The organism is Streptomyces sp. NPDC005262, from assembly GCF_042872425.1.
GTDB lineage: Bacteria > Actinomycetota > Actinomycetes > Streptomycetales > Streptomycetaceae > Streptomyces.
Genome location: NZ_JBIAKK010000018.1, coordinates 1 through 57671, shown reverse-complemented (window position 1 = coordinate 57671; position 57671 = coordinate 1). Strand labels below are relative to the sequence as shown.

Annotated in this window: 46 protein-coding genes and 3 pseudogenes; 26 read left to right on the top strand and 23 right to left on the bottom strand. The window is 68.9% G+C overall.

Annotated features, from left to right (window positions below):
- Positions 1-80: 80 nt before the first annotated feature.
- Positions 81-1142: a GlxA family transcriptional regulator gene (locus ACFYP5_RS32070; RefSeq protein ID WP_389042393.1), complete on the bottom strand. Its 1062-nt coding sequence runs from the start codon at positions 1140-1142 to the stop codon at positions 81-83.
- 750 nt (positions 1143-1892) lie between these two features.
- Positions 1893-2984, bottom strand: coding sequence for a MarR family transcriptional regulator (locus ACFYP5_RS32065; protein WP_389042391.1), 1092 nt, complete (start codon positions 2982-2984; stop codon positions 1893-1895).
- A gap of 1210 nt (positions 2985-4194) precedes the next feature.
- Between ACFYP5_RS32065 and ACFYP5_RS32060 the strand changes: the two genes are divergently transcribed.
- The 4 genes from ACFYP5_RS32060 to ACFYP5_RS32045 all read left to right on the top strand — a co-directional run bounded on the left by ACFYP5_RS32060 (position 4195) and on the right by ACFYP5_RS32045 (position 12627).
- Positions 4195-6441, top strand: coding sequence for a M4 family metallopeptidase (locus tag ACFYP5_RS32060; protein ID WP_389042555.1), 2247 nt, complete (start codon positions 4195-4197; stop codon positions 6439-6441).
- Between the two features lie 410 nt (positions 6442-6851).
- The gene (locus ACFYP5_RS32055) at positions 6852-10568 is read left to right on the top strand and encodes a S8 family serine peptidase (protein ID WP_389042390.1); all 3717 of its coding nucleotides are present in this window, start codon (positions 6852-6854) and stop codon (positions 10566-10568) included.
- Between the two features lie 438 nt (positions 10569-11006).
- A complete protein-coding gene (locus ACFYP5_RS32050; protein ID WP_389042388.1) occupies positions 11007-11540 on the top strand; it encodes a hypothetical protein in 534 nt (177 codons plus the stop codon).
- 34 nt (positions 11541-11574) lie between these two features.
- Positions 11575-12627, top strand: coding sequence for a hypothetical protein (locus ACFYP5_RS32045; RefSeq protein WP_389042386.1), 1053 nt, complete (start codon positions 11575-11577; stop codon positions 12625-12627).
- A gap of 124 nt (positions 12628-12751) precedes the next feature.
- On the opposite strand, the gene ACFYP5_RS32040 is transcribed toward ACFYP5_RS32045, so the two are convergent.
- The 3 genes from ACFYP5_RS32040 to ACFYP5_RS32030 are packed head-to-tail and all read right to left on the bottom strand — an operon-like array spanning position 12752 to position 14854.
- Positions 12752-13729 carry an MBL fold metallo-hydrolase gene (locus ACFYP5_RS32040; RefSeq protein ID WP_389042385.1) on the bottom strand — a complete coding sequence of 326 codons (978 nt, stop codon included), beginning with the start codon at positions 13727-13729 and terminating at the stop codon, positions 12752-12754.
- Complete coding sequence (locus ACFYP5_RS32035) at positions 13726-14205, bottom strand: PaaI family thioesterase (RefSeq protein ID WP_389042383.1); 480 nt, start codon at positions 14203-14205, stop codon at positions 13726-13728. The genes ACFYP5_RS32040 and ACFYP5_RS32035 overlap by 4 nt, the downstream gene beginning before the upstream one ends.
- Before the next feature lie 31 nt (positions 14206-14236).
- Positions 14237-14854 (bottom strand): LysE family translocator, encoded by a 618-nt coding sequence (locus ACFYP5_RS32030; protein ID WP_389042382.1) that lies wholly within the window; start codon positions 14852-14854, stop codon positions 14237-14239.
- A 360-nt stretch (positions 14855-15214) separates the two neighbouring features.
- Between ACFYP5_RS32030 and ACFYP5_RS32025 the strand changes: the two genes are divergently transcribed.
- A complete protein-coding gene (locus ACFYP5_RS32025; protein WP_389042381.1) occupies positions 15215-15568 on the top strand; it encodes a hypothetical protein in 354 nt (117 codons plus the stop codon).
- Between the two features lie 121 nt (positions 15569-15689).
- Here ACFYP5_RS32025 and ACFYP5_RS32020 read toward each other — a convergent pair whose 3' ends face one another.
- Together ACFYP5_RS32020 and ACFYP5_RS32015 are read right to left on the bottom strand one after the other, a co-directional pair.
- Positions 15690-16022: a DUF6233 domain-containing protein gene (locus tag ACFYP5_RS32020; protein ID WP_389042379.1), complete on the bottom strand. Its 333-nt coding sequence runs from the start codon at positions 16020-16022 to the stop codon at positions 15690-15692.
- 2 nt (positions 16023-16024) lie between these two features.
- Positions 16025-16366: a hypothetical protein gene (locus ACFYP5_RS32015; RefSeq protein ID WP_389042377.1), complete on the bottom strand. Its 342-nt coding sequence runs from the start codon at positions 16364-16366 to the stop codon at positions 16025-16027.
- A gap of 270 nt (positions 16367-16636) precedes the next feature.
- On the opposite strand from ACFYP5_RS32015, the gene ACFYP5_RS32010 reads away from it, so the two are divergent.
- Both ACFYP5_RS32010 and ACFYP5_RS32005 read left to right on the top strand, forming a co-directional pair.
- Positions 16637-16882 carry a hypothetical protein gene (locus ACFYP5_RS32010; RefSeq protein ID WP_389042376.1) on the top strand — a complete coding sequence of 82 codons (246 nt, stop codon included), beginning with the start codon at positions 16637-16639 and terminating at the stop codon, positions 16880-16882.
- Positions 16777-17217: a hypothetical protein gene (locus tag ACFYP5_RS32005; RefSeq protein WP_389042374.1), complete on the top strand. Its 441-nt coding sequence runs from the start codon at positions 16777-16779 to the stop codon at positions 17215-17217. The genes ACFYP5_RS32010 and ACFYP5_RS32005 overlap by 106 nt, the downstream gene beginning before the upstream one ends.
- Here ACFYP5_RS32005 and ACFYP5_RS32000 read toward each other — a convergent pair.
- From ACFYP5_RS32000 to ACFYP5_RS31960, 9 genes are all read right to left on the bottom strand, one after another.
- Positions 17107-18696 carry an FAD-dependent monooxygenase gene (locus ACFYP5_RS32000; RefSeq protein ID WP_389042553.1) on the bottom strand — a complete coding sequence of 530 codons (1590 nt, stop codon included), beginning with the start codon at positions 18694-18696 and terminating at the stop codon, positions 17107-17109. The genes ACFYP5_RS32005 and ACFYP5_RS32000 overlap by 111 nt on opposite strands.
- Before the next feature lie 74 nt (positions 18697-18770).
- Entirely contained in the window at positions 18771-19400 is a 630-nt protein-coding gene (locus ACFYP5_RS31995; protein ID WP_389042372.1) for a TetR family transcriptional regulator, read from the bottom strand.
- Positions 19401-19749: 349 nt separating this feature from the next.
- The gene (locus ACFYP5_RS31990; RefSeq protein WP_389042370.1) at positions 19750-21405 is read right to left on the bottom strand and encodes a glycoside hydrolase family 28 protein; all 1656 of its coding nucleotides are present in this window, start codon (positions 21403-21405) and stop codon (positions 19750-19752) included.
- A 2-nt stretch (positions 21406-21407) separates the two neighbouring features.
- A complete protein-coding gene (locus tag ACFYP5_RS31985; protein ID WP_389042369.1) occupies positions 21408-23378 on the bottom strand; it encodes a beta-mannosidase in 1971 nt (656 codons plus the stop codon).
- A gap of 89 nt (positions 23379-23467) precedes the next feature.
- Entirely contained in the window at positions 23468-25024 is a 1557-nt protein-coding gene (locus ACFYP5_RS31980; RefSeq protein ID WP_389042368.1) for a hypothetical protein, read from the bottom strand.
- A 17-nt stretch (positions 25025-25041) separates the two neighbouring features.
- Positions 25042-27180: a hypothetical protein gene (locus ACFYP5_RS31975; RefSeq protein WP_389042366.1), complete on the bottom strand. Its 2139-nt coding sequence runs from the start codon at positions 27178-27180 to the stop codon at positions 25042-25044.
- Between the two features lie 4 nt (positions 27181-27184).
- Complete coding sequence (locus tag ACFYP5_RS31970; protein ID WP_389042364.1) at positions 27185-28072, bottom strand: carbohydrate ABC transporter permease; 888 nt, start codon at positions 28070-28072, stop codon at positions 27185-27187.
- On the bottom strand, positions 28069-29043 hold the full coding sequence (locus ACFYP5_RS31965; protein WP_389042362.1) for a carbohydrate ABC transporter permease: 975 nt from the start codon (positions 29041-29043) through the stop codon (positions 28069-28071). The genes ACFYP5_RS31970 and ACFYP5_RS31965 overlap by 4 nt, the downstream gene beginning before the upstream one ends.
- Positions 29040-30416, bottom strand: coding sequence for an ABC transporter substrate-binding protein (locus tag ACFYP5_RS31960; RefSeq protein WP_389042360.1), 1377 nt, complete (start codon positions 30414-30416; stop codon positions 29040-29042). The genes ACFYP5_RS31965 and ACFYP5_RS31960 overlap by 4 nt, the downstream gene beginning before the upstream one ends.
- A gap of 398 nt (positions 30417-30814) precedes the next feature.
- Here ACFYP5_RS31960 and ACFYP5_RS31955 point away from each other — a divergent pair, with 398 nt between their 5' ends.
- From ACFYP5_RS31955 to ACFYP5_RS31935, 5 genes and pseudogenes are all read left to right on the top strand, one after another.
- On the top strand, positions 30815-31846 hold the full coding sequence (locus ACFYP5_RS31955) for a LacI family DNA-binding transcriptional regulator (RefSeq protein ID WP_389042359.1): 1032 nt from the start codon (positions 30815-30817) through the stop codon (positions 31844-31846).
- A gap of 320 nt (positions 31847-32166) precedes the next feature.
- Positions 32167-34755, top strand: a complete 2589-nt coding sequence (locus ACFYP5_RS31950) for a glycoside hydrolase family 2 TIM barrel-domain containing protein (RefSeq protein WP_389042357.1) — start codon at positions 32167-32169, stop codon at positions 34753-34755.
- A gap of 15 nt (positions 34756-34770) precedes the next feature.
- Positions 34771-35175: pseudogene (locus ACFYP5_RS31945) on the top strand (transposase); the annotation flags it as partial.
- A 30-nt stretch (positions 35176-35205) separates the two neighbouring features.
- A pseudogene (locus ACFYP5_RS31940) lies at positions 35206-35692 on the top strand (transposase).
- 140 nt (positions 35693-35832) lie between these two features.
- Positions 35833-36750, top strand: a complete 918-nt coding sequence (locus tag ACFYP5_RS31935) for a hypothetical protein (protein ID WP_389042355.1) — start codon at positions 35833-35835, stop codon at positions 36748-36750.
- Between the two features lie 327 nt (positions 36751-37077).
- Here ACFYP5_RS31935 and ACFYP5_RS31930 read toward each other — a convergent pair whose 3' ends face one another.
- Positions 37078-39321, bottom strand: coding sequence for an FAD-dependent oxidoreductase (locus ACFYP5_RS31930; RefSeq protein ID WP_389042354.1), 2244 nt, complete (start codon positions 39319-39321; stop codon positions 37078-37080).
- Between the two features lie 647 nt (positions 39322-39968).
- On the opposite strand from ACFYP5_RS31930, the gene ACFYP5_RS31925 reads away from it, so the two are divergent.
- The 7 genes from ACFYP5_RS31925 (at position 39969) to ACFYP5_RS31895 (ending at position 46744) form a co-directional block, all read left to right on the top strand.
- On the top strand, positions 39969-40232 hold the full coding sequence (locus tag ACFYP5_RS31925) for a hypothetical protein (protein WP_389042353.1): 264 nt from the start codon (positions 39969-39971) through the stop codon (positions 40230-40232).
- 2 nt (positions 40233-40234) lie between these two features.
- The gene (locus tag ACFYP5_RS31920) at positions 40235-40606 is read left to right on the top strand and encodes a fic family toxin-antitoxin system, toxin component (RefSeq protein WP_389042551.1); all 372 of its coding nucleotides are present in this window, start codon (positions 40235-40237) and stop codon (positions 40604-40606) included.
- A 258-nt stretch (positions 40607-40864) separates the two neighbouring features.
- Positions 40865-42061 carry an MFS transporter gene (locus ACFYP5_RS31915; RefSeq protein WP_389042351.1) on the top strand — a complete coding sequence of 399 codons (1197 nt, stop codon included), beginning with the start codon at positions 40865-40867 and terminating at the stop codon, positions 42059-42061.
- A gap of 560 nt (positions 42062-42621) precedes the next feature.
- Positions 42622-43383: a DeoR/GlpR family DNA-binding transcription regulator gene (locus ACFYP5_RS31910; RefSeq protein ID WP_389042549.1), complete on the top strand. Its 762-nt coding sequence runs from the start codon at positions 42622-42624 to the stop codon at positions 43381-43383.
- On the top strand, positions 43380-44327 hold the full coding sequence (pfkB, locus tag ACFYP5_RS31905; protein ID WP_389042349.1) for a 1-phosphofructokinase: 948 nt from the start codon (positions 43380-43382) through the stop codon (positions 44325-44327). Before ACFYP5_RS31910 ends, pfkB begins: the two co-directional genes overlap by 4 nt.
- Positions 44328-44411: 84 nt before the next feature.
- Positions 44412-46421 carry a fructose-specific PTS transporter subunit EIIC gene (locus tag ACFYP5_RS31900; RefSeq protein ID WP_389042348.1) on the top strand — a complete coding sequence of 670 codons (2010 nt, stop codon included), beginning with the start codon at positions 44412-44414 and terminating at the stop codon, positions 46419-46421.
- Positions 46422-46471: 50 nt separating this feature from the next.
- Entirely contained in the window at positions 46472-46744 is a 273-nt protein-coding gene (locus tag ACFYP5_RS31895; protein ID WP_389042346.1) for an HPr family phosphocarrier protein, read from the top strand.
- Between the two features lie 210 nt (positions 46745-46954).
- On the opposite strand, the gene ACFYP5_RS31890 is transcribed toward ACFYP5_RS31895, so the two are convergent.
- From ACFYP5_RS31890 to ACFYP5_RS31875, 4 genes are read right to left on the bottom strand one after another with little or no spacing between them, the layout of a single operon-like run.
- Positions 46955-47410 (bottom strand): GNAT family N-acetyltransferase, encoded by a 456-nt coding sequence (locus ACFYP5_RS31890; protein ID WP_389042344.1) that lies wholly within the window; start codon positions 47408-47410, stop codon positions 46955-46957.
- The gene (locus ACFYP5_RS31885) at positions 47407-47916 is read right to left on the bottom strand and encodes a phage tail protein (RefSeq protein WP_389042342.1); all 510 of its coding nucleotides are present in this window, start codon (positions 47914-47916) and stop codon (positions 47407-47409) included. The genes ACFYP5_RS31890 and ACFYP5_RS31885 overlap by 4 nt, the downstream gene beginning before the upstream one ends.
- Positions 47894-48373: a DUF6916 family protein gene (locus ACFYP5_RS31880; protein WP_389042341.1), complete on the bottom strand. Its 480-nt coding sequence runs from the start codon at positions 48371-48373 to the stop codon at positions 47894-47896. The genes ACFYP5_RS31885 and ACFYP5_RS31880 overlap by 23 nt, the downstream gene beginning before the upstream one ends.
- A complete protein-coding gene (locus ACFYP5_RS31875) occupies positions 48374-49153 on the bottom strand; it encodes a hypothetical protein (protein ID WP_389042339.1) in 780 nt (259 codons plus the stop codon).
- Positions 49154-49452: 299 nt separating this feature from the next.
- On the opposite strand from ACFYP5_RS31875, the pseudogene ACFYP5_RS31870 reads away from it, so the two are divergent.
- Positions 49453-49578, top strand: a pseudogene (locus ACFYP5_RS31870) (GNAT family N-acetyltransferase); the annotation flags it as partial.
- A 36-nt stretch (positions 49579-49614) separates the two neighbouring features.
- Here the strand turns inward: ACFYP5_RS31870 and ACFYP5_RS31865 are convergent.
- Both ACFYP5_RS31865 and ACFYP5_RS31860 read right to left on the bottom strand, forming a co-directional pair.
- Positions 49615-50436: a hypothetical protein gene (locus ACFYP5_RS31865; protein WP_389042337.1), complete on the bottom strand. Its 822-nt coding sequence runs from the start codon at positions 50434-50436 to the stop codon at positions 49615-49617.
- Between the two features lie 217 nt (positions 50437-50653).
- A complete protein-coding gene (locus ACFYP5_RS31860) occupies positions 50654-51265 on the bottom strand; it encodes a dihydrofolate reductase family protein (protein ID WP_389042335.1) in 612 nt (203 codons plus the stop codon).
- Positions 51266-51783: 518 nt separating this feature from the next.
- On the opposite strand from ACFYP5_RS31860, the gene ACFYP5_RS31855 reads away from it, so the two are divergent.
- From ACFYP5_RS31855 to ACFYP5_RS31830, 6 genes are all read left to right on the top strand, one after another.
- Positions 51784-52593 carry an alpha/beta fold hydrolase gene (locus tag ACFYP5_RS31855; protein ID WP_389042333.1) on the top strand — a complete coding sequence of 270 codons (810 nt, stop codon included), beginning with the start codon at positions 51784-51786 and terminating at the stop codon, positions 52591-52593.
- Positions 52593-53861 carry a PP2C family protein-serine/threonine phosphatase gene (locus ACFYP5_RS31850; RefSeq protein ID WP_389042547.1) on the top strand — a complete coding sequence of 423 codons (1269 nt, stop codon included), beginning with the start codon at positions 52593-52595 and terminating at the stop codon, positions 53859-53861. The genes ACFYP5_RS31855 and ACFYP5_RS31850 overlap by 1 nt, the downstream gene beginning before the upstream one ends.
- Entirely contained in the window at positions 53858-54217 is a 360-nt protein-coding gene (locus ACFYP5_RS31845) for an STAS domain-containing protein (RefSeq protein WP_389042332.1), read from the top strand. Before ACFYP5_RS31850 ends, ACFYP5_RS31845 begins: the two co-directional genes overlap by 4 nt.
- 564 nt (positions 54218-54781) lie before the next feature.
- On the top strand, positions 54782-55528 hold the full coding sequence (locus ACFYP5_RS31840; RefSeq protein WP_389042330.1) for a VOC family protein: 747 nt from the start codon (positions 54782-54784) through the stop codon (positions 55526-55528).
- Between the two features lie 104 nt (positions 55529-55632).
- Positions 55633-56295, top strand: a complete 663-nt coding sequence (locus tag ACFYP5_RS31835; protein WP_389042328.1) for a Type 1 glutamine amidotransferase-like domain-containing protein — start codon at positions 55633-55635, stop codon at positions 56293-56295.
- A 426-nt stretch (positions 56296-56721) separates the two neighbouring features.
- The gene (locus ACFYP5_RS31830) at positions 56722-57567 is read left to right on the top strand and encodes a hypothetical protein (RefSeq protein WP_389042326.1); all 846 of its coding nucleotides are present in this window, start codon (positions 56722-56724) and stop codon (positions 57565-57567) included.
- The last annotated feature ends 104 nt before the right edge of the window (positions 57568-57671 follow it).

Sequence of the window (57671 nt, the reverse complement as noted above, 5' to 3'; positions counted from 1 at the left end):
GGATGGCGCCGAGGGCAGGAGCATGCGGATGCAACGCTGTCTGTCATCCGCTTACGGGATGTCGCCGCTGAGGGGCGGCCTCAGGCAGCGGACAGCTCATCGTCATCGGCCCGTGTCCCGACCACGACCGCACCGCCGCGAACACCGGATCCTTCGTCTCCACGCCCGGCCGTCCGGAAGCCGGCCCTGAATGCACCAGGTGTCACACCCAGGTGGCGCGCGAACGCTCTGCGCAGCGACTCGGGTGAGCCGAACCCTGTGCGTCGCGCTACGACCGGCATGGGGTCGTCACTCGTCTCCAGCAGCCCCTGGGCAGCTTCCAGCCTGACCTGCTCGACATACCGGGCCGGCGTGGTTCCCACCTCTTCGTAGAAGAGCCGGGTCACGTGCCGGACGCTGATGCCTGCCCTGCGGGCCATGGCCGCCAGCGTGTGGTTGGCCCCGGGGTTCTCGACGACGGCATCCAGGACCCGGCGGAGCATCTGCTGGTGGGTGTGCGGCACCCGCGTGCGGACGCTGAACTGGGACTGGCCACCCGGTCGCTGCATGAAGACGACCATGTCCTTGGCAACCGATCGAGCGACCTCCGCGCCGTAGTGCTCTTCGACCAGCGCCAAGGACAGGTCGATACCGGCGCTGACACCTGCCGAAGTCATCATCTGCCCGTCCCGCACGAAGATGGCGTCCGGTTCGACCCGCACGGACGGGAAACGAGAGGCCAGTTCCCGTGAATGCCGCCAGTGCGTCGTAGCGCGACGGCCATTCAGAAGTCCGGCCGCGGCCAGCAGAAACGCTCCCGTGCACACCGATGCGGTGCAGCGGCTCTTCCCGTTCAGTTGCCGGACGACATCCGAGAGGGCCTCGTCCTTGATCAACGTCTCCCATTCCGGACCGCCCGGGATCACCAAAAGGTCGCACGGCTCCTGTACATCGTCGACGGAAAGGTCAGCGCTGAGCCGGGTTCCGGCGGAGGTGATCACCTCCGTGCCGTCCTCGGACGCAATCTGTACCCGATAGCGTCCGCCGAACTCGTTGGCCGTCGTGAACACCTCGATGGGGCCCGTCACATCGAGCAGTCGCACCCCCGGATAGACGAACACCGTCACCGTGTGCGGACCCGCTCCGGGGTGCTTGCGCTTCATCGGATACCTCCGGGCCGTGCGGGGTGTGGACACCAGATCCATGGAATGCCGGCGACAGCATGCCGCCGCCACCTCGCCTCAGGGGCGAGGCGGACGAACGGCCCCAGCGCAGAAGTGCTTGAACGATTGCCAGGTGCGCACCGTCGAACGTCCCTGCAGAAGCGGCATGGAGTGTCCTGATGGGTACCGCGGGCTGCAGGATCCTGGTCCAAGGGCTGTAACTGACCCCTCGAGGCGCTGGTCGGCGGGTGCGCCCCAGAGGATCAGACCCCCGGCGTCGGATTTCCGTGTGCTCATCATGCGCCCGTGCTTCGTACCGAAGCCAGGATCGGCTCACTACCTCCTGGGAGGCACAGCCTCCTGTTCCACTCATCGGGAGTCGCGCGAAGCTGTTGCTTCGCTACGCCCTCCCACAGGGATCGCGGTGCCGTGGCCAGGACCGTGTCGAGCCGCAGAGCGTCAAGGAGAGGCAGCGCCGAGTGACCGGCGTCGACGAGATGCCCCTCTTCCTTGCCACGCGGGGGACTGACACACGGCGACCTCGGAGCACCTGTCCGAGGTCGACGACGCGAGTGTGTCCGAGCGACGAACCGGGATGACCGATGGCAGACCGAGCGTCTGGTCCCCTGGCCGGTCCTGGGTGGCGCAGCCCCGAAGAACCCTGTCACGGGCTCCGAGGACGTCGGCTTCCGGGCACGGTGCCTGATCCGGGACCGCGACGGGAGCACCCGCCCTGTTCGACGCCCCAGGTCACCCGGCCGTTCGTTCGGCGGGAGCCGCCGCCACGCCCGAGGCGTCCCCGAGCCAGCCTCGTTCGCGTGCCATCAGCGCGATCTGGAAGCGGGTCCGCGCGCCGAGGAGCTCTGCGGTCTCGCTGATGTGTTTCTGGATCGTCCGTCGGCTCAGCCCCAGGACCCGGGCGATCGCGTCGTCCGTCAGACCCGCGCGCAAAAGAGTGAGGATGTCCCGCATCCGTCCCGGAGGCTGGCCATCCGGTTCCGCCGCCGCGATCGGTGGTCGACCGGGGCCGCTGTGCAGCGACACCGGGGTGGCCCGCTCCCAGACGCTCTCGAAGAGCGCGGTGAGTACTCCGAGAAGTGTGGTCGAGTGCACGATGAGCGAACCCGCAGACGGGTCCTCCTGTCGCAGCGGCATGATGCCGGCCGTGGCATCGAACACCACCAGTTTCATCGGGAGCCCGGCCAGCAGCCGCAACTCGCCGCCCCGGGCCGTGCCGCTCAGGGCGGTGTGCAGTGAAACGGTGTCGGTCATCCCGTCGGTGTCGTACACCGACCGGAGCCGCACTCCGTCGGGCACGGGCACGTCCGGAGCCGGCGCGTCCGAAACGGCTGCGGGGGCAGTCGGCTCCGAGGTGCCCTCAAGCCGCGCGGACCGGGTGACGTACGGAGGTTTGGCGAGGTGGAGCACTTCGTGCCGACTGGACGCGAGCAGCTGCGCGTAACGCACCCCGACCTGATCGGCGCTCTCCACCATCTCGAACAGGTCGGAGGTCACCCGACGGTGCGACGCCGAGCGGTATGCCTCGTGCAACTGCTCCATGTACAACTCAGCCCGCGCCAGTTCCTGCCGCCGCTGGGCCAGCAGCGAGCCGAGGGTGGAGCGGGGCGGGCCCGCACTCCAGCGCGTGGGCCGGTCACCTACGCGGACGACCAAGCGTTCGTTCTCCAGGGTCTGCAGGGCGCGTTCGGCGGCAGCCGGGGTGACCCCGAGCGCTTCGGCAACCGCCTCGCTGCTCAGTTCCGGCTGCGTGACCAGGCACTCGAGTACCCGGCCGGCCAAGGGGCCCAGCCCGGTCCCCGCCCACGGCAAATCCGACGGCACCGCCACAACTGTCCCCCTTTCGGCCTGCTGGCGAGGCCGATCGTACGCGGTGGAGTCGGCCGGAGCGATCACGTGCTCGTTACATCCCTGTACGGCCGGGGCCGACACGTTCCGTTCCTGTCTGTTCCTGTTCACATCTGCGCAGTTGCGCGGACCCGCACTCCGGACCTCCTTGCCCGGCGGATCGCGCCCCGGACAGGGTGATCACGAGCCGCCGACGCGACGTGCGTCGAAACCCGTTCGGTCACTCAGGACCCAGTCGAGACATGTCGGCACGTTGGAGACGTTCATGCCACAGCTCAACCCCGCACCGCTGCGCGGGAGGCGGACCCTCGGGGTCGTTGCAACGGTCAGGGGGCAGTCGCCGTCCGTGCGGGCCAATATGGAGACAACTCGCCTGAGGCCAGCACTGCTTGGGGTCAGCTCTTCGCGGAGATGTCCGTCGCCACCATGGCCACGGGTGCCGGAGCCGGCCGCGGTGCGGCGGGCGGCCGAGTCCGTGCGCGCGATGCCGAGGCCCAGGCTGACCCTGAGCGCGGCCACTGTGCCCAGGGACAGACACGAACGGCCGGGCCTACCGGGCATCCGGACCCGCTTCCCTCACCGGCACCGGCCGCCACCACCGATCTGGTGACACGGTTCTGCGGCGCCGGGAACTGCGGCTGAGCCGCACCATCTACAGCGGTCGCCGGATCCCCCGCCAGGCGGTCGCCCGCGACTTCGACCATCCGATCTTTCGTCGGAACAAGCGGGTCGGTGCCACAGCGCCGAAGGAGTCCATGCCGAAGGACTCCATGTCGTGCGCCGCATCGCCAGGCGGTCGAACGCGGCCTCGTCCGACTGCAGGGAGGCCGGAAGGCCGACAGGGTCGGCGCTGTCCTGGGGCAGCCCGAGCCGCTTCAGCCGATAGCCGCCGCGGCCCTGTCTCCCGCCGCCCTCGCAGAGGGCGGTGAGGAGAGTCCGTCCCGCACCACCGCAGGCGCGACCGCGTCAACCCACGAGTCGCGCCGCATCGCACCCTTCACGCCGGAGGCACACCCAGCCTCTGGTTCCCCACCCCCACCGGTCGTCACCGCACGTCCGGACAGAAGGAGTTACAGCAGTGCCGAACAACATTCGTACCAACTGGGCCACGTCGCCTCACGAACCCCATCGATCCGATCGTGGAATCTCCGGTTACGGGCGTGTCGCGGCGATTGCGGCCGTCGCCATGGCCACACTCTTCGTCTCGGTCCTCCCCGCCGCGGGTGCCGTCCCTGCCTCGGTCGGCACGGATCAAGCACCACGGCAGATAGCGGCGGATCCCAGACCCGGTGCCAGGGCCGTCGCGCTCTCCGCCGGGCAGCGCAAGGAGCTGCTCCGGGCCGCGACCGACGAACGCGTCACCACCGCCCGTTCGCTGAAGCTGAGCGATCGGGAGGAGCTGATACCCAAGGACGTCGTCAAGGACGCAGACGGCACCGTGCACACCCGCTACGAGCGCACATACGCCGGCCTGCCCGTCATCGGCGGCGACCTGGTGGTTCACGAGCAGGGCGCGGCCCGTACCGTCACCAAGGCCTCGGACGCCGAGGTGTCGGTGCCGACGACAAAGGCGGCCGTCACGCCCGCGACGGCGAAGAAGTCCGCCCTGGCCGCCGCGAAGACGAAGAAGACCGACGACGCGACCACGGACGGATCGCCGAAGCTGGTCGTCTGGCTCGGGGGCAGCAAGCCCGCGCTCGCCTGGCAGTCCGTTGTCAGCGGTGTGCAGGCGGACGGAACCCCGAGCAGCCTGAGCGTGGTGACCGACGCCACGACCGGCAAGCAGCTCCAGAGTGTCGAACAGGTCCACTCAGGCACCGGCCACAGCCAGTACAGCGGTCAGGTGCCGATCGGCACCGTGCTCAACGGAAGCCTCTACGAGCTGACCGACCCCGAGCGTGGCGGCCACAAGACGTACGACCTGACCGGCGTCGGTGGCAGCGGCGTCCTGGTCACCGACGACGACGACGTCTGGGGCGACGGAACGGCGGCCGACCGCCAGACCGCGGCCGTGGACGCCGCCTACGGCCAGCGGCAGACCTGGGACTTCTACCACGACCGGTTCGGCCGCAACGGCATCGCTGACGACGGTGTCGGCGCCTACTCCCGGGTCCACTACGGCGACGGATACGCCAACGCCTTCTGGGACAACGGCTGCTTCTGCATGACGTACGGCGACGGTCTGAACAACGCCAGGCCACTCACCGAACTCGACATCGCCGCGCACGAGATGACCCACGGCGTCACCTACGCCACCGCGAACCTGACCTACTCCGGTGAGTCCGGCGGCCTGAACGAGGCAACCAGCGACATCATGGGCACCTCCGTGGAGTTCGCCGCGAACAACCCCGCAGATGTTCCCGACTACATGATCGGCGAGCTCGCCGACGTCCGCGGCACCGGCAAGCCGCTGCGCTACCTGGACCAGCCCTCCAAGGACGCGTCCGCCAAGGGCACCTCTCAGGACTACTGGACCCCCGAGACCAGGAAGCTCGACCCGCACTTCAGCTCGGGCGTGGCCAACCACTTCTTCTACCTTCTCTCCGAGGGCAGCGGGAAGAAGACCATCAACGGCATCGCCTATGACAGCCCCACATACGACGGCCTTCCGGTCGCCGGCCTCGGGCAGCGCGACGCGACCGCCGTCTGGTACCGGGCACTGACCGTCTACATGACCAGCAGCACCGACTACGCGGGCGCCCGCGCCGCCACTCTCCGGGCCGCCGCCGACCTGTTCGGTCCGACCAGCGACGCCTACGAGGCCGTCGGCAACGCGTGGGCGGCGGTCAACGTCGGCGCCCGCTATGTGAACCACATCGCCGTGGTCGCCCCCTCGACGCGGAAATCGGCTGTCGGCCAGCCGACCAGCCGGCAGATCGAGGCGACGAGTTCCCGGCCGGGCCCCCTGTCGTACTCCGCGCACGGACTGCCCAAGGGCCTGTCCATCAACGCGGAAACGGGCCTGATCAGCGGCAGCCCGAAGAAGGCCGGCGACTTCAAGGCCGCCATCACCATCAAGAACTCCCCGAAGGTCAAGCGCACGGTGCGCTTCGTGTGGACCGTCCTGGCCACCGGTGGTGACTTCTTCGTCAATCCGGCCCGGTTCGACATCCCCAACTGGAAGACCATCGAGTCCCCGCTCATCGTCACCGGCCGCAAGGGCAACGCCCCCAGCGACCTCAAGGTCACGATCGACCTGTACCACCCGTGGATCGGCGGTCAGGTGGTCAGCCTGGTCAGCGAGAACGGCACGGAGATCCCGGTCAAGGACTGGTACTGGGACATCGGCGAGGGCGAGCTGCACACCACCTACACGGTCGACGCGTCGGCCGTACCCGCCAACGGCACCTGGAAGCTGCGGGTCCAGGACAACACCCCCGGCATCTTCACCGTCGACCCGGGCTATCTCGACAGCTGGAGCCTCACCTTCTGACCCGTCTTCCTCACCGCACCACGAATACCCGCCGCGCCCGGCCGAACGGGCGCGGCGGTACGTGTTGCTTCCTGCCCGCAGGCGGTCGGCGAGGCAGCCGGAGTGATGGGCTTCCGAGCGCGTTCCGGGTCGACGGGTCCGGGGGAGCACCGGTCCTTCGGCGGCGCCCCGGCCGGACCGTTCACGGCGAGAGGCCGTGGTCCCGGGCCCGTTCGACTCCCGTGACCGGCAGGGGAATTGCCTACCAACTGCCCGACGTGCGGTTTCCGGGCGATCCATCCCCGTGGCGGCATGTCATAACTGCGCCATGGCCAAACGGTGCCAGCTTGAGCCTATTGCTCGAGGCGCAAGGGCAACCCATGCTCCGGATGGTCTTCCACTCTCGCAGCCCTTGAGGGGTCTCCTTGTCCATGGTTCCCATCCCCAGGCTCGGGCCGATCGCGCTCGGCGCGGTCGCCGCCCTGGCAATCGGGGTCATACCGGCCATCGCCGCGGCACCCGCGGACCCGCCCGCCCCGGTACCGCCCGTCGGCGCCGCGTCGCAGCCACCCGCAAGCGGCGCCACCCACAGCGTCACCCTGATCACGGGTGACAAGGTCACGATCGGCACCGCGGCCGACGGCACCGTCATCCGGTCCGTCGAAAGCCCGAACGAAACCACCGCCGGCTTCCACCGCGCCGTCATCGACGGTTCGACGTACGTCTACCCCGATGCGGCCCTGCCCTATGTCGGCGCGGGGTTGCTGGACAAGCAGTTGTTCAACGTGACCCGGCTGATCGCCGACGGGTACGACGACGCGCACGCCAAACAGTTGCCGCTCATCGTCCGCTACACCGACGCCGCCGCCAAGTTGCGGACCGCGCCGAACGTGGCCGGCTCGACCGTTGTCCGCCGGCTGGACAGCATGCAGGGCGCGGCGGTCGCGCAGAAGCGCGACAAGGCCCCGGCGTTCTGGTCCGCGCTCACCGGCGCTTCCGCGGCGGCAAAGGCACGCCACGGATCGGCACACCCCACCCTGGCGGGTGGCATCGCCAAAGTCTGGCTCGACGGCAAGGTGAAGGCTGACCTGGCCGAGTCCACCGCACAGATCGGCGCGCAGCAGGTCTGGGCGGAGGGAAACACCGCCAAGGGCGTGAAGGTGGCTGTCCTCGACACCGGCGTGGACACCGAACACCCTGACCTCATCGGACAGATCGACGCCAGCACCAGCTTCGTTCCGTACGAGGAGGACATCGCCGACTTCAACGGCCACGGCACCCACGTCGCCTCGACGATCGCCGGCACCGGCAGCGCCTCCGACGGGAAGGAGCGGGGCGTCGCGCCCGGGGCCCGGCTGGAGATCGGCAAGGTGCTCGACAGCGAGGGCGGGGGACAGGAGTCCTGGATCATCGCGGGCATGGAATGGGCCGCCCGGGACGCACAGGCCAAGGTCATCAGCATGAGCCTGGGCGGCGGCGGGAACAGTACCGACCCGATGAGCGCGGCGGTCGACCGGCTCAGCGCCGAGACCGGTGCGTTGTTCGTGGTGGCGGCCGGTAACGGCGGGCCGCGCAGCATCAGCAGTCCCGGTGCCGCGGACTCCGCGCTGACCGTCGGCGCCGTCGACGCCGCGGACAAGCTCGCCGAATTCTCCAGCCAGGGCCCACGGGACGGCGACGCCGGGCTGAAGCCGGAACTCACCGCACCCGGTGTCGACATCCTCGCGGCCCGCTCCCACTACCGGCGGGGCGGCTCGGGCTACTACACCACGATGAGTGGCACGTCGATGGCGACACCGCACGTCGCCGGCGCCGCCGCGCTGCTTGCCGCCACGCACCCCGACTGGAGCGGTCCACAGCTGAAGGAAGCACTGGTCAGCAGCACGAAGGCCACCGATTCGTACACCCCGTACGAGGCGGGCAGTGGGCGGCTCGACGCCTCGGCGGCCGTACACGCGTCGGTCTTTGCGACCGCCAGCGCCTTCTCCGGTCTCCACACGTGGCCCGCGAAGCCGGGAGAGACCGACGTCCGGAAGGTGACATACACCAACGTCGGCGACGCCCCGGTCAGCCTGGACCTTGCGATCGATGCCGACGCCCCGGCGGGCTTGTTCACCCTCTCCGACGACCGGATCACCATTCCCGCGCACGGCACCACCTCGGTCACCCTGACCGCGGCACTGGACCTGCTCCCCGGCGACCGGCAGATCAGCGGCATGGTCACCGGCTCGGACAGCGCCAAAGTGGTGCGGGCCCGGACTCTGATCGGCGTCGCCAAGGAAGGGCGCAGGCAGAATCTCACCGTCGTCGCCAAGGACCGGTCGGGCAAGCCGCTTTCCGGCAGGGTCGTCCTCACCGCCGAGAACCTCTTCACGACGATCGAGCTCGACGAGTCCGGCACCGGTACCGGGCGGCTTCCCGTCGGTAGCTACAGCGGATGGCTCACCGCCGATGTGCGGGGGGCCAACGGGCCGCACTCGCTCGGCATGGCGCTGCTGAGCTTCAACGACGTTCAGTTGGACCAGGACCGCACCGTGACCCTGGACGGCCGCAAGACCCATCAGATACTGGCGCACGTGCCACGGCAGGCCACGGCGGTCGCGCCGCGGCTGGACGTCCACCGGTCGTTCACGGACAGCCTCGTCGAGAGCTCGATGCTGCCCAACGAGACGTACGACAGCATCTGGGCGCTCCCGACCGGAAAGAAGGTCACCGACGGCGAGTTCGAGTTCGGTGCACGCTTCCGTCTCGAGGAGCCGGCGCTGACCGCGGGTACGAAGTCGGGAACCTACGACCTGTTGGTCAAGCGCGCGGCCAAGCCGCTGGCGACCGGCACCCGGAAGCTGACGGCGGTCTTCGTCGGCGAGGGTACGGCCAAGGACCTGGCCGGGAAGAATGTCCGCGGCAAGGCCGTGGTGGTACGGCGTAGCGACACCGTGGCGGTCGAGGAGCAGGCGAAGGCCGCCGCTGCGGCGGGCGCGCAGATGCTCCTTGCCGTCAACGACGGCATCGGCCGACTGCGGGCGTGGGACGAGACTCCCTGGGGCCCGGAAAGTCCGGCCCCGCTGACGGTGGCCACACTCAACACCGACCAGGGTGGGGACCTGATCGAGTCGCTCCAGCGGGGCGGCGTCGAGCTGAAGGTCACCTCGCACCCCACGACCGACTACCTCTACGACGTGGTGCGTCACTGGTCCGGCGCCGTCCCGGCGGACCCGACGTGGCGGGTAAAGCCGAGCGACCTGGCCCGGGTGGACGTCTCGTTCCGCAACTATCGGCCGGGCAAGGCGCTGGAGTACCGATCCGATGTCTGGCGGGGCTGGGCCGTCGGAAACCAGCTCACCGCTCCCGCACAGGGCGAGCGGACCGACTGGGTCACCTCCGACGCCGACTGGCTGGACGACGCCTTCATCGTCGGCGAGACCGGGCAGCACTCGATCGACGTCCTTCGCTACCGGGCCGGGAAGACCGCCAAGTCCAGCTGGTTCGGGCCGATCCAGCGGCCCCGGATGGGTCCGATCGGCTACCAGCCGGTGCGCTATCTCGACACCGTCTACATTCCCGCGCCCGGCTGGGGCGACTCCGGCTCCGGCCATGTCGGAGAAGCCCACGGCAACTTCGACGTCAAGGACTGGATGGCGCTCTACCAGGGTGACCGGCAGCTCAACTGGGGCAATGCGGAATTTCTGCCGGTTCCCGGGCTCGCGGCGGAGCGGCTGCCCTACCGGCTGGTGGTCGACAACGACCGGGCAGCCTGGACCAACCCGTACTCGACGCACACCCTCACCGAGTGGAACTTCACCTCCGCGGCCACCGGCGCCGACTCGGCCGAGTCCCTTCCGCTGATCCAGCTCGACTACGGGGTGGACACCGACAAGGCGGGCCGGGCGGACCGGCGTGCCGAGCTGACGGTGGCGGCCTCCCACCTGCCCGGCACGACGGCGAGCATCCGGAAGCCCTCTCTCGAAGTGTCGTACGACGACGGGGCGACCTGGCAGCGGTCCGAGCTGAGCCGGAACGGCGGTGCATGGCGGGCCGCCCTGAAGGCGCCGAAGTCCGCGCACTTCGCCACGCTTCGGGTCACTGCCCGGGACAGCGCCGACAACAGCGTCTCCCAGACGATCACCCGGGCCTTCGGCCTGCGCTGACGTCATCGACGAAGCACGTACCGGGTGGGGCCGCAGCCAGCGGTCCCACCCGGCGGCGTTCCGCCCGTTACGCGCGACGGGCCAGAAGCCGAGTCCGGTTCGCGACGTGGTGCGACGACCACCGCCGGCCCAGGCGGCCGTCAACTCCCTTGCAACGGCAGGCCGGGCAGGGCGCGGCGCCTCTGTGGCCTCCGACGGAACGTCAAAGCCCGCTGGGGAACGGCCTTGCTCGCAACCGCTTCGGTTGCTCCTCTTCGCGGTCAGCCCACGCCGCGGCCCCCTGGGCGAAACAACGAGGTGTCATAAAAACCATCCTAAAGAGCAAATGATCCGATCCGGTGGAAAAGGCCAAGAAAGCGATCATGAATGCGGTCTTCTGCCGATAGCAGGCAGGAGGTGACTTACACCTGCACCTGTGACCCCAATTCGAGGATCAAGATGCGCAGAAGTATCGCGGCCGCTTCACTCGTAGTCGGCCTGGTGGCGGCTCTGTCCGTCCCCCTACCGGCTTCGGCCGATCAGAGCGGAACCACGCCGGTGACGCTCTCGATCACCACCGGCACCATCGACATCACCGTGCCGACGGGACCGGTGAGCCTGGGCACCGTCGCCGCCAGTAGTTCCCCCCAGACGGTCAGCGCGCAGCTGGGGAACGTCACTGTGACGGACAGCCGGGGTGGTACGACCGGCTGGGTCGTCACCGCGAACGGGGTCGACTTCACGGGACCGCAGAGCATTTCGGTCTCCGCCCCCGGCTCCAGCAGCTACAGCACGCCGCCCGCCACGGTCACCGGCAACGCCATCGTCACCGCCAGCAACCTGGAACCCCTGTACCCGCCGGGTCCCGTCCAGACGGCCGCCAGCGTGTCCGGGATCAACACCGCCGTGTGGAATCCGACCATCTCCGTCACCATCCCGGCGGACGCCCTGGCCGGCACCTACAGCTCGACCATCACCCACTCCGTGGCCTGACCAACCCACCAAATCACAGGGGGGGTTCTCCACCTTGCGCAGTTTCGTTCCCGTCCTGGCTCTGGTGACCGCGGCACTCATCGCGGTCACCGGCGCCGCCTCACCTGCGACCAATGCAGCGGCGCCGCCTCGTTCGTCGGACTCCGGCCAGGGAAGTGTGGGCGTACGCCTCGTCGACATCCCGGTTGACCTGGCCGACGATCCTCGAGCACGCCACTACATCATCGACAACCTGACACCGGGCACGACCGTGCACCGCCGCATCGAGGTACTGAACACCACTGATTCCACCTTGCACGTCGAGGTGTATCCGGCTGCCGCCACCATCACCCACGGCTCGTTCGTCGGGGCAGCCGGCAGGAAGCGGAACGAACTCTCGTCCTGGACAAGGCTGCGACGAAGGACGCTCCATGTTCCCGCCCACGACACCCTCCGCGACACCGTGACGATCGCGGTCCCCAGGGACGCGGCCCCCGGCGAGCGCTACGGCGTGGTCTGGGCACAGGTCAGGGGCGGTCGAGGTGGTGGTATCGCCCTGGTGAGCCGCACCGGCATCCGGATGTATCTCTCAGTCGGCGGCCACAACCCCCCGGCCCCGAACTTCACCGCGCGGACGATGACGGCTCAACGCGGCCCGGGCGGGCACGCGTTCGTGCGTGCCCGGGTCGTCAACACGGGGGGCCGCGCTCTGGACCTGTCCGGCAGCCTGAAGCTTGCCTCGGTGTCGGGAAGCCTGAGCGCGGGCCCCTACCAGGTGCAGCTGGGTACGAGCCTGGCACCCCATCAGTCCGAGCCGGTGATGATTCCCGTAACCGACGAAGTGGCCGACGGCCCCTGGCGCGCCACCCTTGAACTGAGAAGCGGCCTGCTCGTCAAGAAGTTCCACGCGAAGATCAGATTCCCGCACACCCAGGGCATGGCCCCGGCCGCCGCGGTGGACGCCGAAGCGTCCGGCGGGGGCGCACTCAAGGGGCTGTTCGCGGGGATCCTCCTGCTGGGAAGCGCCCTTCTGATCGTCGTCAACCGCGTCCGCCGTCGGCACGACGGGAGAACGACAGGTGCAGGCTCAGGCACCACCGCTGGTTGACCTGCCGATCCCTCGACTTGATGACGCTCGACGGGCCTCCGGCCCCGTACGAGCCGCGCATGGGCGAGCTCGGCAGCGTCCAGCCCGGCCGGCCGCAGGTCCGCCGTGCGCGTTCCGCCGCGAGTCAGCGCGGCTCCGAAACCGGCCATGCGCGCGGGTACGGCACGCGCAACGACTCGGCCGCCACAGCGGTGTGGTCGGCGGCGGCGCAGAGGCGGCCGTCGCGGAGGACGAGGGCGCCGCTGCCGAGCATGGTCGTGACCAGCTCGGTGGCGAGCGCCTCGGGCGTGAGGTCCAGGAGCCGGGTGGCGTCGGTCAGCCACGCTCGGGCGTGCAGGTACGGCTTGACGTCGTCGGCCGGCAAGCCGCCGCGGATCATCAGGGCGAATGCGAAGATCCGCCGGGCGCCGTACCGGACCGTCCCGTCCGGGTCGTCCACGAGCCGTTGCGCACGGCGCAGCGCGGCGACGAATGCGGCACCCGGGTCGGCGGGGATCGGGCCGTGGGAGGGCAGGATCACCCGCGGGGCGAGGCCGGCCAGCCGCTCGAGGGAAGCGAGCGCGGTGGTGGCGGCGTCGGGTCCGTCGAGGGCGAGGTTCACCCAGCCGACGTCGTAGTCCGACAGCGCGTCCCCGACCACGAGCAGCCGCTCCTCCGGCTGCCACAGCGCCAGATGCCCAGGTGTGTGCCCGGGGGTCCGGACGACCTCCCACTCGACGTCCCCGAGCAGGAGGGCCTGTCCGTCGTCGAGCGGCACGTCGACCGTGTACGGGGCGACCGGCTGGTCCAGGTACTCGGCGGCGCAGCAGCCCGCGTCCCGGCGCCCGATGGCCTCGGCCTCCAGTGCCCCGGCCGCTACCGCGGCACCCTGCGCCTGGAGGAGGGCGTTGCCGCCGACGTGGTCGGAGTGCCAGTGCGTGTTCACCACCAGGCCGACCTCCCCGGCGTGCGCGCGGGCCCAGGCGGCCGTCTCTCCGGCATGACCCACGAACCCGGTGTCGACCAGGGCCGGTTGCCGTCCGTGGAGCAGCAGTGTGTTGGCGTCCGGGAAGGGCCGCTGCCACCACGTCGCCCAGGACGGCAATGACGGCTGCCGGCTCACTGCTCGGGCCGCTTCACGCGGATCAGCGTCTGCTGCCCGTTCGCGACCAGCTTCCGCTCGCCGTCGTCGGTGACGCCGAACACCTCCAACTGGCAGACGCTCAGCGTGCGTCCGGGCCTCAGGACCGTCCCGACCGCCTCGATGTACTCACCGACCGCGGGCGCGAGGAGGTTGATCTTGTACTCGACGGTGAGTACCTCGGTGTCCTCGGGAAACAGCGTGTAGGCGGCGTAGCCGCCGGCGGTGTCGGCGACGGCACTGGTGGCGCCGGCGTGGAAGTAGCCGTGCTGCTGGGTCACTTCGGACCGACTCGGGAGCACGATGTGCACGCGTCCCGGTCCGATGCGGGTTATCCGTGCACCGAGGTGGGCCATCAGCCCCTGGCGGTCGAAGCTGTCCTGGACGCGCTTTCGCACCTCGGGGCTCGCCTGTTCCTGCTGTGTCTGGTCTTCCACGTGCTCTCCTTCGACGGACATCACGGTCTGTGAACGGCGCGGGGCGGGCTTCTCAGCCGGTCAGGCGTTCCACCAGCAGAGAACCACCGATGACGATCATCATGGCACCGGAGACGCGGGGGACTGCCCGGGCCACCGACGGCCGGGTCTTCAGGACGCGGCGGGCGAGCACGCCGACGGCGAGGTACACGAGGGCACAAGCCGCCATGTGGAGTGTGCCGAGCAGGCCCGTCTGCGCGGCGACGGGCCAGCCGCCCGCGGGATCGATGAACTGCGGGAACAGCGAGAAGTACAGCAACAGCGCCTTGGGGTTGAGGCCGCTGATCCCGGCACCCTTGAGCATGATCTGCCCGCTCGAGGAGGCCATGGGCCCCGTGGGCGTGCTCAGCACCGCCGGCCGGCGCAGGACGCCCCAGCCCAGCCACATCAGGTAGGCGGCCCCAGTGACGGTCAGCGCGGTAAGTACGGTCGCCGAGCCCGCCACGATCACCACCAGGCCGGCCACGGCGAGCAGCGTGTATCCCGCGTATCCGGCTATCAGCCCGGCGACCGCCGGGACGACGGACTGGTCCTGCAGCCCCGCCGAGATCGCGTACGCCCAGTCCGCGCCCGGGGTGAACACCAGCAGGAGATCCACTGCCAGGAAAGCCGCCACCGTCGTCGTGTCCATCGATCGTAGCGCCACCGCCGTGCCCCAGCCCTCGGGCCTCCGCACCCATCGACAGCCACCGCTGCCCGTCCGCCCAGGTGTGGGAACAACGCAGCACGCTTCAGGGTGGGTTGGTCACGAGTCTCGCCCGGGACGCGCATGCCGCACCAATGAGGTTCAGGACGGGAAGGAAGTTCTTCGTGCTCCGCGAGCGCGGTCCAACGCCCTGTCGACATGACATCCACGGAGAGGGGGCGCACGCTGGAAGAGGCGGACGGGATGGCGCCGTGGCGGCCCATCAGGTGCAGAGAACTGGGCGTATGGCTGCCGTCTCCGGAGGTCGGTGCCGCTCTGAAGCAATCCCGATTCGAGGAGTGAACCATGACTGCCAGACGCCTGCTTGCAGGGCTCGGTCCAGCGCTCGTTGTCGCTGCTCTCACCTTCTCGCCGGCTGTTGTCGCAGCCGAAGCCTCAGCCGCGCCGAGTTCGGCAGCGGCGGAGACCGCGCTCATTCCCGACGAGGGCGGTTACCAGGACGGCTTCCGAACTGGTTACCGAGTCGGCTTCAGAGACGGATACGGAGATGCCAGGGACGACTGCCGGCGGGGGGCAGGTCAACAGGGTTACGGGCACTACCTGAGGACCGCTCCGAGCCCCTACAGCCAAGGCTATGCGGTCGGTTACGGCAGTGGATACAGCACCGGCTTCGTCCGGGCCGAGAACCGGTACTGCTGAGGACGTCTCGTGCGGCCGACGCTCACGCAGGGATGTCGGCATGGACCTCGGCCGGAACGACGCGCGCCTGACGTCGTGGTGATCGGGAGCTCTGTTGTGCCACGGGCGGTCCGAACGCGACCTATGCGGCCCTCAGGCCCGTTTCCGGATGGCAGGTCCGGCATGCCTCGATGTCGGGCTCGTTCAACGCGATGATCGCCTCTTCGCGGTTGATGAACCCGAGCTGGGGCGACAGGGGGCAGCCCCCGCGGTGCAGCATCGCCGTACCTCTGGAGCGCTTCGGCTGGATCTTCCACGACTGCTCCACCTGCGCCCGCTCATGGGCGCTCTGCTCCTGCCGTTCCTTGACCTCCAGCTCACGGATCCGGTTCCGGGTCCGGCGCAGCTGCCACTCCAGCCAGTCGGCCAGAGCCCGGTTCTTGTCCAGGTCGGATATCCCGCCGGATTCGGACACCGCTACGCCTCGGCCGGCTGTTCGTGGACGTGCTTCAGCGCCATACGGGCATCGACGATGCCACTCTCCACACTGCTCCAGAACGGGTGCGTGGACACGATGACGCCGAGTTCGAGGATGCGGGCCTTGAAACGGGCAATCTCCGCGGCCTGCTCGTCGGTGTAGCCGGGGCTGGCCGTCTTTCCGGAGCGGAAGCTGGTGTAGGGCTGCTTCTCGCTCTCCCAGCCGGGCATCGGCTCGGCCGACCACGGCAGGGTTCGGGCGTACTGCTCGTAGTGAGCGCGGGTTTCGTGCAGCGCAAGCTGGGCGTCGCGCAGGTCCTGGGGGAAGTCGTACGTGGGCACAGGTGAATGGTACGCATGTTCGATTTTTAGATGCGAGCGGCGCGGCGGGGCGCTCTGGCGAATCCCCCGTACGGAGCAGTGAGCGCTCCCCGGCGTCGGCGACTCGATCTCGACGTCGCCGGAGCTCTGAGCCTTCTTCGCGTGCGCAGCGTTCACGGTGCGTGGCTGCACCCTTCCGTCCCGCCGTACGCGTCGAAGGATCCCGGGGTGGTGTGGAGGCCGGCGGGTCCGGGCGTGCATCGAAAATCGAACACGTGATCTAATCGGGATATGGAGCCCACCGCCTTTCCCCCGGACCTGGTGCAGGCCCAGCGCGACTGGATCCGCACCTACGAAGCCCTTGCGCATCCCGGCCTGCTCCACAACACCGCGCTGCGTCGGCGGCTGCTGGAGCTCTCGGCCCAGATCTGGTGGCATCCCTTCTTCGCCATCAGCGAGGGCCGTGCGCCGGCAGCCCGGCTGGAGTTGCGCCGCCTGGCCCGCGAGCGTGGCCGGCGGACAGCGCGGGCGTCGTGAGCGCGGGCCGTTCGACTGCCTCGCGGGACGTCGCTCTGCGGACGATCCGGGACGTCGTCGCGGACGCCGGGGATGCCCCCGCGGTCCGGGACATCGGGCACCGCGTCGGAGTGCCAAGCCCGGGACGGGTCGCCCGCCAGCTCGGCTGCCTGGAGAGGCCCGGCCTGATCAGCAGCGACCGACGGGGTGATCAGACTCCTCGTTCGGCTGTGCGGCCATACCCTTCACACCGTTCGCAGGTTCTCCGCCCCGTTGCCGACGGGTTCAGCGGCGCCGAACCACCGTTGCGTGGCGGTCCGCAAGGCGTGCAGTTCCGCCGGGCCTGGACGGGGTGAGGCTGATGCCCATGCCACATAGCAGTCCGGGCGAAGCAGTAGGGCAGTGGCTTCAGAGGCGGGGGACGGGGGTTGTGCGAAGACGATGTCCACCTGGTCCTGCCAGGGTCCGAGCTCCCCGGCAACCGATGCGTCTTCGGTCATGTCGAGCAGCAGTGGCCGCGTGGTTCTGGTGAGCTCTGCCAGTCGGATCGTCCCGGTCGGGGTGTGCAGTTCCATGTCCGGCGCGAACCGGCCGACCAAGGGATGCCCGTGGGGGTCGGCCATGTCGTAGCGGATGTCGGTTCCTGCGGTGAGGTCGGCGAGGTGCTGGACGGTGCTCGGGTGGCCGAGGAGTTCGGTGAACAGCTCGCGCAGCGCGGTGACGTCGCTGCCCGGGGCGGTCAGCGCGGCCTGTGCCTGGGCGTTGACGACCATGCGGTGGGCGGCCTGCCGGCGCTCGGTGTCGTAGCTGTCGAGCAGTTGGGGTGGGGCGCTGCCGCGAATCTCGGCGGCGAGTTTCCAGCCGAGGTTGATGGCGTCCTGCAGGCCGAGGTTGAGTCCCGGGCCGCCCCCTGAAGCGTAGACGTGGGCGGCGTCGCCGATCAGGAACACGCGGCGGTCGCGGAATTGTTCGGCAACTCGGGTGTTGCCACCGGTCAACCGGCGCAGCACGTGCGGCCCCTCGCCGGTGGGCGGGCTCAGCGGCAGGTCGACACCGAGTACCCGGCGGATGCTCGTCCCGAGTTCGTCGAGGCTCATCGGCGCCCGGGTCTCGGCCTGGTCCCACTCCGTGGTGCTGACAAGAGGGGGGTGGCCGGGGAAGGGCGCGTAGGAGAACCCTCCGCACTCGGTGCGGTGCGGGAGGAACGGCAGGACGGTTCCGTAGCCGGGCAGATTCAGTGCGCCGGTGATGGGATCCACCCATGTCGCCGGGACCGTGACATGCGCCGTCCGGTTGGTCCTGCGGTCGTAGCTGACGCCGGGGAATCCGATACCGGACAGTTTGCGCGTGATGCTGTGCGCGCCGTCCGCACCGACGACGTACTGGGCCCGCAGCCGGTAGCTCCCGTCCGTCCCCGCAATGTCCACGGTGACCGTCTCGGCGTCCTGCGACAGGCCGAAGACCTGGTGTCCTCGCCGGATTTCCACCCCGAGTTCGATGGCCCGCTCCTCCAGCACCTGGACGATGTGCTGCTGCGGTGCCGGCAGGCCGTAGATCGGGCTCTCCTGCAGCAGGCTCAGGTTCAGACCCATCGCTGCGAACATGAAGTAGGCCGAGTTGGGCTGCGGCGGCCCCGGTACGCCACTGAGGCGTTCGTACAGCCCTCGGCGGTCGACCATCCTCACGACCTGTCCGAGCAACCCGTTCGCCTTCGGCTCCGCGCTCGGCGCGGTCAGGCCTTCCAGCACGACCGGCCGAACTCCGGCCAGGGCCAGTTCACAGGCCAGCATCAGCCCGTTCGGTCCGCCTCCGACGATGACGACATCCGTGAGCACCAATGGGTCCCCCTTGTAAAGATGGGAAGCAGGGCGGATCGTCCCGGCGGTCGCCGGGCGAGATCGTGCAGCCCTTAGGGAGTGGGAAGGCCTGAGACGAGCTGGTCGAACACCTCGCGCAGCACCTGGGCGAGCGGGGCGGGCGGATCCGCACGAAGGCAGTGCTCCACCGCCACCGCGCTGCCGGCACCGATCACCGCGGCAACCAGCTTCGGGTACACATCACGGGCCACGTCGGTACCGGTGCGCTCGGCGATCGCCTTGGCCAACTCCTCCTGTGCGGCCGCGTTCGCCTTGACGACCTCCCCCTGCAACGCCGGTTCGGCCAGCATGAGCCGAAGCCCGTCCACCCAGCGCTGGTCTCGCGGGGATTCCGTGCCGGTCTCGCCCTGCGGCACGAATTGGGCCTGCACGGCGCCGGAGATCGAGTCCCACAGCGGCTCTGTGACCGGCCGCGCGCGCAGCTCGTCGGCAATCCGCAGCATGCGCTCCAGGTGGCCGGCGGCGATCGCCTCGGCCTTGCTGGAGAAATAGTTGCGGAAGGTGCGCACGGACACGTTGGCCGCGGCGGCGATGTGCTCCACGGTCACGTTGTCCCACCCGTGCTGGACGCACAAGCGGATCGTGGCCTGGCTCAACGCGACGCGGGTCTCCCGCTTCTTGCGTTCCCGCAGCCCGCCGCCGGTAGCGTCTTCTTGTGTCATGTCGACCACCGTAGCAAAACTTGCCGAAAGTGCAAGATTGCCAATCCTGCAACTTTGTGTCTGTGGACAACCCGGGACTCCCTGGATCTGTGCCAGGTCCGGAGGGCGCGGTCGTGAGGCCGTCCAGTGGCACGCGATGCCGGCCGCGGCACCGGCCATGCTTCGGCGTAATCCGTGCCGAGCGTCGAACGGTCGGGCCGCAGGCCTTGTCCATCCGCACCACACCGGCGTCGCCCGCCGGCTGCGAGCCACCCGGCCGGCAGGCCCGGCGCCCGCCCCACAACCACGCCGGTGGCGTGATCTGTTGTAAGCGGCAGAGGCCGGAGCTGCCTCCCAGGCACCGGCCGGGTCACCGGCCGACGGGGACGCCGTTCGAGATCACGCTGTCCGGTGCCGCCCCGCCGGTGGTCTCGACCGCAGATGTGGCCCGGGACAATTCGTTGCCCGCCAGGGCGATGTCCGCCGAGCGGACCCCGCTGACCTTCAGATAGACATCGGTGCCGTGCGGGGCCCGCGAGCCGCTGAGGAAGGCGTCCCGGGTGTCCCGCAGATCCAGCAGGGAGGTACCGGGTCCGGGGCCCGTACCGTCCAGCGTGTCCACCGAAAGCCCCACCACGTCGTCCGCGACCAGCAGCGGGCGTGGATCGGGCACCGTGGAGCGGATATCGGTGCCGGAGATCCGTATCCCGCGGGCGTGACGGACGTAGAGGCCGTAGGCGGGCAGGCGGCCGAACATGCGGGCTTCCGGATACTCGGCAACCTCCTCGGGGATGTCCCGCTCCACCCACTCGCGCCGGCCACCCTCGTCCGAGTCGATGCGAATCCCCGAGAGGACGACGTCCTCGACGGGCTGTTCGGCGAGTCCGGTGATCGAGGAGGTGAGGATCGCTCCGGTGGCGTCGATCCCGGAGATGCGGACCCTGCGCAGCCGGCCCGGTACCGGGCCCGGCTGCCCCCACCCACGGTTGCCCAGCCGAATGAAGACAGGGGTGCGGGTGTTGCGCATCCGGATGCCGCTGACGGTGACGCCGTCCACCCAGCCCCCGTCGACCATTTCGATGGCGATGCCGGAGATGACGCGCTCGTTGAGCGGCACATCGCGGTTGTAGATCACCGAGTTGGTGAATGTGATGTCCTCGAAACCGCCCCGGGTCGCGGTCCCCAGCTTGAAGGCGTTGCAGCAGCAGGACAGTACGCAGTTGGTGACGACCACGTTCCGGGTGACCCGGAGATCACCGTAGGGGTTCTCGCTCTTCAGGCAGATCGCGTCGTCCCCGGTCTCGATGTCGCAGTCGGCGATGAACACGTTCTGGCTTGCGGTCGGGTCGATGCCGTCGGTGTTGATGCCGTCGATCGGATTACGGATGACGATGCCGCGGATCAGCACGGTGTCACAGGCAATCGGGCGCAGAGTCCAGCCCGGCGAGTTGCGCAGGGTGACGCCTTCGATGCGTACGTTCCGGCATTCGGCGAGCTCGACCATGGGGGAGGGGCGGTCGTTGTTGCCGACCGGCTTCCAGTTGTGGGTGACGACATCGGCCCAGAAGCGATCGGGGGGAGTGGGCGGCCGTCCGGACGGTTCCCAGAACGCCGGGCCCTGACCGTCGATGGTGCCTGCACCGGTGATGGCGATGTCGGTGGCGCCCCGGGCGAACACCAGGTGCCGCTGACCCGCGTCGCAGTCCGCGGGCGGTCCTTCGTGCGGCGGGTAGTCCGCGAGGTCCGTGCTGCCGAGGAGGATCGCCCCGGCCTCCAGGTGCAGGGTGACCCGGCTCCTGAGTTCGATGCCGCCGGACAGGTACGTGCCGGGCGGGAGGTGGGCGACGCCGCCGCCCGCGGCGTGCGCCGCGTCGATCGCTGCCTGGATCGCCGCGGTGTCCTTGTGACGGCCGTCGGCCACGGCCCCGAAGCGGTCCACGGAGAACACCGGCCGTTCCCCCGCCTCCCGGTGTTCGCTGAGCGCTGCAGTTGCCGGCCCGGCCGTGGCGGTGATCGGCTGTGACATGGTCACGACACCACCGCCCGTGCCACCACAGCACCGAACGGTTCCAGCACGACCTGCTCGGTGAGGTCCCGGCCGTCCAGTACGTCCTCGAGCCGGAAGCCGGCCTCGTCCGGCTCCGGGTGCACGGTGACGATGTCGCCGGACACATTGACCAGCCATACGTACCGCTGTCCCGAGCCGTGCACCAGGCCGTCGACATGGACCCGGGGATCGTCCACGGTGAGGAAAGGGCGCACGCCCGCCTGTGCCGCCAGGGCGCGGTAGAGACGGTGCACCTCGTCGTCGCGGTGCGCGTCGGGCGTCGCGGACCCGAAGAACTCCACGGGGTACGTGGACAGATGCACCGCACCCCTTCCGTGGTCGCGCCGCACCAGCGCCGGGCGGCCCCGGCTGTCGCGGGCGACCACCACGCAGTCGGCGGTCTCCTCGTCCAGGGGCAGCATGGCCTGGGCATCGATCGGTCCGGAGACCCGGAAACGCAGTGTGTCACCGGCCTTGAGGTCGCCCAGCGGCTCGGTGAACTCCCAGGTGACGACCGGGTCGACCGGTTCGTTCAGGCCGTACCGGAGTGTGTGCGAAGCGCCGATCAGCCGTTCGAGAGGGGGCCACCAGGCGCCGCGGTGGGAACCGCCCGCGCCCGCGAACCAGGACAGGTAGACATGGCTGCCCTCGTGCGCCCAGTCCAGCAGCAGGTCGAAAGTCGGGGCGGTCAGCAACTTGTTGGAGGGGACGAGTACCAGCCCGGCCCGACGCGGCGCGTCCAGTTCGCGGCTCAGGGCCGGCGTGAGACCCGCGGCCTTCGCCGCGAGATACGCGTGGTGGCTCACCTTCGCTATCGCGGTCCGTTCCACGACCGACACCCGGGGGTGCTCCTCCAGGTGGGACGGGATGAGGATCGAGGTCTCGGTGTCCGGCCGGGCGCAGTTGTCGAAGTCGACCGCGTCGAGCAGGCGCCGGAAGGCGCTGATCTCGCCCAGGGCGGGCTTCGGCGTGCCGTCGGAGCGGGTGATGCCGAAGCCCAGTTCGAAGGGACGGTGTCGGTAGGGGTCGACCGACTCCAGAGCGAAGTCGGTGTTGTTCCAGGCGAGCCAGCCGGTGGTCCCGGCGAGCAGCGTGTGGTGCAGCACCTGCCGGTAGTAGTGGGCGGCGTTCCGCTCCGAGGAGAGCGCCGCGGAGACGCCGAACTCCTCCATCACCACCGGCTTGCCGAAGTGGCTCATCTCGCTGGCCCACGCCGCTGCGGTGTGCACCCGTACCTGGTCGTCGCCCATCGGATACGTGTGTGGGCCGACGAAGTCGACCAGGTCGTCCTGACGCCGGATACGGAAGCCGTTGTCCTTGCCGGTGGTTTCCATGGTCCAGGCGCCGTCGCCCAGCGACACCGGCAGAAGGGAGCCTCCCGCGCGTACGGCCTGGGTGCATATCAGGCCCCAGGCCCTGACCTCGTCGGGAGTGGCCGGCCCCGCGAAGATCGGGAACTCGTTGCTGATCAGCCAGCCTGCGACCGCGGGGTCCGTGCCGATCCGCCGGACGATCTCCCGGATGAAGAATGCCTGTTGGCCCAGCATGAATCCGTTCGTGTAGAGGTTGCGGCCCTCTCGCCACGACACGTCCCAGTCCTCGCCGGACATGTGCCCCACCAGGAAGGTGGGAATGGTGGGCAGGCCGACCTCCGCGCTGGTCCGCAGGAACTGCCGATACCGATCGACGAAGTCCTCGTCGATCCGGTCGGGTGCCGGGTGGAAGTCCGGCCAGAACAGGAACGACCGGGTGACGTTGGTTCCGTGCTCCCGCAGGGTGCGCAGTTCCTCGCGGACGACCTCGTCGTCGTAGTCCCGCCACATGAAGAGGCTGCCGTGCCGCGACCAGTAGTTCGCTCCGAGCCAGAGTCCGGATTCGAGCCTGGGAGCCGGCCGTGGCACAGCAGTGCTGCTGCCGGCCTGGGGGGTGGGGCAGGAACTGGAGTCGGTCATCTGCTCTCCGTTTCGTTCACTGGGTGTCCGGCCCGGGACCTGGCGGAGGTGGCCGCCATGGCCCCGAGTCGGGTGGACGCGGCCGGGGGTCAGGCGGGCGGCGCCTGGAGGTGAACCGCCTCGATGCCGCGGTTCACCTCCCGCATGATGTCGAGCATGTCGTAGTAGGGCTGGTCCTGTTGGTTCGTCAGACCGACGTTGAACGCCTCGGTGGCACCCGGCTTGCGGGTCACTGCCTGGTCGTAGGCGGAGAACCACGCGAAACCGACGAACGCCCGGCTCCCGGCCTGTGCCTCGACGAAGGCGCGGTACTTCTCCCCCCGGTCCTGCTGACTGGTCGCCGTGGTCGCCGCGTTGGCGGCGGTCATCCCCCTCTCGGGGTACATGAAGGAGAACTCCAGGGTCAGGATCGGCTTGCCGTACCCCTCGTACTGCCGCAGGTAGTCGACGCTGGTCGAGTACCAGTCGAAGGAGATGGCGTCGAGGTACTCGCGCCCGCCGACGTTCCACTCCGGGCTGGTGCGCCAGGTGGGGACCAGGGAGCCGCCGAGGAACAGGTGGTGCGGGTCCTGCTTGTGGATCGCGTGGCGTACCTTCCTGAAGTACGTCTTCGAGGCCAGCGTGATGAACGCCGTGACGTCCGCGGCGGGCACCCGGGCGATGTTGATCGCCGTGTCTCTCAGGGCGTGGAAGGATTTCGCGTCGGTGCCGAGAATGACGTTGACCCGTTCCACGTCGTCGCCGTAGGTGTCGGCCAGATAGCGCACGAACGCGTTCTTGGCCGCGAGAGTGGAGTCGCGCTTGACCACCTCGGCGACCACGTCACGGCTCCAGCCACGCTCGTTCTCGAAGAAGTACCCGATGAGCCACGGGTCCTTGCGGTTCGGGCGCAGATCGAAGGTGCGGTCGAGCTTGGCCGAGAAGTCGGGGTCGAACGGGTCGATTCCCCACAGCACCCGGACCACGTCGGTAGGCGTCGGTGCCTGGGCGAGGTACGGCATGACGACTTCCGTGTCGAGCGTCCATTTGCCCTGGGCGTTGAACCCCCAGTCGATCATGCGCTTGGCGACCGTCTCGCGCCACTTCGGCCGGTAGTCGTCCCCGTACTTCCGCGCGAGGTTGGCCCTGAGGAAGCTCACGACGTGTCCCTTGTCGTCCTCGGTGTAGCAGGACGCGAACCGCACCGGGTCCGGCAGTTCCTCGAAGAGGTCGATGAGCGTGCCGTCCGGATTCTTCCACCACGTGCCGTAGCCCCACTCCTGGGGGGAGAAGGCGTCCACGGCCTTGAGGACGAACAGGTGGCCGTCCGGGGTGACGAACCACCACCGGCCGTCGATCTGCTCCAGCCGGAAGTAACCGGTGGCCTTGTGCCGTCCGAGTTCCCTCAGGCCGCCGTACCGGTCGTACCGGATCCGGTCCGGAGCGACGTGGGCCAGCCGGGCTGCCTCCTCCGCGTACTCACTGCGCAGCTGCTCGTCCGAGACGACCTTGCCGGGCCAGTCCTGGTGGAGGTACTGCCCGTAGCGGTCGACCAGCCAGGTGTCGCCTGCGGCCTGCGCCGGTGTCTCCGCGTACGCGGGTGAGGCGAACCCGGACAGGGCGAGCGCGGCGGGAACGCCGCGTATGAGGGTGCGTCGCGAGATCATCGATCGAGCTCCTTTGCTCAGTCCGGGCACACGGACTGGGTGCCGGTGGTGGGGAGGGGCGCGGTCTTGTGCTGCTGTTCCAGCTGCTGGTGGGTCTGCGCCATGACGTCGGTCATGGCGGTGTAGGGCTGGTCCTGCTGGTTGACCAGGCCGAAGTCGTAGTTCTCGCCGTCGGACGCGCGACCGGTGACGGCCTGGTCGTAGTAGCTGAACCAGCCGGACCCCACGAAGACGGGACTCTCGGCCTGCCCCCAGCTGAACTGCTGGTGCATGGTGCCGCGGTCGGCGACGTCGTCGGCGCGGACGGAGCCGTTGATGCTGCGCAGGCCCCGGTCGTGGACGTTGAACGAGTGCTCCAGGTTCAGCACGGGCGTGTCGTACGGCTCGTACTTGTCCAGGTAGTCCGCGCTGTTGCTGTAGACGTCGAGGGAGATCGCGTCCACGAACTCGCGTCCGCAGACCTCCCACGCCAGGGTGGAACGCCAGCCCGGTACCAGGGCGGAGCCGAGGAACAGATGGTTGGGGTCGTACTTGCGGATTGCCGCCTGGACGGTCGAGTAGTAGGCCTTGGACGCTTCGCCGATGAACTCGGTGCGCAGGGCGCTGCCAGTGGGCACATTGCCGGCGAGTTGCCGGGTCTCCAGCTCCTGCTGTGTGGCGCCGGGAGTCCCCAGCTTGTTGTCGGTCTCCGTCAGGCCGTAGGTGTCGATCATGTGGGCGACGAAGGCCGCTTTGGCCGGATACTGGGTGGGCGTACCGTTCAGCATCGTGGTCATGACGCTGTCGTCCCAGCCGCGTTCGTTGTCGAAGTAGTAGCCGATCAGCCAGGGGCTGTTGGCGTTTGCACGGACGATGCTGGTTGTCGGACCGAGCTGCTTGTCGAGCTCCGTGGCGAATGCGGGGTCGAACGGGTCGATGGCGTACGAGGTGATGCGCTTCACCTTGTCGGGTGCGGGTGCTGTGATCTGGCCGATCCAGGGCATCTGGAGGCCCCCGTCGCGGGACCACTTGGACTGCGCGTTGAAGCCCCACTTGATCAGGCGCTTCTTGGTGATGTCGCGCCACGTGCTCTCCCAGCCGGTGGCGCCGTACTTGCGCATCAGGTTCGCCTTGACGAAGCTCATTTCCTTGCGGTCACTGCTGTAGGCAGCGGCGTAGGTTGCCTCGTCGGGCAGGGCCGAGAACTTCCCGAGCTGCCGGCCGCCGGAGTCCTTCACGACCGTGGCGTAGCCCCAGTCGGTGGCAGAGGTGGAGTCGACTCCCTTGAGGATGAACTTGTAGTTGTCGGGGGTGATGAACCACCACTTGCCCTGCGCGTCCTTCTCCAGACGGAAGAAGCCGGTGGACTCGGTACTGCTACTGCCCAGCGCCTTCACGCCTCCGTACTGGTCGTACTTGGTCGTGTCCGGCGTGACCCCGGCCAGCGCCGCGGCCTCGTCCGTGCCGTCCTGCTGCAGTTGCTGGTCGGAGGTCAGCTTGCCGGACCAGGTCCCGTAGAGGTACTGGCCGTAGATGTCGACCAGCCGGGTGGGGACGGACACCTCCGCAGCCATCTCCTCCTGGGTGTACGGGGCCGGAGTCGGATCGACGGTACCGCTGCCCTCCGTGAAGGTGACCTCGGAGAGCGGGAAGTGCAGGAACTGGTTGACGCGCGTCAGCTTGATGCGCACGAACCGTGCCTGCGTGTTGTTCATCGCGACGGTGCGCTGGTAGTCCGGCCGGCTGCGGTCCCAGGCTTCGCTGTGTGCGACGCGGTAGGCGGTGCCGGCTTCGGGCCGATAGGTGACCTCGATCTCGTCGAAGCCCCAGAACGTGTTCGTCGCCGTACTCGTGATCGAGATGCTGCCGAGCGGGCGGTCGTACAGCAGGTCGAAGACGAGGGTCACGCTCTTGGGCGCGTCCGGGGAACCCTCCCATCCGACGCAGTCGGCGGTGTCGCGGTTGAAGAGCTTGCTGTCCTGGAAGGCGACCAGACGGTTGCTGACCGCGTCCCGGCACCCCGACGTGGGCGGGCTGTCGGCGTAGTAGTTCCCGTCGGTGACTGTCTCGGCCCGGGCGTGCTCAGCGCCCAGCAGTTGCACGGAGAGGAGCGTCAGCAGCACCGCCAGCACCATGCGCAGCAGCCGGTTCCGCCGCAAGGTCATGCGTAACGGCATGGGGTCATCCCTTCAGACCGGTGAAACTGATTCCGCGGACGATGTGGCGCTGGAACACCAGGTAGAGCAGGAGCGGGGGGATGATCGTGATGAGCATCCCGGCAATGACCTGGTTCTGTTGGGTCGTTTCGGCGAGCCGGGGCAATGCGACCGACAGTGGCTGGGCGTCGGGGTCGGAGATGACGATCATGGGCCAGAGGAATTCCTTCCATGCGCTCATGACCGCCAGCAGGGACACGACTGCGACGATCGGGCCGGACATCGGCATGATGATCTGCCAGAACAGTCGCCAGGGTCCGGCTCCGTCGACCTGCGCCGCCTCGTGGAGTTCGCGGGGCAGGCTGTCGAAGAACTGCTTCATGATCAGTACGTTGAAGGCGTGCGCTCCGGCCGGCAGCCACACCGCCCACGGGGTGCTGGCGATCGACCCGCCCGTGAGCGGCAGGTGGAGCACCACCAGGTAGAGCGCAACCAGCGAAGTGGTGCCGGGTATGAAGAGCGTGGCGAGTACGGCGTAGTAGACGACGCGGCCGTACCGGGGGCGCAGCACCGACAGGGCATATGCGCCGCAGGTCGCCACCAGCAGTTGGAAGAACCAGGAACCTCCCACCAGGACGGCCGTGTTGAGCAGATACCGGCCCAGCCTCAGATTTTCCCAGGCGGTGGCGAGGTTGCCCCACTGGAAGACGGAGGGCCACAGCCGCAGTGGATCCTTGAGGACCTCCTGAGTGGGGGACAGGGCGCCCTTGACCGTCCACAGGATCGGCCCGAGTCCTGCGATGGCGACCGCCAGCAGAATGACGGGCTGGGAGATCCTCAGGATCCAGCGCACGGAAGGGCGGCGTCGGTCGGCCGCCGAGATCACGCCGCGGGATCCGTCGTCGTCGCTCATGATGTGCTCCACTTGCGGGTCAGGCGCAGGTAGACGGCGGACAGTACGGCCAGCACCAGGGCGAGCAGCACGCTGAGTGCGGCGGCGGTCCCGTAGTCACCGTTGAGAAACGCGTACCGGTAGATCAGCAGAAGGATGCTCACGGTGGAGTCCTCCGGTCCGCCATCGGTGAGGATGAAGGGCTCCGTGAAGACCTGGAAGGTGCCGATGATCTGGAGCAGCAGCATGATCAGGATGACGCCGCGCAGCTGCGGCAGGGTCACGTGCCAGATGCGCCGCCGGATCGATGCGCCGTCCAGCTCGGCGGCCTCGTACAGATCGGCCGGCACACTGGACAGCGCAGCCATGTAGATCAGCGTGGTGCTGCCGGCGTTCGCCCATGTGGCCGCCAGCACCAGGCTCGGCATCGCGGATGTCGCCGACTGCAGCCAGGGGTACGGGCCGAGGCCGATGTAGCCGAGTACCTGGTTGAAGAGCCCGAAATCCGGGTCGTAGAACCAGCGCCAGAGCATCAGCGCAACCACCGGCGGGACCACCACGGGCAGGTAGATCAGCACCCGGAAGACCCCGCCCAGCCGCCTGAGCTCGGTGACCAGCATCGCCAGCATGATGGGTACCGGAAATCCGATCACCAGGGCCAGGACCACGAACCACGCGGTGTTGCGCAGCGTGGTCCACAGCAGGGGGTCGTTGAACAGGAAATGGAAGTTGTCCAGGCCGACCCAGGTGGGCTGGTTGACCAGGTCGGTCTCCTGGAAGCCGAGGATGACGCTGCGGCCGATCGGCCACCAGGCGAAGCAGCCGAAGAGCAGCAGCAGCGGCAGCAGGAAGAGCAGCGAGGCAAGGCCGAAGCCGCGGCGGCCCGGCCTGCGGAGCGACGGGAGGCCGAGGCCGCGACCGTCCGTCCGGGTGTCCGGCTGCTCCGTCTGCGGTGGGGCGGTCGCGCCACCGGCCGGCTGGACGATGGTCATCGCTGGGCCCGCTCCAGCGCGGGCACGGTCTTCTTCTCCGCCTTGTCCAACTCGGCCTGGGGCTCGGCGCTCTTGCGGGTGAGCACGGCCGCCACGGCGGTGTCCAGCGCGGCGTACACGTCCTGGGCGGCCACCGAGGGCTCGACGACGAACTCCTGCTGCTTCACACCGTTGATGAAGGGCTCGAAGTTCTTGAGCGGGACCGTGGCGTGCTCGTTCCTTGCCTTGTCGACGGGGCCGCTGACGGCGGGCAGGTAGAGAGGAACGGTCGGCGTGCCCACCGGGATGTTGTCGGCAGCCTCCGCCTTCGCGCGCGCGCCGGCTTCCGCCGGATCGTGCTTGACCCTGAGGTAGTAGTAGTCGATCCACTTCACCGCGGCTTCGCGCTGGGCGGTGCTGGCCTTCGGATTGATCACGGCCATCTTGCCGCCGAGCATGGTGGCCGACCGGCTCGCGGAGGGCAGCGCGGCGACACCGTAGATCTTCGGGTCACCGTTGTACTTGGTGATGTGTTCGACGTAGGTGCTGGGCGTTGCCATCATCATGCCGATACGGCCGGCCGAGAAGGACTTCTGGATCTCGCCCGCGTCCCGAAGCTGCTGGGTGCCCATGGAGTTGTCCTGCCAGCGCAGCGCCTTGAGCCAGTCAAGGGCCTCTCGCACCGGTGCGTCGTTGAAGGCCGCGACCTGCTTGCCGCCCTGCTCCTTCTCGATCTGGCCGCCGTACGTGTACGACATGGCGGTCAGCGTCCAGCCGCCCGTGTTGTTCGTCGTGGGCTGCGCGTATCCCGGCAGGCCGGTCTTCTCCGAGATCGCCTTCGCGTCCTGCCGGACCTCTTCCCAGGTCTTCGGCGGGTTGTCCGGATCGAGTCCGGCCTTCTTGAACAGTTCCCGGTTGTAGACCAGGGAGAGGGCGAACTCGCTGGTGGGCAGGCCGTAGTTGTGTCCCTTGGCGTCCGTGCCCGGTGCCAGGGCGCGCTTGTCGAACTGGTCGGCACGCGGCAGCGCGTTCACCTGGTCCGTGATGTCCGCGATCTGGTGGCGGTTGATGAGTCCCTGAGGTTCGGTGAGGGGCACGATGAACGTCGTCTCGAGCTGGCCGCCGGCCAGTCGGGCGGCGAAGGTCTTGGCATCCCAGACTGCTTCACTCGGTTTGACAACGATGTCCGGATTCGCCCGCTCGAAGGCGGCCACCTGGTCGGTGAACTGCTTGCGCAAGGTCATCTGGGTGGTCGGGGGCATGTCCGTCACCGTGATGGTCACTTTGCCGCCGGCGGCATCGCTGCTGGAGTCCGACGACGAGCAGGCCCCCGCGGTGACCGCGAGTATTCCCGCAGTACAGCAGGCGGCAAGTCTGGACCATGGTGTTCTCATGCTGATGACTCCTCGTCCTCGGCGCGCGGAATTTCGGCAAAGGGGTGCCCGCGGCGCGGATGCGCAGCGGGTGTGGTGAAGGAGTGATGAGGCAGCCGCGATCTCGTCGGACGCGACTCCTTGCCCGTCTGCCGGGTGGCCGACCGGGCGTTGCCAGTGTTGCGGCTCCAACTCACACCGAAGTAAATCGGTTGAGTTGGGAGAGTAGTAAGCGCGCTGGGAGGGGTCAAGGCTTCCAACTCTGCGAATCTGTAGCATACTTGACGGGCCATTATGATTAGTGTTGTCCGAAATGAGTTGAGAAATAAAGGACTTGATAGGGCGGCAATGATCTCGCGCCAGGGAAACCGGTATACCTGTTGGGGTCGGAATCGTTCGATCGGCGCTAACCTGAGCACGTGACCGCAGAGCAGCAGGAATCACGTCGACGGCCGACGATCTCCGATGTCGCCACTCGTGCAGGGGTGTCCAAAGGTGCCGTGTCCCGGACGTTCAACGGGGGCAAGGGCATCAGCCCCGGCACCATGGCCAGGATTCGGGCCGCTGCCGCCGAGCTGAACTGGACGCCGAGCACAGCGGCCCGTGCCGTCGGTGGTGGCCCCGCGAACGCCGTCGGGATGGTGCTCCGTCGGCCCACGGAACTCCTGGAGCTCGATCCGTTCTTCCCCGCGTTCCTGTCCGGTGCGGAGAGCGCGCTCACCGCGGTGGGGTACGCGGCGGTGCTGCGGTTCGTCGACGACTCCCACACCGAGCGCGAGTGCTACGAGCAAATGGTCGGAGAACGCCGGGTCGACGGATTCCTGCTGACCGACCTGCGCCACCGGGACCCCCGCTTCGAGTGGCTCAGCCGGCTGGGCACCCGGGCCGTGGTCGCCGGATCACCCGGCCGAACCTGTCCGTTCCCCTGGGTCAGCACCGGCGGCGCCGACCAGGTCCGCGAGCTGACCCGTCACCTCATCGCCCAGGGCCACCGCAACATCGCGCATGTCTCGGGACTCCCGAGCCTGCGCCACGCCCGGAGCCGCCGTCAGTTGTGGGAGGACACCCTGGTGGAAGCGGGGCTCCAGCCCGGACCCGTGGTGACGGGCGACTTCACCACCGAGGGCGGCGCGCAGGCCACCCGAGAACTGCTCGACACATCACCGCGCCCCACGGCGATCTTCTACGCCAACGACCTCATGGCCATCGCCGGGCTGTCCGTGCTCTCGGAGAACGGGGTGAAGGTCCCCGAGGAGATGGCCGTGGCCGGGTTCGACGACATCAGCCTGGCCAGCTACGTCACCCCGGCCCTGACCACGGTCCGCTGCGACTACCGCCGGATGGGGCAGATTGCCGCGCACACGCTGCTGGCGCAGCTACGGAACGAGGACGTGGCGCCCCAGATCACCATCGGCGGCGAACTGCGGCTGCGGCGCTCCACCGGCGCGTGACCGTTCCGGTCCGGGACCCGACCGATCCGCCCGCCCGTCGGGCTCGGCAGAGGAGCAACACCTCATGCACACAGGAACCATGGGCCCGGACCGATCCGTCGAGGAGGGACCGCGATGACCAGGGACGGACACCCCTTCCCACCGTGGCCGGCCCGGCGGCCACCCGTCGACGGGCCGATGTCCCTCGGCGCCACGGGCCGAGTCGCCGGAACGCCGTGCAGCCTGCGCGGTGCCGTGGGCACCGTGGCCTCTCCGCTGCCCCCTGACGGAGGGAACAGCCGGCTCTCACGTCCGAAGACGGCACTGCGGTGGACGGCCCGATGAACCAGGACCGCACTGCCGATGATCCCGCCGCCACGGACGCTCCCGCACCGAGCGCCGCCACCCCCGATCCCTATGGGCCCGGGCACCAGGTCCCCGCCGGGCGGTACACCACCGGCCTCGGCGGCATCTGGGACTTCACCACCGACCCTGACACGCCGGTGTGGGACAGACTGCCCGTACCGGGCAGCTGGGACGTGCACGCCAGGTACGCCGACCACCAGGGCGACGCCTGGTACCGGCGGACCTTCGACACCCCCAGACTCGGCGACACACAGATCGCCCGGCTCCACTTCGAAGCCGTCTGCTACACCGCGACGATCTGGCTGGGCGGCACTCGGCTCGGCACCCACATCGGCGGATACACACCCTTCGAGTACGACGTCACCGCGCTGCTGACCACCGACGGCAGTCCCAACACCCTCACCGTCAGGGTCAACAACGACGAAGCCGTAGGCGCCGGCTGGATCTGGGGAGGAATCTCACGCCCCGTCACCCTCACCGTCGACCCGGCTGTACGCATCGAACGGCAGCAGGTCACCGCCCGCCCCGCACTCGTGGCGGGCACCTCTGAGGTGACCACCGAGGTCACCGTGTCCAATGCCCTCGACCACGACCGGACCGTACGTCTCGGCGGCACGCTCACCGGTACGGACGGCCGCGCGCTGCCATGCGGAACACTGCACCCGGAGCCGCCCGCCGGCCGGGACGTGACCGTGCCGGCCCGCTCCGCGACTGCCGTCCGCCTGAGGACCGTCCTGCCCGCGGGATCGTACGAACTGTGGTCCCTGGACCACCCGACGCTCTACCGTTCCACCGTCACCCTCGGCGAGGGCGACGAGCTCTCCTATGCCCTCTCCGACCGCTTCGGCATCCGCAGGATCGACATACTGCCGGACGGTCTGATGCTCAATGGCGAACGTATCCGCACCGTGGGCTTCAACCGCGTCCCCGGCGACCGCGTGCACGGCGCCACCGAGCCACCGTCCGTCATCCGCTCCGAGATCGGCCACATGAAGCGGGCCGGGGCGGCCATGACCCGCATCCACCATGTCCCGCAGTCGCCCGATCTCCTCGACCATCTCGACGAGGTCGGGATGCTCAACATCGCCGAGATCTCCGTCTGGGGACAGGGAGCCCGCCTCGACCCCGAGCGCTGGATGGCCGAGCTGCGCGAGATGGTCCAGCGGGACGCCAACCATCCCTCCATATTCGCGTGGTCCGTGGCGAACGAGATCAAGGGCAACGAGGAAGCGGGCCGGGACTTCGTCAGGGCGTTGATCGACCACACCCGCGCGGAGCTCGACGACTCACGTCCCCTGACGTATGTCAGCAACACCTTCGACGAGATCGAAGGTCCGCAGGACGAAGCGCTCCAGTACACGGACTTCATCGCGGTCAACATGTACCGGGACTACACCGCGCGGCTGCGACAGCTGCGCATCCACTACCCGGACAAGCCGGTCTTCGTCAGCGAGTTCAGCAGCGACGGCTACACGTTCACCCCCGACCGGGAGAGCCTCGAGTACACCTCACGCCACGACGACGGGATCCCGGCGGAGCTGTCCCGCCTGCCGTGGGTGATCGGTGCCTCCCGGTGGACCTTCGACGACTACCGCAGCCGCTTCCAGGGCACTTCCGTCAACCAGCTCCGCGGGTGGGGCGTGCAGACGGAATGGGGTGGGCTGAAGCGCAGCTATGACCAGATGCGCGTTGCCTTCGCCCCGGTCGGAGGGCTGTTCATGACCACGGCGGGCGGCGGCACCCGGATCACGGTCGTCCCACGGTGCGGCGACGAGTTACCCAGCCGCGTTCTGCGTGGCCACCGGCTGCACTGGCGTGCGGTGGACGAATGCGGCGACACCGTCGCCGAGCGGCTCGTCCCGCTGCCGGACATCACCCCGGGCACCGCACCCTTCAGTCAGGACATCGGATGGCGGGCGGACGGGTGGCAGGTCGAGGCCGCCGTCACCGAGCACGTGGGTCTGATCGACCCGCAAGGGTACGAAGTCGCCGCCGCCGACCACCCTCTGGCCGCGCCGGCCACCCCCCGCGTCGCCCAGACCGTTGTGGCCGACGGCGCCCTGCGGGTGGTCTTCGCCCATGTCACGGGAGCCGACTTCTACCGTGCCGAGGCGACGCGGGAAGGAACCGGCACGGCGACCCTCTCCAGCACGGTCCACAAGGACAGCCACGCAGACATCACGGGACTTCTGAACGGCACCCCATACCGGGTGCGCGTCGTCGCAGTCTCCCCGGCGGGCGAGACCGCCTCCGCGTGGCAGGCCGCGCCCACCCCACGGGCGGACGCCGGTCCGCTGCCACCGGATGTGCAGGCGCTGAAGCCGGTACCCGGCGGCGCCGTTCTCCACTGGCGTGGCGCGGATGCGGACCAGGCCTACGAGATCGAGGCCGCCGATGCCCGCAACGGTGAACCGATCCGCTCTTGGACCACCCCCATCCGCGGCTTCAGCCGAATCGAGGATCTGGGCTCCGGACGCCACATACGTGTCCGTATCCGGGCCTTGCGCGCCGACGGTGTGGCCAGCACCTGGTCGGAGTGGATCGAGGCAGGGACCCTCTACTGACTTCAGCTCGTAGGGGTGAATCTTTGCGAAGTCCCCGACGGGTGTGGGTGGCGGCTGCATCCGTGGTGTGTGAGATATGCGGATGGGGGCGGGCTGACGCCGACGGGACGCTGGCGTCGGGAGACGGTACGGATACAGGCGGCCGAACTGTTCGAGCAGATGATCAAACCGTCGGAAGTTGCACGGCGACTGCGAGTGAGCGTGAAGTCGGCTTATCAGTGGCACCAGTTGTGGCGGGATGGTGGTAGTCAGGCACTGTCATCCCGCGGTCCGAGCGGATCACGGTGCCCCCTGTCCCCGCGGTCTCTGGAGAAGCTGGTCGGGTATCTGGAGCAGGGTCCGGCCGCGCACGGCTGGGTGGAGGACCAGGTGTGGACCGCGTCGCGGGTGGCCACGCTAGTCGGCAGGAAGTTCCACGTCTCCTACAGCGTCTCCGGAGTCACCAGGCTGATGCACCGGATCGGCTTCAGTTCGGGACGGCTGTCGGTGGCCGGGCTGATTGCGATGCGGCCGGGTTCCCGGACCCGGCTGTGTCACCGTCTGCGGACCCATCCTGCGGGGAAAGGCACACGTCGCAGCATGGGCGAGCAGGACTTCATCGCGCTGATCGACGGCGTCCATCAGCTGGTCAGGGCGCCGATCGTGCCGGTCTGGGGACCGCCTGAACACCCACGTCTCCCGCAGGATGCGGGAACTCGTTGCCGAGCGGGCGTGGCTGACGGTGTTTCTGCTGCCCGCCTACTCACCCGACCTCAACCCCGTCGAATGGGTATGGGCACACGTCAAGCGCAGCCTCGCCAACCTAGCCGTCATGGCCCTCGACCGCCTCGAAGCACTCGTCCGCAACAGGCTGAAACGCCTCCAGTACCGGCCCCACACCCTCGACGGCTTCATAGCCGGCACCGGTCTGACCTTCCACCACCCACCATCACCCTGACGAGCTGAAGTCAGTCATCGGGCATAGGGCGGCGCGAAGGGCCGGTCTTCGCTTCCCCGGCGGGAGTGGGGATTGCCCCGACCTGTAACGTGGCGATCTTCGGGCGGCGTAGGCCCCCGGAGTCCCAAAGGCGAATCGCCATGACGATCGACGAGCTGCCCATCGCTTGGAGGCTGTCCCCCGAGGACGTCCAGGCGGGGTGGCGTGCGCTGTGGTGGACCGTGGGACCGGACGGCGAACTCGCCGTGATGCTGGTTCAGCGCCGGTACCTGAGCCGCGACAAGTATCCCCGCGGGTGGATCGGATGGCGTCCCGAGACGCCGTTCGACGGAGAGCTGGTCATCACCTCCCGGCAGGAGCAGCGGCGGATCCCGGTCGAAGGGATCGACATGTGGCCCAGCCATCTGGCCCTGCTCCCCGGGTCCCGGTTCCTGCTGGCGTCGGGCCGTACCTACCGGGACGCGAAGGGAGCTTGGCGGGAGAACGCCGTCGTGTACTCCGCCGAGGGCCGGCCGGAGGGTGCCTTCTGCCTCGGTGACGACATTCCGGCCCTGGTCACCGACTGCAGCGGGGGCATCTGGACCGCCTACGGCGACGAGGGCATCTACGGCGGCCACCCGGAGTCCGCAGCCGGCCTGGCGGGCTGGAACACCCGGGGTGTCGCGACGTGGGCGCCGAAGGGGAGACTTCCCGACTGGCCGCTGGAGGGTTGCACGGCCGCCACGGAAGGCGAGTCGGTGTGGCTGGTCTGGTACAGCCCCAAAGGCACCTTCCTCACCCGGATCACACCCTCCACCGGCGAAGTCGCGAGCTACCGCAGCCCGGTGAAGGTCCCGGACGGCTTCGCCGTGCGCGGCACGCGGGTGGTCCTGACCAGCCGCGACCACTACAAGCGCAGGACCACCGTGACCCGCGCGGAGCTGATCGGCGACGTGTGCGTCGCCTTCGGCCAGGAGCGGGTGCGGGTGCCCGGGCGGGTGGTCATGAAGTGCGGCCAGGGCCGCGACGGCACCCTGTGGCTCCGCGCCGGCCGTACCTGGGTGCGCATCGATGCCTGAGACCCGCGGCCGTCAGACCAGCGGCAGGGCGCCCGTCAAGGCCCGCCGGTAGGCCGTCGGGAGGCGCCGATCGCCGCCGAGAGGTGCTGGCGCAGGGAGACGGCCGCGCCGACGCCCGCGTGGGCCGCGACGTCCTCGACGGATTCCTCGCGGGAGCCGGCCTCTCCCTCGACCTCCGACCACCATCACCCTGAAGCGCCGACGCCAGTGAGAGCGGGCTTGCTGCGGCCGTGCCCTGAGAACCCTGCGAGCCCCGGCCGCACCCGCACCCGGCAGGCCCGCGCCCCACCCGGTGCGCGGTCGGCCGGGCGCAGGCCGGGGGGCGGTTCAGGCGTAGGCGCGCAGCGCCACGATGCGTGCCTCCGCTGCGCCGTTCGTCGCCTCCACCACCACCCGCAGCGCGGTGGTCCGGAGCGGGGCGAACCGGTGTATCCGGTGGCGGCGGCGGTTTTCGGTCTCCCGGGCGACGCGCGTCCAACCGCCGTCCTCCGTCCGGGCCTCGATGCGGTAGTCGCGGACCAGCTCCGGCATGACTTCGAACTCCGTACGATGCCGGTGGAGATTGTTGAGGTATTCGTCCACGTCGTCGTCGAGGACGAGGTGCACCGTGCCGATCTCCACCGGGGTGTCCCAGTCGAGCCGCAGCCACGCCTCGCCCCGCTCGCCCGCGTGCCACATCTGCGGTCCGCTGAAGGGCCGCTGGTAGCCGCCGACGGTCTTGTCCGGGTCATACGCCCGGGTCCGACCGGCGCGGAAGCAGAAGCTGCGCCGGCGCATGCCCCGGGCGACCCACTCGGCGACCGCCTGATCGTCCTCCTCGGGGATGTCGTGATCCACTCCCGGCTCACCGGCGCGCTTGCGGGCGAGGCAGAGGACGCCGGTGCGCCGTTGGTCGACGAGGTGCAGATGCGCGCGCGGATCGGCCCGTACGATCACGACGGCGTTGCGCGGCTCGTCCGGTTGCCAGGGCAGATGGGCGGACACCCACTGCTCCTTGCCCTCAGGGACGGGTACCGTGCAAGAGATCAGATGCCGGGCAGGTACGGCGTTCTCGCCGCGCAGCGTGTCCCAGAGCTCGATGGTCAACTCGGCCCCGGTGTGCACGTCGACCAGCAGTTCCACGTCGTCCAGCCGCGGATCGACGGGGAGCACGAAGGCCAGGTCACGGTCCAGCGGCAATGGCGTGGTGGTTGTGCCGGGCCCCGGCTCCACGGCGAGGCGGGTGAGCGTGCTGGAGGCGCATACGCGTGCCGCACGGGCCAGGTCGTCCGGGTCGGTGTTGCGCACGCCCATCAGCGAGGCGTCCTGCCGGAGCAGGGTCTGCTGAAGGAGTGCGAGCTGTCCGCCGTGCAGCTCGCGGGGTGTCACGCCGAGCGCGGCACACAGAGCCGCACCCGTGCCTGCGGCCTCGCCGAGGGTGGCGCAGGTGGCCATGACCCGGGTGGATCCGAAGGCGATGTGGGTGGCGGAGATGTTGCGCCCGGCAAAGAGGAGGTTTCCGACGTTCCGTGAATAGATGCTGCGGAAGGGGATGTGGTAGACGCCGTCGGAGTAGCGCTGACGGGCACCGGGTTCCTCGGCATACATGCCCTCGACCGGATGCAGGTCCACCGACCAGCCGCCGAACGCGATCCGGTCATCGAAAGGATTCTGGGCCATCACCTCGGTCTGGGTCAGCACGTGGTCGCCGAGGAAGCGCCGGTACTCACGCTTGCCGGGGACGGCTCCGACCCACTCCAGAGTGAGATTGCCGGCGTCGAATCTGCCGCTGTTCTTGATGTGGTCCCAGATACCGTGGATGACGGACCACAGCTCGTCGCGGATGCGCTCGTTGTCGTCCACCGTGTCGAGTTGGCCGCCCCACTCCACCCACCAGTAGTCGCAGCCGTTGTCGCCGGTACGGATCAACCGGTGTTCCGGAATGGGCGTGTCCAGGATGTTCCTGGCGAAGGTCGGAGGCACGTACTTCACCGGATGCCCGGCGTCCTTCGTATAGAACAGGATGGTGCTGCCGAGCAGTTGCCGGTCGGGCTCCGGCGGCGCCCACTCCTCGCCGTGCTCCGCGCGGGACTCGCGTCCGATGCGATGGTCTGCTCCCGCGAGATGGCCGATCAGGCCGTCGCCGGTGCAGTCGACGAAGACCGGCGAAGTGAACGTGGTCAGCCTCTCGGCGCCCATGGTCCAACCGGTGACGGACTCGATCCGCTTCCCGTGTTCCGCGGTGATGTCACGGACATCCGTGTTGAGGAAGAGTCGCAGATTCGGCTCGGCGAGGACCGCGTCCAGCACGACCTGGTCCCAGTAATAGGGATTGCCCTCCGGATTCCGGTACTGATTCTCCAGGTACAGCTCACCCATGATGCCGGTCTCGCGAGCCCAGCGGTGCACCCCGTGGGCCGTCGCCCCGCACACCCACACCCGCACCTCGCTGCTCGAATTGCCGCCCAGTACCGGTCGGTTGTGCACCAGCGCGACGGTACGGCCCAGCCGGGCGGCGGCGATCGCGGCACACACTCCGGCCAGGCCGCCGCCCACGACGGTGACGTCGCTGTGAACGCTTTCCTTACGCATGAGGGGCTGCCCCCCTTCTGTCGGGGGCACGCACATGCATGTGCGGCCGGACCAGTGCGTCACGGTCGAGATCGACACTCTGCCTCGGGCCTTTGGAACCCCGCACCGATCCGTCCGCGGACGACAGGTCCCCGGGCTGGACGAGGTCCTTGGTCTTCCACGGCCAGTGCGTGTCGATGGTGAGTGCCGCCGCATCCACCTTCTCGGGGACTGGTGAGCGTGCAGGAAAGAGTGGTTCACATTGATGAATCGAGAACACACTTAAGAACATGTCAAAAATGTAGGACCCATTTCGAGTTGCGGTCAAGGGAGCCGCGAAGGCTGAGCGGCGGGGTGTCCGGCACCTGCAGGCGGGCGGTGTCGGAGGGGTATGAATTGACCGGGGTACTCACAGGAGGCCCTGGCGCGCAGCTGAGGACGGGCGGTACGGCGGAGGCCTTTGCGGAACGGTGGGGACACCGGTCCGCAAAGGCCTCCGCGTTCTCCCCGGACGGGCAGCACAGCAGTGGTGGATGCCGGGGCACCGCACCGGCGGCTGGACGGCGTCCGTCGGGCGGGATTCGCCGTCGACTCCGAGGACACGGAGCGCGACGTCACGGCGGTCGGGGTGGCTCGCCCTTCTGCTACCACCCTGCTACCTTGACCCTATGAGCAGCTCGAAGAAGCAGACACAGCTGCGGCTGGAGCCGGACGTGCTCGCCGCCGGCAAGGATGCCGCGGCCGCACGTGGACTGGACTTCAACCGCTACGTGGAGCGCCTCATCGCCGAGGACACCAGCGGTGCCCGCGCGGCGGGCATGGCCGCGGCCCAGCGCCTCATCGACCACCACGGCGACTTCCTCGCCGACCTGGAAGCCGACCTCGACGCGCAGTACACCGGCGCCCCGAACGCCCGGGGCGCCGCTGCGTGAGCATGTCGCTGCATGTCGACCTGTCCTGGATCCTGGAAGTCGCCGAGCGAGCCGGCCATCGCGATCCCGCACCCGATGACCTGGGCGTCCCGATCGCGGCCGTCTCGCGCCACCGCGCCGAACTGCTCGAACAGCCGGTGTACGGCGGGCCCTACGCCCGCGCCGCCGCCCTGGTTCACACCCTTGGCCGTTGCCGCTGGCTGGAGCGCTCCAACCTCACCGTCGCCTGCACCGTGGCCGTGATGTACCTGAACGCCAGCGGCATACCTGTCGAGCCGACGCGCGAGCAGCTCGCCGACCTGGCCCACGAGCTGTACGACCCCCGCTGTACCGCCGGCCGCATCGCCGAACTGCTGCGCACCTGGCGCCCGTAGCCCCGCCGCCCGAACTCACCCGCGCGAGGCTGCGCAACGGCTGCCTCCAGGCTGAGACAGAGCCCCTTCTCGTTTTCGTTGCGAGGGCCGTGAACCGCTGGGGGCGGTGCATCTTGTGACGGTGCTCCGCGGCCGACCGTTGAGACTGCTTCGGCCATGGCCGTAGAGTCCGGGTGTGTCAGCTGCCGTCGTGAATGACGGTAGGTCGTTGGGAGTTCGGCTCCCGGGTGGGTGGGCATGCTGGAGAGGCATGTCCCTATGCAGGGCTATCTCGATGTCTTGAGAACTTCTGGCCTTCGTGTCCCGTTTCTCGCCATGGTGCTCGGTGCGCTCCCCATCGGCATGCTGGGCCTGGGCTTGTTGCTGTACGTGCACGAGCTGACCGGCTCGCTTGCCGCCGGTGGCCTGGCGGCGGCAGCGTTCGGCCTGGGTAACGCCGCCGGGATGACGGTGCAGGGGCGGCTCATCGACCGCTATGGCCAGGCGAAGATCCTCGCGCATGCGGGCGTCGCCTGTGCAGCCTTTGGCGTCTTGTTGGTTGCCGCAGCGCCTGCTGTCGACCCGCAGGGTTTCGCTGTTGCCACCAGTGCCGGAATGGGAATCTGCATTCCGGCGACCACCGGCAGCATGAGGGTGCTGCTCGCCGAGTCGGTCCGAGGAGCTGAGGCCCGCACGGCCGGGTACGCGCTGCTGGCTGTGTTGTTCCAGCTCGCGCTGCTGACCGGGCCGCTGATCACGTCGCTGCTGCTGGTGTCGACGGGACCGGGCGAGGCCGTGGTGATGGGTGGCGTCCTGGCAGGTGGTGCAGGGCTGCTCTTCTCCACGACAAGGGCTTCCCGGAACTGGAGATCCCTGCGGACCTCCGCCCGGAGTAAGGACCTCCGTAGGAACGGTGGCCTGGCCGTCTTGCTCCTGATCGCGGCAGGAGCGGGACTTTCGGCCGGCATTGTCGCCGTCGCTGTGCCCGCAGCCGCCTTGGCACTGGGCACCGCTGCGGACAGCGGAGTTCTGATCGCCATGGTCTCGGCGGGTGAAATCATCGCAGGGCTGGCCTTCGGAGCCCGCCCGTGGCGCTGGTCACCGGCCCGCCTTCTGCTTGCGACCCTGGCAGGTTGGGCTCTGGCGGTCGGCATGGCAGCGTGGGCCGCGAGCAGCCTTGCCCTGTTGTTCCCCGCTCTGTTCCTGGTAGGTATGTGCGGTGGCCCGTCCGCCATCGCTTCCTCTGCGCTGCTGGACACACTGGCTTCCCGGGCCGCGCTGACAAGGTCGTACACCCTGATGGTGAGCGTCTGGCTGGTGGGTGGCGCGCTGGGCAACGCGGTGGGTGGGGCCATTACGGAAGGCCTTGGACACCGGCAGGCATTTGCGCTCAGCGCCTGCTGGCTCGCTGCCCTTCTCGCCATCGGAACGTTGCTCCGCCGCACTCTTGAGACAGCCCCGCCCTCGATGCCCTGAAGGCGGAGAGGTGCCTCTGAGAGGGGAATTCGTCCCTCCAGCCCCGAGTGATCGCTCGTGCTCGACCCTGGGTGGGACTGCCGAGGGCGTGGTGGTGCGTCGATCTCGTGCGGTGCCGTGGGCGGCGCATCGTCGGGGTGGAGTGCACGTCCGACGCCCCGACGCTGTGTGAGAGCCGCCGGGCCGCCAGATGTTCCGAGCGCCGAGCCCCCGGCCGCCCCGGAGGCGTCCCTGAACGGGCGTGGGTGTCGATGGCTGGCGTGCCTGCTGCAGCGATGCCGCTGCAGCCCCGGTGCGCGTGGTCTTTCCCGGGCCATCTTGTTCTTCTTCGCCGATCGAGAGAGGTGAACGATCGGGAGAAATGGCCGACCGCGAGAAGGGGGTGTCCTGGATCGGCGCCGATGGCGTGTCCTGCTTCGGTTCCGGTGCTCGCATCGCACCCGGGGCTTCCCTCTGTCTGTTTGCGCCCACCCATGCCCGAGTCTGTTTACATCGTCGACCTATCGGCGTAACGTGACCGCGAATCCACACACTCGGGCATGGAACGGATCCAAAACAACATGTATGCACCGGAGCGGCAGCAAGCGATCCTCCGCCTCGCCCGCGAGAGCGGCCGGGTCGACGTGCTGTCCCTGGCCGAGGAGTTCCAGGTCACTGCCGAGACCGTGCGGCGTGATCTGAAAGCGCTGGATCGGGCCGGACTGCTGCGGCGCGTCCATGGCGGCGCGATTCCGGCCGGGCGGCTCGACTTCGAGCCCGATCTCGCCGAGCGCGATGTGGTGGCCATCGACGAGAAGGAGCGCATCGCGGCCGCCGCGCTCGGTGAACTCCCCATCGACGGCAGCGTGATCATCGACGCGGGCAGCACGGCCGTTCGGCTGGCCGCAGTCATCCCGCTCGACGCCCACCTCACCGTGGTCACCCACGCGCTGCCGGTCGCCGCCCGGCTCGCCGACCACCCTGGTATCGCGCTGCATCTCGTTGGTGGCCGTGTGCGGCACCGTACCCGCGCCGCCGTCGACGCCTGGGCGTTGAACGCCTACAGCGAGATCAACGCCGATGTCGTCTTCCTCGCCACCAACGGCTTCTCACCGAGGGGAGGTCTGACCACGCCGGACCTGGCCGAGGCCGCCGTCAAGCGCGCCATGATCCGTGCAGCCCGGCGGGTCGTGCTCCTGGCCGACTCCGCCAAGTTCGGCCAGGAACACTTCGCGCGCTTCGGTGATCTCGCGCAGGTCGATCTGCTCATCACCGATACCGGACTCGGCTCGGACGACGCCCTTGCCGTCGAGGGCCTGGGCACGGAAGTAGTACGCGCATGATCCTCACCGTCACCCCCAATCCCAGCCTGGACCGTACGTACGAGCTGCCCGGACTGACCCGCGGAGCCGTGCTGCGGGCCACCTCCGACCGAGTCGACCCCGGCGGCAAGGGCATCAACGTCTCGCGCGCGGTCGCGGCAGCGGGCCACCGTACGATCGCTGTCGCACCGCTCGGCGGGCCCGAGGGCGCGCTGCTGGCCCGGCTGCTCGGCGAGCACGGCATCGAGGCGGCCGGAGTGCCGATCGTCGGCAGCACGCGTATCAACGTCACGCTCGTCGAACCCGATGGAACGCTGACCAAGGTCAACGCGGTGGGCCCGGAGATCACCGTGGCCGAAGCAGAGTCACTGCTGGATGCCGTACGAACCCGGTCGGCGACCACGGACTGGATCGTCTGCTGCGGCAGTCTGCCGCGCGGCCTGTCCCCGCAGTGGTACGCCGAGTTGGTGGCGCGGAGCCACCGAGCCGGGGCCCGGATCGCCCTCGACACCTCCGGTGCGGCGCTGATCGCGGCGCTGCGGGAGCGCCCCGATGTGATCAAGCCGAACGCGGAGGAGCTCGCCGAGGCCGTCGGTCGCCCACTGGAGACGGTTGGCGACGCCGTGAAGGCTGCGGAGGAACTCCGCGAGCGTGGTGCCCGGTCCGTTCTGGCCAGCCTCGGGGCCGACGGGCAGCTGTTGGTCGACGGTACGGGTACGTACTTCGGCAGCGCCCGCGTGGACGCGGTCCGCAGCAATGTCGGAGCCGGCGACGCCTCCCTCGCGGGCTTCCTCACCGCGGGTGGACGCGGCCCGGCCGCGCTCGCCGCGGCGGTCGCCCACGGCGCGGCTGCCGTGCAGCTGCCCGGCAGCGTCATGCCGACCCCCGCGGAACTCGACCTGTCGGCGGTCACCACGACCACCGACATCGACCTGGATCGACCCCTGACGGAGCCGGCTTCATGACCGCCGGGCATCCGCCACCCAACCCACACCGCCCCGAGTCCCCCGAGCCGCCCGCAGGACGGTCCACGAGCAAGGAGCTCCGCGATGAGTGAACTGATCACCGCGGCACTGGTCGATCTCGATCTGTCTGCCGAGACGAAGTACGACGCCGCCCGGTCGCTCGCCGAGCGGATGGTCGCCGGGGGCCGCGTCAGCGACCTCGACGGCTTCCTCGCCGACGTCGCCGCCCGTGAGGTACAGATGCCGACCGGTCTGGACGGCGGCATCGGCATCCCGCACTGCCGCAGCGAGCATGTCACCGCGCCCACGCTCGCCTTCGGCCGCAGCGACCGGGGCATCGACTTCGGTGCGGCGGACGGTCCGGCGGATCTGATCTTCCTGATAGCGGCGCCGGCCGGGGCCGACGACGACCACCTCACCATCCTGTCCGCCTTGGCGCGACGGCTGATGGACCCCGCCTTCACGAGCGCACTGCGCGCGGAGCGCGCCCCGGCCGCGGCCGCGGCCCTGATCCGAGGTGAGGAGGTCGGGCCGGCCGGCTCGACTTCGGACGCCTCGCCATCGGAGAACGCAGCAGCGGACGGCCGTGCCGCGGACAGCGCCGCACCGACCGACGAACCCTTCCGGATCGTCGCCGTCACCTCATGTCCGACCGGCATCGCGCATACCTACATGGCCGCCGAGTCGCTGGCCGCCGCGGCCCGAGCCGAAGGCGTGGTTCTGGACGTCGAGACACAGGGATCAGCCGGATTCGAAAGGCTCGACCCAGGGCTCATCGACGCTGCCGACGCGGTCATCTGGGCACATGACGTCGAAGTGCGCGAGAAGGCACGGTTCGACGGCAAGCCCGTCGTCGACACCGGAGTCAAGGCAGGTATCAACCGACCGGCCGCTCTGATCGCCGAAGCCAAGCGGCAGGCGGAACGCGGCGCGACCAGCACGGTCACAGGTGGCTCCGCTCAGCAGGACGACGGAGTCACGACCGGCGGTGACCGCGCACACTTCGGGATCCGGTTGCGGACCTACCTGATGTCCGGCGTCAGTTACATGGTGCCGTTCGTCGCCGCAGGCGGGCTCCTCATCGCGCTGTCGTTCGCCATCGGCGGCTACGAAATCGCCAGTGCCAAATCCGTCGCGGACCACTTCGTCTGGGGCGAGGCCGACAGCTGGGCCGCTCTGCTCAACCAGATCGGCACCGCCGCATTCGCCTTCCTGGTTCCGGTACTGGCCGGGTACATCGCGTACGGCATGGCGGACCGGCCCGCGCTCGTCCCCGGGTTCGTCGGCGGTGCCATCGCCCTCACCATCAACGCCGGCTTCCTCGGCGGCCTCGCGGCGGGTCTGCTGGCCGGTGCGGTGGTGATGGCGATCCAACGGGTGAAAGTCCATCCCACGCTGCGCGGCATCATGCCGGTGCTGGTGATTCCCCTGATCGCCTCGGTGGTCGTCGGCTTCCTGATGTTCATCGTCGTCGGCAAGCCGATCGCCTCACTCCAACGAGCCCTTACCGACGGCCTCAACGGGCTCTCCGGCTCGAACGCGATCATTCTCGGCATCGTCCTCGGCCTGATGATGTGCTTCGACATGGGCGGGCCGCTGAACAAGGTGGCTTACGCCTTCGCGGTCGGCGGCCTGGCCGACCCGACGCCCGGCAGCCTGAAGGTGATGGCCGCAGTGATGGCAGCCGGCATGGTGCCGCCGCTGGCCATGGCACTCGCAACCACCGTACGCGGCAGGCTGTTCACCAAGACCGAGCGGGAGAACGGCAGGGCGGCCTGGGTCCTGGGCGCATCCTTCATCAGCGAGGGCGCGATCCCGTTCGCGGCGGCCGACCCTCTCCGGGTGATCCCATCGGTGATGGCCGGTGGCGCCGTGACCGGTGCGCTGTCGATGGCCTTCGGCTGCACTCTGCGCGCCCCGCACGGTGGCATCTTCGTCGTACCCCTCATCGGCGATCCGTTCCTCTACCTGCTGGCCGTTGCCGCCGGTACCGCCGTCGCGACCGCGTTGGTCGTGCTGCTCAAGGGCGTGCGCAAGACCGTGGGGGCGCCGGCCCCGGCGATCGAAGAGTCCCAGATCTCCGTCGCCGCCTGACGGTCCGCCCCGTAACTCCGTTCCCCCATCACCAAACAGGAGAGTTCACCATGCATCAGCGCACTGTCGTCGTGGGTTCCCGCAGCGGTCTGCACGCTCGCCCGGCCTCGTTGCTCGTCCAGGCAGCGACTCGGCAGCCGGTCAAGGTGACCATCAGCCGGGACGGTCGGAGCGGGGTCGACGCCCGGAGTCTGCTCTCCGTGCTCGCCCTCGCGGCCCAGTACGGCGACTCGGTGGTACTGGCCGCGGAGGGCGACGGTGCGGAGGTCGCGGTCGAGGAGCTGGCCACACTCCTCGCCCGTGACCTTGACGCCACGCCCTGATGCCAGCGCCCCCGCCGTCCATTGAGCGCGCAACGGCCCCAGGGGCGGCGGGCGTTGTGCCGGCGCCCGGGCAGTACGTCAATGGCGGCCGTGGTGGGCCAAATTCCGGCGGGAACCCAACCGAAGGGCATACCGCCCGGCTTTTCCGCCGACCAGTCGTGGTTCCGACGCCCCCGAAGGCGCCCTGAAGTCGGCGGTGCAAGGTGCCAGTCACGGTCGACGCAGGAGAAGGTTCAGCTCGTCGCCGTCCTGGACGACAAATCCCAGACGGTCGTAGAGCCGCAGGGCAGGCAGGTTGGTTCGGGCGACGTGCAGGGTGAGGGCGCCCTCGCAGCAGGTCAGTGCCTCGGTAGCCACCCCTCGTCGCCGGTACTCAGGGGCGATCGCGAGGTCGACCACACGGCGGGAACCGTCAGGTTCCGGCCGTGTGAGACGGATCCGGCCGGCTGGAGCACCATCGAACTCGATGATCTCCAGCCGGCCCGACGGATACCGCTCCACCCAGTCGCGCTCACGGGCGTCGTACTGCCGGCCCAGCATGAGCTCGCGCTCACGCTCCGGCCAGGCATTCAGGCCGAGCGAGGATTCGAGGCCGGCTGCGAAGAGCCGCCGCAGAAATGAGGCGTCCGCCTCCTCCTGCGCCCGGAACGTGACGGTGGTGGTCACGCTTGTGAGGGGTAGAGCCCTACGAGCGCGATGATGAAGTTCACGCAGAGGAAGGGTTGCAGGTTGGTGTGCGGCCGGCCGCCCCCGGTCGCGGCGATGGCCGCAGGGTGCATCCCGACCGTCGGGGTCTGGGTGGTGTAGTAGCCACCCTTGGTGGGGGTCGCCCCCGATACCAGGTCGGTGTCCTGGCGTGCGGCGGAACCCGTCAGGGTGTGCGTGTGCGAGGGAATCTGATCGGTTGTCAGAGCAACCGTCTCCGCACCTCCGGACTCGCCGATGGTGCGGGGAGAGAGACCGAGGCCCTGCCCCTGATGCATTGGTAGGCGCCCGCGCAGGTCCGGCAGGGCGAAGGTGGTCAGTCCGTCGCCCCCGTACAAGGTGCCGAGCAGGGTGAACAGGGACGTGTTCTGGCTGATTGGCAGCAACTGGCCGTTGCACAGGGCCCAACCGTCGGGAGCGTAGTTGAAGCCGACCAAGCGGATCTCACCGAGATACGGTTCCGACACCGTTCACTGCCTTTCCGCTGCCGCTCTCGGGCAGCCATGTGTTGACCACAGCCTGATAGGCCGATCCCGGACCGGCCGGAATCAGGAAGAGGGAGGGGGAACCGAGGGCAGAGTCGTCGAGGATGTGGATTCCCTCGTCCAGTGCCGGACCTGAGTGCCCGGCAAAGCGGATCGTGAAGACATCCCCCCGGCCCGGCTTGTCGTTGCTGCGGGTTACGTGCGCCCCGTCCTGCACCGCGACCACCCGCAAGGCGGAACCAGGCCGGCCGGCGACGCGTACGGTCGATCCGACCCGTGCCTTCCAGGCGGCGTGCGAGTAGGCGTCGGTACGACCGGAACCCTCGCCGCCGGCACCGGTGGCGGCGGCTGTCCAGCCCGCGCCGCCTGCGTACGGCACCACGAGGGCTGCGCCGAGGGCGGCTCCGTGCAGTAGAGCCACTCGTCTGGTCACCGTCATCTAGGCCTCCAGGAGGGTGGACCAACGGACATCGCGCAGAAGCCCGGCCGGGTGCTCGACCTCCGCGGCGATGGTGCCGCCCGCCGCAAACGCGATGGGGGTGCCGACGGTTGCTGCGCAAGTACCGGTGGCGTCCGTGGTACAGGTGAGGGCCGTCGCCACTCCGTTGCGGATGACGGTAACGGTGACGCCCTGCGCCGACTCTCCGACCTTTACCCGGAGGGTGCTGATCCGGCCGGCGTCCGGCAGTGGCGTGGCGACGGCATCGGCCGAGGAGCCGAGACCGGCCTGCCCGGAGGCGCCGACGAAGCCCGCCGTCTCGGTGGCATCGACGAAGCTGACGTGGCCTGTCAGGACAGTTGAACCACCCGCCGCCCCGATTGGTCCGGCGGGTCCTTGTGGTCCTGCCGCGCCAGTCGGCCCGGCGGGTCCTTGTGGTCCGGTCGTCCCGGTCGGTCCGGCGGGTCCATGTGGTCCTGCTGCGCCGGGTGGTCCGGGGGGTCCTTGTGGTCCGGTCGTCCCGGTCGTCCCGGTCGGTCCGGCTGGTCCTTGTGGTCCCGCCGCCCCGGGTACTCCGGACTGGTTCCACGACAGCGGGAGCTCGCGCCGGTGGCAGTCCGAGGCGCGCGACACGTACCGCAGAGCACCGGTGCGTGAGTTGTAACAGGCGTGGATCACACCCTGGGACGGGCGCTGCGGCGGCGGGGTGTCTGCGTGGGCGGTGCCGTCGGACAGGGCGAGGCAGCAGAGAGTTGAAACGACTCCCGCCACGGCAGTCACGCGAAGTCGCGTTCTGCCTGCGTGGGTGCGAGATCCGAGACGGGACAAGTTGCCTCCTCAGGAAGGGACGGAACAACAGAGAGATCCATTCGACCGGCGGCCGTCAGGCACGTGGCCGAGGGAAGGCCGGGGCCGGCCCGTCCCGACGGGGAAGCCCGGGCAGAGCGTGTCATCGCCTGACGCCCCGGCAGGCGTCCACACCACCGGGTTCACTCTCCTGGATCTTGAATGCTGGTCCGCCCGGCGCAGTCCGTCAGGGCACGGGTCGACGATCTCCGTGGAGGCAGTCGCGGCGAGTTGCGGCGAAGAAAGCCTGGGCCGCGAAGTGCGAGTGGCTTCACGTCGCCTTCGAGGAACATCTGCGTTCGTTCTATTTCGATGTCTGTGGCTTCAGGGAGACGCCGGCCGGGCTGATCGCCCTCTGAAACCATGGCCCGAGCCCGCAGTCATATGGCGCCCGCTCAGGCCAGGCAGTTGCGGGGGAAGAACGCCCAGGCGATGCCGCCCGCCAGGCGTTGACCGTTCCATTTCGCCATGACCCACTGGCGGCTCTTGGCAACGTAGCGCACGTCGATCTGCTGGCCGGACGGCACAGTGGCGAGCGGGTGCGCGGGTACCGCCGCTCCGGAGCCGTAGGCCGCGGCGGCGCCGATGTTGCCGTAGACGGTGCAGGAGGTGATGGAGGAGGTGACCTTCAGGCCGCCGCCCTTGTTCTCGCTCCACACGCCCCACGGACTACACAGCGGATCGGCGGCCGTGTCCGTGCAGAACACGTTCTCGGAATGCCACCAGTTCAGCTGGTCGGGGCTGCCGTCGGCATTGCTGGAGCCGTTGACGTTCGGCCCGCCCGCGCAGCTGCCGGACATGAAGCCGCCGTGCTCGAAGGCGAATTTGCTGGTGCCGTATGCGTAGGCGCAGCCGTCGAAGCTGCCGCCCGCGTAGCCCCAGGGCCAGCGGTCGATGCCCTCGGTGTTGCCGGCGGTCGCATCTCCGGTGTCGCGGATGTCCATGTGGTCGGGGCCGGGCTTGACGCTGCCGTCGGCAAAGGCGAAGTCCTGGCCGAACAGGTAGCCGACCATCGGGCCGTTGGCCTTGTAGCTCAGCAGCACCCACCCAGGGCCCATCCCGGTCTGGGCGTGGCTGTCCTCGGCGGCACTTTGGATCCGGTTGACGCCGTACCCCCAGGCCTCGGCGGGATGGGGGGTCAGCGCCATCAGCAGTCCGGCGAGGGCGGCGGCGACCGCGGCGATGAGCGCCGGACGGTGGGCAGAGTGGGGGTGCATGCACACTCCTCGTGTCGATGGGGCCCACTCGGGCGGCAGGCCGACGCGAAGAAAGGCTCCCAGGTCATGGACACGCCAACAAGGCCGCATGCGGTGCCCGCGACCTGGACCGCCACGTTCTGCGGAACGCGTCCATGGGATCAGCCGTGATCGCCGGTCGACCCAGGGGAGTTCGACCGGCGATCACTGCCATCCGTGCCGATCCGGCACCAGCGGCCTACGCGTCGGGCCCGTAGGTCCCGAACTCCGGAAGCCCCGTCGATTCGAAGGTGTGCACCGAGAGACCGCCCGGTGTCGTCCGATGGCTGACGAGTCGCAGGCCCGCCGGTGCTCCGCCGTCCGGGAACAGGCGTCGGCCCTGGCCCACCACGACCGGGGCGATCACGAGGCGCAAGGTATCGATCAGCCCGGCAGCCAGCAGAGACTGGGCCAGCCGGGCGCTGCCGTGGATCTGCAGTTCCCGGCCGGGCTGCCGCTTCAGCTCGGCGACCTGGGCGGGGATGTCGCCGGACAGGATGGTGGTCGGAATCCACTCGGCCTTGGCCAGGCTGCGGGAGGCCACGTATTTCGGCAGGCCGTTCAAGATGCCCGCGAAGGGATGGTCGGTCATCTTCGGCCAGTCCCGCGCGAAGTTCTCGTAGGTACGGCGGCCGAACAGGAATGCGTCCACCTCGCCGAGCCAGGTGCCGACGAGTCGGTCGAACTCCTCGTCCAGGTGCGGCACGAACCAGCCACCCCGGGTGAACCCGTCGCTGGTGTCCTCGTCCGGGGACCCCGGCCCCTGGGAGACACCGTCGAGTGTCAGGAACTCCTGCACAACCAGCTTCATCGCGCACCACTCTCTTCGACCCGGAGGCCGATTCAGCCGCTTCGGCGGGGAGACGCGACCGTCTCCACTCCTTGGACGCCGTGGCGCGCAGAGACTCATCGGTCCGGCCGCTGATGACCGTGACGGCCTGTGCGAGCCCGCCGCTGCTCCTTACACAGACTTGCAGGTCGGATACCGGCGAGGAGCGCACAGGACCTGCCCTTCAACCGGACGGGGGATTCGGGGCGCCGGCCGCGGGTGCGTAGGAACGCCACGCTCGCTGCCGTGTCCCAGGGCTGGAGAAATGAAGCTGCGCGGATTTCACCCGCGCCCTGTGTCGTGTTCTCCTGGCCCTTTCCCTCGGCGCCGCCTGTTGGGAAGGCGTCATCTTCTTGGTGAGGGAGACGTAACCACCCCGCGAGGAAGGGGGACGGTCCGAAGCGGCGTCGTGAACCGTTGATGAAGCCCCCGGGAGGGTCCGCTCATGGGAAATGGGTAGGCAGGATGCCCGGTGATTTCGGTCTGGGAGGATGTGCCGCATGGATGTACGCAGCAGGAACCATGTGACGGTGACCGGGCGGTCCGGGGGGCCGGTGGTGATGCTCGCACACGGATTCGGGTGCGACCAGAACATGTGGCGTCTTGTCGTACCGGCATTGGAGCGCGATTTCACCGTGGTGCTCTTCGACCACGTCGGCGCGGGGCGTTCCGACCTGTCGGCGTGGAGTCAGGAGCGCCATGCGGCGCTGGACGGGTACGTCGACGATGTGCTGGAGATCTGCAACGAGTTGGCGCTCGGGCCGGTGACCTTCGTGGGGCATTCGGTGAGCGCGATGATGGGCGTGCTGGCCGCCGCGCGGGAGCCGGAGGCGTTCGCCGGTCTGGTGCTGCTCGCCCCGTCACCGTGCTTCATCGACGATCCGGCCACTGGCTACCGGGGCGGGTTCAGTGCCGCGGACATCGACGAGCTGCTGGAGTCGCTGGAGGCGAACTATCTGGGATGGTCGGGTGCGATGGCGCCGGTCATCATGGGTAACCCGGAGCGGCCGGAGCTCGGCGAGGAGCTGACCAACAGTTTCTGCCGCACCGATCCGGACATCGCACGCGTCTTTGCGCGGGTGACGTTCCTGTCCGACAACCGCGCGGACCTTGCCCGGGTAGGCGTTCCCACGCTGGTTGCTCAGTGCTCCAGCGACGCGATCGCGCCGCCTGAGGTGGGCGCGTTCGTCCACGCGCAGATGCCCGGCAGTCGACTCGTTACGTTGAACGCGACGGGGCACTGTCCCCAGCTTGCCGCGCCGGAGGAGACAACTGCGGCGATCGCCGCATTCGTGGGAACCACCAGATGATGGGCAGGACCGGCGATGAGAAAGAGGGCCGGAGCCCGGAAGCGGGCGTGAAGCCGGTCGGGCAGGCGGAGTTCTCCGTGTTGCTGGAGGACAGTGCCGAGGACCTGTACGAGCATGCCCCGTGCGGCTACCTGTCCACCCTGCTGGACGGCCAGATAGCCAAGGTAAATGCCACATTGCTGGACTGGCTCGGCTACGAGCGCGGTGACCTGGTGGGCCGCAAGCACTTCTCCGACCTGTTGAGCGTCGGCGGGCGGCTCTATCACGAGACGCATTTCGCGCCGCTGCTGCGCATGCAGGGTGAGATCAGTGGCATCGCCCTGGAGCTCAGGACCGCCGACGGCTCCCGTCTTCCGGTCCTGGTCACCTCGACCGTGAAGACGGACAGCGACGGGCAGCCGTTGCTGATCCGTACCACCCTCGTCGACGCCCGTGACCGCCGTGCCTACGAAACCGAACTGCTGCGAGCCCGCCAGGAAGCCGAGCAGGAACGCGAACGCCTCAAGCGCCTCAACACCACCCTGCAGAAGACACTTCTGCCGCCCGCCCTGGCAAACGTGCCCGGCTTGGACGTCGCTGCGCACTATCACGTCGCTTCGGCCGACGAGGTCGGCGGCGACTTCTACGACCTCTTCCCGCTGGCCGCCGGAACCTGGGGGTTGTTCCTCGGTGACGTGTGCGGCAAAGGTGCCGCCGCCGCGGCCGTGACCTCTCTCGCCCGCTACACGCTGCGTGCCGCCGCGGTCTACGACCCGGACCCCGCAGCCGTGCTCGGCAACCTCAACACCGTCTTGAACCATGAATACAGCGGAGCTGACCCCCGGTTCTGCACCGTGATCTTCGGCCTGCTCACGCCTTACGGCGACCAGGGCGGTTTCCGCGTCACCCTGGCCAGCGGCGGACATCCCGCCGCCCTGCTGATGCGTGCCGACGGCACGGCCGACTACCTGCCCACCCCCGGCGGCCAGCTCATCGGCGTCCTGCCCGACGCTCACATCGCCACCACCACCATCCGCCTGAACCCCGGCGACACCCTGCTGCTCCACACCGACGGCCTCACCGAAGCCCACACCGCGAGCACCGGAGCCGGCGACCGATACGGCGACGAAGCCCTCCTCGACTTCGCCCGTGCCCTCGCACCCACCACCGCCACGGACACGATCGTCGCGATCCGGGACCTGCTCGACACCTTCGGAACCGGAGTGGACGACGACACCGCCGCCCTGGCCATCAACGTGCCCCGACCCACCAGTGAAGAGCAGCAGTGACCGAACAACTGACTCTCCGTACCCGTGCCACTCCCGCCGGACCGATCATGGAACTGGCCGGGGAACTTGACCGCCACACGGCCTCCGACGTCCGCACCGTGCTGCTGGCGCTCGACCTGCGAGCGGGGCAACAGCTCGTCCTCGATCTCGGACGCCTCACGTTCTGCGACTCCACCGGGATCACTGTCCTGATAGCTGCCCGCAACCACGCCCTGGCCGCGAACGCGGCCATCGTCCTGGCCGCGGTCCCCGACCGTGTCAGCCGAATCTTCCGCATCGTGGGCCTGGAGCAGGTCTTCCCCACGCACACCACCGCCCAAGCCGCCGAAGCCGCCTGGCAGCCGGCACCGAGCTGACTCGGCTCACTCAGCAACCCCTCCCGGCCCATGAGCGTGAGTTCGCTGAGCAGCGTCGAAGTCTTTCAAACCGGCGGCCAAGATGCCCAGTTGAGCTGACAGTGTGGTGAAGCCCCTGGTAGATGGGTTTTCGACCAAGAGAATCGTCTCCACTAGAGGGTTCAACAATCGCCACCTGCCCTCCTCGGTGTAGGAGACGTGGAACAACCAACCGATTGATTACCCATGTGGTTGTCATGCCCGGCCTCGGCTGACTCTTGGGCGCAGATGGCATCGCCACTTGGGGCGGGCCGATCGTGGGCGTCCAGGCGAGCCACGGTGCTGAGGCCGAAGCGGGCGGCGAGGGCTACCTCAAGTCTCTCGTTGCGTCGTCGAGGACTGCTTGACTTCCGAAAGCAGTCGGGCGAGTGACGCGATCTGGTCGAGGTCGTCTGATTTAGCACTTCATCTGGCGGCACTGAGCGCTCCGGTCGGCGAGCTGAGCCTTGCGGCCGACAAGCGAGTTGATCTCTGTTTGGCGACGGTGCCCGCATCGTTGCAGAGCGGGTGCATAGGATCGACGGCATGGCTCTGCGACCTGTTCAGGTGAACATAAAGGCTCTTGATGACGCGGCGGTCGGCCGGTTCTGGGCGGAGGCCCTCGGATGGGGTGTTTCCAGCGAGGGACCCGGCGTGACCAACGTCGAACCCGGCGGCGGCTTCGTCTGGCCGGACGCTGTTGCCGTCTGCGTCGACGTCGTTACCGTCGCGGAACCCAAGACAACAACAAAGAACCGTGTGCACCTCGATCTCGCCACCACCTCTCTGGCCCACCAGGCAGAGTTGGTCGCGCGCCTCCAGGCTCTCGGTGCGACGCCCGTGGACGTGGGGCAGGGACAAGTGCCGTGGACGGTCCTCGCCGACCCCGAGGGCAACGAGTTCTGCGTGCTGGAGCCTCGGGAGATCTACCGGGACACCGGGCCGATCGCCACGGTGGTGGTCGACTGTGAAGATCCACGGAACATGGCCCGGTTCTGGGACGAGGCGATGGACTGGACCCTGCACGAGGTGACCGACGATCATGCGGTGTTGCGTTCCGCCAAGGGTGTCGGCCCGTATCTCGAGTTCCTCCGCAAGCCCGGCGGGAAGACCGTGCCGGACCGCGTCCATCTTGACCTGCTGCCGTACCCCGGTGAGGATCAAGAGGCGGAGGTGACCCGGCTACGGGCCCTCGGTGCCACCGACCTCGACCTGGGCCAGGGGGACGTCCCGTGGAGGTGTCTGACCGACCCGGAGGGCCACGAGTTCTGCGTCCTCGCCCCGTCCTCCTGACGCGGAGCCTCAACGGCACCCCGACATCTGAGCTTTGTGTGCTCATGCGCCATGCCCCGGGTGGGTTGGGCTGCAGCGTCCCGGTCGATTCAATTGGAGGCACTATGAAGCTCTTGCTCACGTCAGGCGGCGTCACGAACCCAAGCATCCACTTGGCGCTCGTGCAGCTCCTCGGCAAGCCGACCGCCGAGTGCCACGCCCTCTGTGTCCCGACAGCACAGTGGGGTCACCCGATGTGCGGTCCGACATCGGTGCGGGGCTTCGTAGCCGCCGAACCCGAGGGGCTGCACCTGTCCGGCCTGGGCTGGGCGTCGCTCGGTGTCCTCGAGCTCACCGCACTGCCCACCATCGGCGCGGAGCGATGGGTCCCCTGGCTCCGGGAGGCCGACGTGCTCCTGGTCGACGGCGGCGACGCGACGTATCTGTGCCACTGGATGCGGGAGTCCGGGCTGGCCGATCTGCTGCCTTCGCTGCCCGACACGGTCTGGGTGGGAGTGAGTGCCGGAAGCATGGTGATGACGCCCCGGATCGGAGCGTACTTCGCCGAGTGGCCGTCCGCGCCGGACGACCGCACCCTGGGAGTCGTCGACTTCTCGATCTTTCCGCACCTGGACGCCTTCCCGCAGAACACCCTGGCGGACGCAGAGCGGTGGGCCGCCGACATCGGCGTTCCGGCCTACGCCATCGACGAACAGACGGCCATCAAGGTCGTCGACGCCTCCGTCGAGGTGATCTCCGAAGGGCAATGGACGAAGTTCGGGTCATAGCCGCCTGGCATTCGTGACGTCGCACCGTTGGACGTGACCTTGTCGCCTTGCAGCACTTCCACCGCGTGTTCTTGGTGAGGTGCCTGCACCTGGCAAGATCGGGCGGTGACCGCACGGCGAAGAGCAGTCCTTGACCGGTGGCAATCGTTGCTCCGCGAGGTGGCGATCCTCGTCGCGGTTCGGTTCGCGCCGGGGTGAACCCCAGTCGAGGACAGGAGAGTTCGCGACCGGATTCTCTCTGCGTGGAATGAACGAACCGCCGGCCGCTGGTTGACAGGCTGACCGACCGCCGAGGCTCCCACGCGCTGCTGATCACGCGTCGTGCTGAAAAGCAGCTGGTCCTGGCCACTATGACACGAACCGGACTAGTGGCACGATAGTCGCACAAGCAGTATCAACGGTCGATACGTGTCTCCTGGGGCGCCCATGAACATTCGGCTCCGCTTCCGACTCTTCGCTGCAACAGCCGGGACCGGCCTGGTGCTCACCGCCTGCGGGAGTTCCGGCTCGCCCCCGAGCGCGTCAGGGCCGTCCGCCGCACCGGGCACATCGTCGCCGTCGCGGTCGGCCACCGTCTCCGTACCGTCGGGCCCCTCGGCGATCACCCCACCGGGCACGTCGGCGCCGACCACGCCGGGGCCCGGGGGCGGCGCGCCGCCGCTCGGCTCTGGGCGCTTCCAGCCGATGTGGCCCTTCACCACGCTCGCCGAAGCCCGGGCGTGGGAGCGTGACTTCCACTCCACCGGCCACCAGCCCTGGCATCTCGACCCTGACGAGACCGCACTGTCTTTCACCCAGGGCTACCTGGGCTTCCAGGACATCGACCGCGTCACCGCGCACATCGTCAGAGGTCCGGACGCCCGTATCGGCGTCGGGCTGAGCAGGCCCGCGGGAGTCACGGGCACTGCGGCGGTCATCCACCTCGTGCGGTACGGCACCGGCCCGGATGCCCCGTGGGAGGTCGTGGGCACCGACGACACGACGTTCTCCCTGACCAATCCCGGATACGGGTTGATCGTCCGCTCCCCCCTGCTGACCGGCGGGCGGATCACCGGCGTGGACGAGAGAATCCGCATACAGGTGCGCCAGCCGTCGTCCGCGGCACCGCTAGGCACCTCCTGCTGCACGGCGGCAGGCGGCAACGGCCGCCACTGGAAAGAGTCTGTGTCCTTCTCCGGCCCCGGCGACCCGGTGCTCACGGTCGTCGCGTCCACCGGCGGGCACATCGCCGAAGTCGAACGCTTCACAGTCACCGCGGTGCGCACCGGCTGACCGGTTAGTGCTCGCTGTCGAAGCCGGTGGGTCGGCCGCCTCGGGAGCCACGGTTCTGGCGGTGTCTTTGCTGGTCGAGGCGTTCGGGGATGATGTGCTGGATT

What these genes read in the sequence shown, in the direction of transcription:
- ACFYP5_RS32070 (WP_389042393.1), bottom strand. Translation starts at nt 1,142, where the DNA reads ATGAAGCGCAAGCACCCCGGAGCGGGTCCGCACACGGTGACGGTGTTC.
- ACFYP5_RS32060 (WP_389042555.1), top strand. Translation starts at nt 4,195, where the DNA reads ATGGCCACACTCTTCGTCTCGGTCCTCCCCGCCGCGGGTGCCGTCCCT.
- ACFYP5_RS32055 (WP_389042390.1), top strand. Translation starts at nt 6,852, where the DNA reads ATGGTTCCCATCCCCAGGCTCGGGCCGATCGCGCTCGGCGCGGTCGCC.
- ACFYP5_RS32050 (WP_389042388.1), top strand. Translation starts at nt 11,007, where the DNA reads ATGCGCAGAAGTATCGCGGCCGCTTCACTCGTAGTCGGCCTGGTGGCG.
- ACFYP5_RS32035 (WP_389042383.1), bottom strand. Translation starts at nt 14,205, where the DNA reads ATGTCCGTCGAAGGAGAGCACGTGGAAGACCAGACACAGCAGGAACAG.
- ACFYP5_RS32030 (WP_389042382.1), bottom strand. Translation starts at nt 14,854, where the DNA reads ATGGACACGACGACGGTGGCGGCTTTCCTGGCAGTGGATCTCCTGCTG.
- ACFYP5_RS32025 (WP_389042381.1), top strand. Translation starts at nt 15,215, where the DNA reads ATGACTGCCAGACGCCTGCTTGCAGGGCTCGGTCCAGCGCTCGTTGTC.
- ACFYP5_RS32010 (WP_389042376.1), top strand. Translation starts at nt 16,637, where the DNA reads ATGGAGCCCACCGCCTTTCCCCCGGACCTGGTGCAGGCCCAGCGCGAC.
- ACFYP5_RS31995 (WP_389042372.1), bottom strand. Translation starts at nt 19,400, where the DNA reads ATGACACAAGAAGACGCTACCGGCGGCGGGCTGCGGGAACGCAAGAAG.
- ACFYP5_RS31990 (WP_389042370.1), bottom strand. Translation starts at nt 21,405, where the DNA reads ATGTCACAGCCGATCACCGCCACGGCCGGGCCGGCAACTGCAGCGCTC.
- ACFYP5_RS31985 (WP_389042369.1), bottom strand. Translation starts at nt 23,378, where the DNA reads ATGACCGACTCCAGTTCCTGCCCCACCCCCCAGGCCGGCAGCAGCACT.
- ACFYP5_RS31980 (WP_389042368.1), bottom strand. Translation starts at nt 25,024, where the DNA reads ATGATCTCGCGACGCACCCTCATACGCGGCGTTCCCGCCGCGCTCGCC.
- ACFYP5_RS31975 (WP_389042366.1), bottom strand. Translation starts at nt 27,180, where the DNA reads ATGCCGTTACGCATGACCTTGCGGCGGAACCGGCTGCTGCGCATGGTG.
- ACFYP5_RS31970 (WP_389042364.1), bottom strand. Translation starts at nt 28,072, where the DNA reads ATGAGCGACGACGACGGATCCCGCGGCGTGATCTCGGCGGCCGACCGA.
- ACFYP5_RS31965 (WP_389042362.1), bottom strand. Translation starts at nt 29,043, where the DNA reads ATGACCATCGTCCAGCCGGCCGGTGGCGCGACCGCCCCACCGCAGACG.
- ACFYP5_RS31960 (WP_389042360.1), bottom strand. Translation starts at nt 30,416, where the DNA reads ATGAGAACACCATGGTCCAGACTTGCCGCCTGCTGTACTGCGGGAATA.
- ACFYP5_RS31950 (WP_389042357.1), top strand. Translation starts at nt 32,167, where the DNA reads ATGAACCAGGACCGCACTGCCGATGATCCCGCCGCCACGGACGCTCCC.
- ACFYP5_RS31935 (WP_389042355.1), top strand. Translation starts at nt 35,833, where the DNA reads ATGACGATCGACGAGCTGCCCATCGCTTGGAGGCTGTCCCCCGAGGAC.
- ACFYP5_RS31930 (WP_389042354.1), bottom strand. Translation starts at nt 39,321, where the DNA reads ATGCGTAAGGAAAGCGTTCACAGCGACGTCACCGTCGTGGGCGGCGGC.
- ACFYP5_RS31925 (WP_389042353.1), top strand. Translation starts at nt 39,969, where the DNA reads ATGAGCAGCTCGAAGAAGCAGACACAGCTGCGGCTGGAGCCGGACGTG.
- ACFYP5_RS31920 (WP_389042551.1), top strand. Translation starts at nt 40,235, where the DNA reads ATGTCGCTGCATGTCGACCTGTCCTGGATCCTGGAAGTCGCCGAGCGA.
- ACFYP5_RS31915 (WP_389042351.1), top strand. Translation starts at nt 40,865, where the DNA reads ATGCAGGGCTATCTCGATGTCTTGAGAACTTCTGGCCTTCGTGTCCCG.
- ACFYP5_RS31910 (WP_389042549.1), top strand. Translation starts at nt 42,622, where the DNA reads ATGTATGCACCGGAGCGGCAGCAAGCGATCCTCCGCCTCGCCCGCGAG.
- pfkB (WP_389042349.1), top strand. Translation starts at nt 43,380, where the DNA reads ATGATCCTCACCGTCACCCCCAATCCCAGCCTGGACCGTACGTACGAG.
- ACFYP5_RS31900 (WP_389042348.1), top strand. Translation starts at nt 44,412, where the DNA reads ATGAGTGAACTGATCACCGCGGCACTGGTCGATCTCGATCTGTCTGCC.
- ACFYP5_RS31895 (WP_389042346.1), top strand. Translation starts at nt 46,472, where the DNA reads ATGCATCAGCGCACTGTCGTCGTGGGTTCCCGCAGCGGTCTGCACGCT.
- ACFYP5_RS31880 (WP_389042341.1), bottom strand. Translation starts at nt 48,373, where the DNA reads ATGACGGTGACCAGACGAGTGGCTCTACTGCACGGAGCCGCCCTCGGC.
- ACFYP5_RS31865 (WP_389042337.1), bottom strand. Translation starts at nt 50,436, where the DNA reads ATGCACCCCCACTCTGCCCACCGTCCGGCGCTCATCGCCGCGGTCGCC.
- ACFYP5_RS31860 (WP_389042335.1), bottom strand. Translation starts at nt 51,265, where the DNA reads ATGAAGCTGGTTGTGCAGGAGTTCCTGACACTCGACGGTGTCTCCCAG.
- ACFYP5_RS31855 (WP_389042333.1), top strand. Translation starts at nt 51,784, where the DNA reads ATGGATGTACGCAGCAGGAACCATGTGACGGTGACCGGGCGGTCCGGG.
- ACFYP5_RS31850 (WP_389042547.1), top strand. Translation starts at nt 52,593, where the DNA reads ATGGGCAGGACCGGCGATGAGAAAGAGGGCCGGAGCCCGGAAGCGGGC.
- ACFYP5_RS31840 (WP_389042330.1), top strand. Translation starts at nt 54,782, where the DNA reads ATGGCTCTGCGACCTGTTCAGGTGAACATAAAGGCTCTTGATGACGCG.
- ACFYP5_RS31835 (WP_389042328.1), top strand. Translation starts at nt 55,633, where the DNA reads ATGAAGCTCTTGCTCACGTCAGGCGGCGTCACGAACCCAAGCATCCAC.
- ACFYP5_RS31830 (WP_389042326.1), top strand. Translation starts at nt 56,722, where the DNA reads ATGAACATTCGGCTCCGCTTCCGACTCTTCGCTGCAACAGCCGGGACC.